Origin of the sequence: Actinophytocola sp. (assembly GCF_036555685.1) — a bacterium.
GTDB lineage: Bacteria > Actinomycetota > Actinomycetes > Mycobacteriales > Pseudonocardiaceae > Actinophytocola.
Genome location: NZ_DATBKY010000250.1, coordinates 1 through 42309 on the forward strand (window position 1 = coordinate 1; position 42309 = coordinate 42309).

The 42309-nt window shown below is 71.9% G+C and carries 35 protein-coding genes; 18 read left to right on the forward strand and 17 right to left on the reverse strand.

All coding sequences use genetic code 11. The annotated features are described in order from the left end of the window. Window positions 1-30: 30 nt before the first annotated feature. On the reverse strand, window positions 31-2841 hold the full coding sequence (locus VH969_RS25195) for an aconitate hydratase (protein WP_331978464.1): 2811 nt from the start codon (window positions 2839-2841) through the stop codon (window positions 31-33). 95 nt (window positions 2842-2936) lie between these two features. On the opposite strand from VH969_RS25195, the gene VH969_RS25200 reads away from it, so the two are divergent. Further along, complete coding sequence (locus VH969_RS25200; RefSeq protein ID WP_331978466.1) at window positions 2937-3302, forward strand: VOC family protein; 366 nt, start codon at window positions 2937-2939, stop codon at window positions 3300-3302. Between the two features lie 52 nt (window positions 3303-3354). Here the strand turns inward: VH969_RS25200 and VH969_RS25205 are convergent, their stop codons facing one another. Then, window positions 3355-4866 carry a proline-rich domain-containing protein gene (locus tag VH969_RS25205; protein ID WP_331978468.1) on the reverse strand — a complete coding sequence of 504 codons (1512 nt, stop codon included), beginning with the start codon at window positions 4864-4866 and terminating at the stop codon, window positions 3355-3357. Window positions 4867-5180: 314 nt separating this feature from the next. On the opposite strand from VH969_RS25205, the gene VH969_RS25210 reads away from it, so the two are divergent. The 7 genes from VH969_RS25210 (at window position 5181) to VH969_RS25240 (ending at window position 12462) form a co-directional block, all read left to right on the forward strand. Then, entirely contained in the window at window positions 5181-6497 is a 1317-nt protein-coding gene (locus VH969_RS25210) for an NlpC/P60 family protein (RefSeq protein WP_331978470.1), read from the forward strand. A 201-nt stretch (window positions 6498-6698) separates the two neighbouring features. After that, window positions 6699-7769 (forward strand): AAA family ATPase, encoded by a 1071-nt coding sequence (locus VH969_RS25215; protein WP_331978472.1) that lies wholly within the window; start codon window positions 6699-6701, stop codon window positions 7767-7769. A gap of 47 nt (window positions 7770-7816) precedes the next feature. Continuing rightward, window positions 7817-8716 (forward strand): DUF58 domain-containing protein, encoded by a 900-nt coding sequence (locus VH969_RS25220; protein WP_331978522.1) that lies wholly within the window; start codon window positions 7817-7819, stop codon window positions 8714-8716. Then, entirely contained in the window at window positions 8716-9705 is a 990-nt protein-coding gene (locus tag VH969_RS25225; protein WP_414638616.1) for a VWA domain-containing protein, read from the forward strand. The genes VH969_RS25220 and VH969_RS25225 overlap by 1 nt, the downstream gene beginning before the upstream one ends. 137 nt (window positions 9706-9842) lie before the next feature. After that, window positions 9843-10547 (forward strand): 3-oxoacyl-ACP reductase FabG, encoded by a 705-nt coding sequence (fabG, locus tag VH969_RS25230; protein ID WP_331978474.1) that lies wholly within the window; start codon window positions 9843-9845, stop codon window positions 10545-10547. A gap of 121 nt (window positions 10548-10668) precedes the next feature. Continuing rightward, on the forward strand, window positions 10669-11436 hold the full coding sequence (gene fabI, locus VH969_RS25235) for an enoyl-ACP reductase FabI (RefSeq protein WP_331978476.1): 768 nt from the start codon (window positions 10669-10671) through the stop codon (window positions 11434-11436). Next, entirely contained in the window at window positions 11437-12462 is a 1026-nt protein-coding gene (locus VH969_RS25240) for a ferrochelatase (protein WP_331978478.1), read from the forward strand. Here VH969_RS25240 and VH969_RS25245 read toward each other — a convergent pair. From VH969_RS25245 to VH969_RS25255, 3 genes are all read right to left on the reverse strand, one after another. Continuing rightward, window positions 12444-13022 carry a hypothetical protein gene (locus tag VH969_RS25245; protein WP_331978480.1) on the reverse strand — a complete coding sequence of 193 codons (579 nt, stop codon included), beginning with the start codon at window positions 13020-13022 and terminating at the stop codon, window positions 12444-12446. The two genes, VH969_RS25240 and VH969_RS25245, sit on opposite strands and share 19 nt — an antisense overlap. 121 nt (window positions 13023-13143) lie before the next feature. Further along, complete coding sequence (locus tag VH969_RS25250; RefSeq protein WP_331978482.1) at window positions 13144-13944, reverse strand: Rv1486c family protein; 801 nt, start codon at window positions 13942-13944, stop codon at window positions 13144-13146. Window positions 13945-13991: 47 nt separating this feature from the next. After that, on the reverse strand, window positions 13992-14504 hold the full coding sequence (locus VH969_RS25255; protein WP_331978484.1) for a YcxB family protein: 513 nt from the start codon (window positions 14502-14504) through the stop codon (window positions 13992-13994). A 50-nt stretch (window positions 14505-14554) separates the two neighbouring features. Here VH969_RS25255 and VH969_RS25260 point away from each other — a divergent pair, with 50 nt between their 5' ends. From VH969_RS25260 to VH969_RS25270, 3 genes are all read left to right on the forward strand, one after another. Beyond that, window positions 14555-15781: a low temperature requirement protein A gene (locus tag VH969_RS25260; protein ID WP_331978486.1), complete on the forward strand. Its 1227-nt coding sequence runs from the start codon at window positions 14555-14557 to the stop codon at window positions 15779-15781. Between the two features lie 135 nt (window positions 15782-15916). Next, the gene (locus VH969_RS25265; RefSeq protein ID WP_331978526.1) at window positions 15917-17317 is read left to right on the forward strand and encodes a sigma 54-interacting transcriptional regulator; all 1401 of its coding nucleotides are present in this window, start codon (window positions 15917-15919) and stop codon (window positions 17315-17317) included. Further along, window positions 17314-19257 (forward strand): VWA domain-containing protein, encoded by a 1944-nt coding sequence (locus VH969_RS25270; RefSeq protein WP_331978488.1) that lies wholly within the window; start codon window positions 17314-17316, stop codon window positions 19255-19257. The genes VH969_RS25265 and VH969_RS25270 overlap by 4 nt, the downstream gene beginning before the upstream one ends. Window positions 19258-19266: 9 nt before the next feature. Here the strand turns inward: VH969_RS25270 and VH969_RS25275 are convergent, their stop codons facing one another. Then, window positions 19267-19650: a VOC family protein gene (locus tag VH969_RS25275; RefSeq protein ID WP_331978490.1), complete on the reverse strand. Its 384-nt coding sequence runs from the start codon at window positions 19648-19650 to the stop codon at window positions 19267-19269. A gap of 152 nt (window positions 19651-19802) precedes the next feature. Between VH969_RS25275 and VH969_RS25280 the strand changes: the two genes are divergently transcribed. After that, the gene (locus tag VH969_RS25280; RefSeq protein ID WP_331978492.1) at window positions 19803-21005 is read left to right on the forward strand and encodes a nucleotidyl cyclase domain-containing protein; all 1203 of its coding nucleotides are present in this window, start codon (window positions 19803-19805) and stop codon (window positions 21003-21005) included. Window positions 21006-21007: 2 nt separating this feature from the next. Here VH969_RS25280 and VH969_RS25285 read toward each other — a convergent pair whose 3' ends face one another. The 4 genes from VH969_RS25285 to VH969_RS25300 form a co-directional block, all read right to left on the reverse strand. Further along, a complete protein-coding gene (locus tag VH969_RS25285) occupies window positions 21008-22021 on the reverse strand; it encodes a 5'-methylthioadenosine/S-adenosylhomocysteine nucleosidase family protein (protein ID WP_331978494.1) in 1014 nt (337 codons plus the stop codon). Between the two features lie 17 nt (window positions 22022-22038). Further along, the gene (locus VH969_RS25290) at window positions 22039-22893 is read right to left on the reverse strand and encodes a helix-turn-helix domain-containing protein (RefSeq protein ID WP_331978496.1); all 855 of its coding nucleotides are present in this window, start codon (window positions 22891-22893) and stop codon (window positions 22039-22041) included. A 101-nt stretch (window positions 22894-22994) separates the two neighbouring features. Next, window positions 22995-23906 (reverse strand): ABC transporter permease, encoded by a 912-nt coding sequence (locus tag VH969_RS25295; protein ID WP_414638617.1) that lies wholly within the window; start codon window positions 23904-23906, stop codon window positions 22995-22997. Window positions 23907-24151: 245 nt separating this feature from the next. Beyond that, on the reverse strand, window positions 24152-27019 hold the full coding sequence (locus VH969_RS25300) for an alpha/beta fold hydrolase (protein ID WP_331978498.1): 2868 nt from the start codon (window positions 27017-27019) through the stop codon (window positions 24152-24154). Window positions 27020-27314: 295 nt separating this feature from the next. Here VH969_RS25300 and VH969_RS25305 point away from each other — a divergent pair, with 295 nt between their 5' ends. After that, window positions 27315-28328 (forward strand): TerC family protein, encoded by a 1014-nt coding sequence (locus tag VH969_RS25305; RefSeq protein ID WP_331978500.1) that lies wholly within the window; start codon window positions 27315-27317, stop codon window positions 28326-28328. A 9-nt stretch (window positions 28329-28337) separates the two neighbouring features. Here the strand turns inward: VH969_RS25305 and VH969_RS25310 are convergent, their stop codons facing one another. The 4 genes from VH969_RS25310 to VH969_RS25325 all read right to left on the reverse strand — a co-directional run bounded on the left by VH969_RS25310 (window position 28338) and on the right by VH969_RS25325 (window position 31057). Continuing rightward, the gene (locus VH969_RS25310; RefSeq protein WP_331978502.1) at window positions 28338-28541 is read right to left on the reverse strand and encodes a hypothetical protein; all 204 of its coding nucleotides are present in this window, start codon (window positions 28539-28541) and stop codon (window positions 28338-28340) included. Window positions 28542-28691: 150 nt separating this feature from the next. Next, window positions 28692-29342: an RES family NAD+ phosphorylase gene (locus tag VH969_RS25315; RefSeq protein WP_331978504.1), complete on the reverse strand. Its 651-nt coding sequence runs from the start codon at window positions 29340-29342 to the stop codon at window positions 28692-28694. Between the two features lie 95 nt (window positions 29343-29437). After that, complete coding sequence (locus tag VH969_RS25320) at window positions 29438-30022, reverse strand: DNA-binding protein (RefSeq protein WP_331978506.1); 585 nt, start codon at window positions 30020-30022, stop codon at window positions 29438-29440. Window positions 30023-30061: 39 nt separating this feature from the next. Continuing rightward, window positions 30062-31057 (reverse strand): LacI family DNA-binding transcriptional regulator, encoded by a 996-nt coding sequence (locus tag VH969_RS25325; protein ID WP_331978507.1) that lies wholly within the window; start codon window positions 31055-31057, stop codon window positions 30062-30064. Between the two features lie 71 nt (window positions 31058-31128). On the opposite strand from VH969_RS25325, the gene VH969_RS25330 reads away from it, so the two are divergent. Continuing rightward, window positions 31129-32613 carry an FGGY-family carbohydrate kinase gene (locus tag VH969_RS25330; RefSeq protein ID WP_331978508.1) on the forward strand — a complete coding sequence of 495 codons (1485 nt, stop codon included), beginning with the start codon at window positions 31129-31131 and terminating at the stop codon, window positions 32611-32613. 417 nt (window positions 32614-33030) lie between these two features. Here the strand turns inward: VH969_RS25330 and VH969_RS25335 are convergent, their stop codons facing one another. Both VH969_RS25335 and VH969_RS25340 read right to left on the reverse strand, forming a co-directional pair. Further along, complete coding sequence (locus VH969_RS25335) at window positions 33031-35880, reverse strand: AfsR/SARP family transcriptional regulator (protein ID WP_331978509.1); 2850 nt, start codon at window positions 35878-35880, stop codon at window positions 33031-33033. Beyond that, window positions 35877-36035, reverse strand: a complete 159-nt coding sequence (locus tag VH969_RS25340; protein ID WP_331978511.1) for a hypothetical protein — start codon at window positions 36033-36035, stop codon at window positions 35877-35879. The genes VH969_RS25335 and VH969_RS25340 overlap by 4 nt, the downstream gene beginning before the upstream one ends. A gap of 72 nt (window positions 36036-36107) precedes the next feature. Here VH969_RS25340 and VH969_RS25345 point away from each other — a divergent pair, with 72 nt between their 5' ends. From VH969_RS25345 to VH969_RS25355, 3 genes are all read left to right on the forward strand, one after another. Then, window positions 36108-38237 carry a beta-propeller domain-containing protein gene (locus VH969_RS25345; RefSeq protein ID WP_331978513.1) on the forward strand — a complete coding sequence of 710 codons (2130 nt, stop codon included), beginning with the start codon at window positions 36108-36110 and terminating at the stop codon, window positions 38235-38237. Between the two features lie 37 nt (window positions 38238-38274). After that, window positions 38275-39738, forward strand: a complete 1464-nt coding sequence (locus VH969_RS25350; RefSeq protein ID WP_331978515.1) for an MFS transporter — start codon at window positions 38275-38277, stop codon at window positions 39736-39738. Between the two features lie 130 nt (window positions 39739-39868). After that, window positions 39869-40405: a hypothetical protein gene (locus VH969_RS25355; protein ID WP_331978516.1), complete on the forward strand. Its 537-nt coding sequence runs from the start codon at window positions 39869-39871 to the stop codon at window positions 40403-40405. A gap of 45 nt (window positions 40406-40450) precedes the next feature. On the opposite strand, the gene VH969_RS25360 is transcribed toward VH969_RS25355, so the two are convergent. Then, on the reverse strand, window positions 40451-41761 hold the full coding sequence (locus VH969_RS25360; RefSeq protein WP_331978518.1) for a cytochrome P450: 1311 nt from the start codon (window positions 41759-41761) through the stop codon (window positions 40451-40453). A 38-nt stretch (window positions 41762-41799) separates the two neighbouring features. Here VH969_RS25360 and VH969_RS25365 point away from each other — a divergent pair. Then, window positions 41800-42309, forward strand: a 510-nt coding sequence (locus tag VH969_RS25365; RefSeq protein WP_331978520.1) for an alpha/beta fold hydrolase, incomplete at its 3' end; no start/stop codon positions are given.

The following is a 42309-nucleotide window of genomic DNA, read 5'->3' on the forward strand; positions in this document are numbered from 1 at the left end:
CGTGCTGCTCGGCGGCCACCGGGGAAAGAGCTACTTCTGCAGCATCTTGCGCAGCACGTACTGCATGATGCCGCCGTTGCGGTAGTAATCGGCCTCGCCCGGAGTGTCGATGCGGACGACCGCGTCGAAGTCCACCGTTGAACCGTCCTCGCGCGTTGCGTTCACCACGACCGTCCGGGGGGTGTCGCCCGCGTTCAGCTCCGTGATGCCCGTGATGTCGTACGTCTCCGTGCCGTCCAGGCCCAGCGACTCCGCGGTCTCGCCCGCCGGGAACTGCAGCGGCAGCACCCCCATGCCGATGAGGTTCGACCGGTGGATCCGCTCGAACGACTCCGCGATCACCACTCGCACACCGAGAAGTGAGGTGCCCTTCGCGGCCCAGTCGCGGGACGAACCCGAGCCGTACTCCTTGCCGGCCAACACGACCAGCGGCACGCCAGCCTCGGCGTACGCGACCGAGGCGTCGTAAATCGTCGTCTGCTCGCCGCCGGACAGGAAGTTGCGGGTGAAGCCGCCCTGGACGTCGTCCAGCAGGAGGTTGCGCAGGCGGATGTTCGCGAACGTGCCGCGGATCATCACCTCGTGGTTGCCGCGACGCGAACCGTACGAGTTGAAGTCCTTGCGCTCCACGCCGTGCGCCGTCAGGTACTTCCCGGCCGGGGAGTCCTGCTTGATGGCGCCGGCAGGGGAGATGTGGTCCGTCGTCACCGAGTCGCCCAGCATGGCCAGCACCCGCGCGCCCGTCACGTCCGACACCGGCGACGGCTCCACGCCCATGCCGTCGAAGTACGGCGGCTTGCGCACGTACGTCGACTCCGGGTCCCACTCGAACGTGTTGCCGGTCGGCGTCGGCAACGACTGCCAGCGTTCGTCGCCGGCGAAGACGTCGGCGTAGTCGTTGGAGAACATCTCCGACGAGATCGCGGACGCCACCACGTCCTGGATCTCCTGCGGCGACGGCCAGATGTCCTCGAGGTAAACAGGCTTGCCGTCCGGCCCGGTGCCCAGCGGCTCGGTCGTGATGTCCTTGTCCATCGAGCCGGCGAGCGCGTACGCGACCACCAGCGGCGGCGACGCGAGGTAGTTCATCTTGATGTCCGGGTTGATCCGGCCCTCGAAGTTCCGGTTGCCGGACAGCACGGACACGACGGCGAGATCGGCGTCGTTCACCGCGGCCGAGATCTCCTCCTGCAGCGGGCCCGAGTTGCCGATGCACGTGGTGCAGCCGTAGCCGACCAGGTGGAAGCCCAGCTTCTCCAGGTACGGCAACAGCCCCGCGCGCTCGTAGTAGTCCATGACCACCTTGGACCCCGGCGCCAGCGTCGTCTTCACCCACGGCTTGCGCGCGAGCCCGTGCTCGACCGCCTTCTTCGCCAGCAGCGCGGCGCCGATCATCACCGACGGGTTCGACGTGTTGGTGCACGACGTGATCGCGGCGATCGCCACCGCGCCGTGGTCGAGCTCGAACGTCGCGCCGTCGACGGAGACGGAGGTCGGGTTGCTCGCCCGACCTTCGGCACCCGCGGCGGCTGTCTGGAAGTGGGCCGGCCGCCCGTCACCGTTGCCACTCGTGCCCACGGCCGGCGGGTCGGACGCGGGGAACGTCTCCTCGCCCGCTTCATCCACAGTGGACTTCGAGGCGGGCGTGTCGTCGGTGTACGAGCTCAGCGCCGAGCGGAACGCGGGCTTCGCGTCCGCCAGCGCGATCCGGTCCTGCGGCCGCTTCGGGCCGGCGATCGAGGGGACCACGGAGGACAGGTCCAGCTCGAGCGTCTCGGAGTACGCCGGCTCCTCGGCCGGGTCGTGCCACAGGCCTTGCTCCTTGGCGTACGCCTCGACGAGCGCGACCTGCTCGCCGGAGCGGCCGGTGAACTTCAGGTAGTCGATGGTCTCGCCGTCGATGGGGAAGATCGCGCACGTCGAGCCGAACTCGGGGCTCATGTTCCCGATCGTGGCGCGGTTGGCGAGCGGCACCGCGGACACGCCCGAGCCGTAGAACTCCACGAACTTGCCGACCACACCGTGGTCGCGGAGCATCTCGGTGATCGTCAGCACCAGGTCGGTCGCGGTCGCGCCGGCGGGCAGCTCTCCGTTCAGCTTGAAGCCGACCACGCGCGGGATCAGCATCGACACGGGCTGGCCGAGCATCGCGGCCTCGGCCTCGATGCCGCCGACGCCCCAGCCGAGCACGCCCAGACCGTTGACCATCGTGGTGTGGCTGTCCGTGCCGACCAGTGTGTCCGGGTAGGCCTGGCCGTTGCGGGTCATCACGACGCGCGCGAGGTGCTCGATGTTGACCTGGTGCACGATGCCGGTCCCGGGCGGCACGACCTTGAACTCGTCGAACGCGCTCTGGCCCCAGCGCAGGAACTGGTAGCGCTCCTTGTTGCGCTGGTACTCGAGGTCGACGTTGCGCTCGAAGGCGTCCGGGCGGCCGAAGATGTCCGCGATCACCGAGTGGTCGATGACCAGCTCGGCCGGCGCCAGCGGGTTCACCTTGGACACGTCGCCGCCGAGCTCGGTGACCGCCTCGCGCATCGTGGCGAGGTCGACCACGCACGGCACGCCGGTGAAGTCCTGCATCACCACGCGGCCCGGGGTGAACTGGATCTCCGTCGACGGCTCCGCGTTCGGGTCCCACCCCGCGAGCGCGCGGACGTGGTCCTCGGTGATGTTGGCGCCGTCCTCGGTGCGCAGCAGGTTCTCGAGCAGGATCTTCAGGCTGTACGGCAGGCGCTCGGATCCGGTGACGGCGTCAAGCCGGAACACCTCGTGCGAGGCGCCCCCGACGGAAAGCGTGTGGCGGGCGCCGAAGCTGTCCTTGCTTGCTGGTGCGGTCACGTCCAACTCCATCCGGCCTGGTCGTCTGTTCGGAACTGCCCCTCGACCCAAACAGTACGCTTGTCCTGTATTCGACGCCAAGGAGGGTCGCCAACATGCTGCACCACGTTCAGATCGCCGCACCGGCGGGCAGCGAAGATCGCCTACGAAAGTTCTACGCGGGCGTGCTCGGCTGGACCGAGCTGGACAAACCGCCGCTGCTCGCGAAGCGCGGCGGCTGCTGGTTCCAGGTTCCGGGCCGCGGCGGTCCGGACGCGGAGCTGCATGTCGGCATCGAGGACGAGTTCCGGCCGGCCCGCAAGGCACACCCCGCGTTCGTGGTGGACGTCGACGCGACCGCGGCCGCCGTGCAGGCCGCCGGCCATCCGGTCCGCTGGGCGGACCCGGCCGAGATCCCCGGCCGCCGCCGCTTCCACACCGACGACCCGGTCGGTAACCGCCTGGAGTTCCTCGAGGGCTGAGACAGAAGTGACCCGGCACCCACGGGGGTGCCGGGCCACCGAACAGCGGGACTCAGGACTCCGTCACCAGTGCGATGACGTCCTCCGGGGTCAGGTCGCTGATCGCCGACAGGCCCAGCTCCGTGTACGTCCGCAGCGGGCTGACGTACCACTTGCCGTCGTACTCCGTGGCGACCACGCCGGTGTTCTTCATCAGGCCGGACGACAGGTTGGTCAGCGCCTGCTGCAGCGCCGGGCTCATGCTCGTGCCGCCCATCTCGCTCGCGAGGTCACCCGCGCAGATCTTCTGCGTCTCGCCCTGCCCCTCGGCGGTGTAGCAGTCGCCGTCCTTCTTCACGTGGTAGGTCTCGCCCTCGGCCTTGACCTCGATCTCGGACAGCATCACCTTCATGCCACCCGACTCCGCGTCCGTCACGTCGGTCTCGAGCTTGGTGACCTCCACGCCGCTCGGCGGCGGCGTGCCCATCTCCGCCAGCAGCGCCGGGCCGGCGTCGTGCAGGGCGCCCATCTCGTCCGGCGGCAGGAGCTCGATCACGCGCTCGACGTCGCTGTTGATCGAGGCCTGCACCAGCTCCTTGACCGCGCCCTCGGCGTCGTCGGCGCCGTTGTTCGCGATCGAGTCCTTCGGCCACTCCTTGCCGGCCTCGCGCAGCGCGTAGTCGGCGAACGTGTAGAACAGGCTCGGGTACCACTCGCCGTCCACATTGACCGTCGCGATGCGAATCGGCTCGCCGGACTGCTTGACCACGTCGGCCACGTCGACCTGCTCGTTCGTCGGCTTCGAGTCGACGCCCTCGGGGAACGCGGCGTCCATGAACTCGTCGGTGAACGGCAGCTCCCGCACGTCGGCGTGCAGCGACACCGTTCCGCCGACCAGCTTGGTGATCGTCAGGTGGTCGTTGACCTTCTCGGCGTGCTTCTCGTCGTACTTCAGGTTCTTGGCCTCGATGGACGCGCCCTGCATCTTCTTCGGGTCGGCGTCCTCCTTGTAGACCTTCAGGTCCTTGAGCCGGTCGGTCGACTTGGCGTTGAAGTCGACGAGCAGCGCGGACTCGGCGGGCGTCAGGCTCTCGAGCACGCCGACCACGTCGCCCTTGCTGAGGCTGTTGACGAGGTTGGTGGCCGCCTCGGTCGGGTTCGCCTTGCCGGCGTCGTCCTTGCTGCTGCCGTTCAGCACGAAGATCGTCGCGGCGACCCCCACCGCGACGACCACGACGGCGGCGATCGCGCCGATGATCGGACCGCGCCTGCGCTTCTGAGGTTGCGGGGTGCCGAGACCGCCGTAGTTCGGCTGGCCGTAGCCGAAGGGCTGCTGCTGCGTCGGCTGCGGGCCGGTCTGGTAGCCGGGCTGCTGGTAGCCGGGCTGCGGGTAGCCCTGCTGGGGATACCCCTGCTGCGGGAAGCCGCCCGACTGCGGGTAGCCGCCCTGCTGCGGGTAACCCTGCTGCGGGTAGCCCTGCGGGTAACCCTGTTGTGGGTAACCCGGCTGAGCGGGGAACGGACCGCTCCCCGGCTGGTTCGGATCGTTCGGCTGCCATGGGCCGCCTGAACCTGGGTAGGTCACGGTTCCCCTCCTACGTCCTCCGGGCACGCGGACGCACTACCCGGCGAAGTTGCCTCGTCAGGCTCCGGCGATGCCGGGCCTCCACGACCGCACCAGCTACGACGGTTGCGGTACCAGCAATGGTTCCGCAGATTATCGCCAGAATGGTCGAAATCGTTGCGGGTGTCCGATCAGTTCCGCAGGCAGATCGCGGAGACGCAGAGCGTGATCGTGCGGGTGTCTGCCGTGTTCGCAGAGGTCAATGTGGTCGGCGAGAAAGAAGTTTCTTGTGTTACGACTGGTGTTTAACGAGGTAGAAGTGGCACAGTGGCCGCGTGGGAGCAGTGCCGGTGAGGCTCGGCGCCGCCTTACGGGTGGTCGTCGTCAGCGTCGTACTCGTGGTGAGCCTGGGGGCGGGCACCGCGGTCGCCGCGCCGCCGCCCCCGCCCAACCCCAGTGACGACCAGATCTCCGGCAGCAAGGCGAAGGCGAGCGCGCAGGCCACGCGGGTCGGCCGGCTGACCAACCAGGTGGCACGGGCGGAGGCCCAGCTCGTCGGTCTGCAGGCCGACGTCGAGCTCAAGATGGAGGACGCCAACAAGGCCCTCGTCGACCTGCAGACCGCCGAGGACGAGGCGCGCCGGGCCAGGGCGGACGCGAAGGCGGCGCGCGCGGCGGCCGACCACGCGGCCGACTCGATCACCGACGCACGCAAGGACCTCGACGAGTTCGCCGCCGGCAGCTACAAGCAGGGCAGCACGATCGGCTCGATGTCGGCCTACATCGGCGCGAAGTCGCCGCAGGACCTGCTCGACCGTGCCGAGCTGCTCAACGCGGTGAGCGACAGCCAGCTCGACGCGCTCGACAGCATGGAGGTCGCCCGCACCGACAAGGCCAACAAGGACGCGGCCGCCCGCGCCGCGCTGAACGTCGCCAACCAGAAGCAGGCCCAGGCACGGGCCGCGAAGGTGGCGGCGGACGCGGCGACGGCGGCGGCCCGGCAGGCGCAGCGGGACGGCGTCGCGGCGGCCAAGAAGGTCCAGGCGCAGAAGGCGGCCGCGGAGTCCGCGCTGATCGCGGCGCAGTCGGACGTCACGGGCCTCGAGAACCAGCGGCGGCGCTACGACGACTGGCTTGCGGCCAAGCGGCGCGAGGACGCGCTGAACGCGCAGCGGGCGTCCGGCGGCGGAAGCGGCGGCGGGGGCGGTGGGCACGTCGCGCTGCCGGCGCACGGCTCGGTGCGCGCGGTGATCAACCGGGCGCTGTCGCAGCTGGGCATGCCCTACGCGTGGGGCGGCGGCAACGCGTACGGGCCGACCCGCGGCATCCGCGACGGCGGTATCGCGGACATGTTCGGCGACTACAACAAGATCGGCTTCGACTGCTCGGGCCTGATGATCTACGCGTTCGCCGCGGCCGGCTACCGGCTGCCGCACTACAGCGGCTACCAGGCGCAGGCGGGCCGGCAGGTGCCGCTGAGCCAGAAGGCCCCGGGCGACATGTTGTTCTGGGCGACCGGCGGCCGGATCCACCACGTGGCGCTCTACATCGGCAACGAGCAGGTGATCGAGGCCCCGTACTCGGGCTCGCACGTGCGGATCGCGTCGGTGCGCTACGGCGGCATCGTCGGGTACGCGACGCGCCTGCTGTAACGAAGGCGCGGTCACGCCAGCGGGTGGTGGACCCGCGTCACACCCGCGCTCGATCCCGCCCGCGCGCAGGCACGCCCACACCTCGTCGGCGACCGTGACCTCGTAGCTCACGGATCGGACCGTACGACAGTTCACAGCGGTCACACCGTGGGTCGGGTTCGCTATCCGCGGGGGAACCTGACGTTGTTCAAGGAGGTTGGAGTGACCGAGCCGGCTGAGTCGGTGAACGGATCGGGGTCGGAGGCCAGCACACCCGCCCGCGACGCACAGCTGCTCGAGCGCACCGTGTTCGAGGTCAAACGGGTCATCGTCGGACAGGACCGGCTGGTCGAGCGGATGCTCGTCGGCCTGCTGTCCAAGGGGCACCTGCTCCTCGAGGGCGTGCCCGGCGTCGCGAAGACGCTCGCCGTCGAGACGTTCGCCAACGTCGTCGGCGGCTCGTTCACCCGCGTGCAGTTCACCCCGGACCTGGTGCCCGCGGACATCCTCGGCACCCGCATCTACCGCCAGGGCAGCGAGCGGTTCGACGTCGAGCTGGGCCCCGTCGTGGCCAACTTCGTGCTCGCCGACGAGATCAACCGCGCGCCCGCCAAGGTGCAGTCCGCGCTGCTCGAGGTCATGGCCGAGCGCCACGTCTCGATCGGCGGGCAGACCTTCCCGATGCCCGACCCGTTCCTCGTGCTGGCCACGCAGAACCCGATCGAGAACGAGGGCGTCTACCCGCTGCCCGAGGCGCAGCGCGACCGCTTCCTCTTCAAGATCATCGTGGACTATCCGACCGCCGAGGAGGAGCGGGAGATCGTCTACCGGATGGGCGTGACACCGCCGGAGCCCCAGCAGGTCCTGAGCCCGGGTGAGCTCGTCCGGCTGCAGGGCGTGGCCTCGCAGGTCTTCGTCCACCACGCGCTCGTCGACTACACCGTCCGCGTCGTGCTGGCCACCCGCACGCCGCTCGAGCACGGCCTCACCGACGTCGCCGGCTGGGTCGCCTACGGCGCCTCGCCGCGTGCCAGCCTGGGCATCGTCGCCGCGTCACGGGCGCTCGCGCTCATCCGCGGCCGGGACTACGTGCTCCCGCAGGACGTCGTCGACGTCGTGCCGGACGTGCTGCGCCACCGGCTCGTGCTGTCCTACGACGCGCTCGCCGACGGCGTGCCGCTCGACCACATCATCTCCCGCGTGCTGCAGACCGTGCCGCTGCCGCAGGTGTCCGCGCGGCCCCAGTCGGGCGGTGTCCAGCCGCCGCCGGTCGGGGTGGCCGGCAGGTCGTGAAGGACAAGCGCAAGCCCCGCGACCGCCCGTCGTGGGCGCCGCCGATCATGCAGGGTGAGCGGATGGAGCACGGGCTGCGCCTGCTGGAGCTGGACGTCCGCCGCCGGCTGGACGGGCTGCTGCAGGGCAACCACCTCGGCCTCGTGCCCGGGCCCGGCTCCGAGCCCGGCGAGGCGCGGACCTACCAGCCCGGCGACGACGTGCGGCGGATGGACTGGGCGGTCACCGCACGCACCACCGAACCACACATCCGGGAGACGATCGCCGACCGCGAGCTCGAGACCTGGCTCGTCGTCGACCTGTCAGGCAGCCTGTTCTTCGGCACGGCCGCGTGCGAGAAGCGTGACCTCGTGGTGGCCGCGACCGCCGCGCTCGCGCACCTGACCGGCGGCGGCGGGAACCGGCTCGGCGCGATCGTCGCGACCGGCGAGAGAACGATCCGCATCCCCGCCCGCGGCGGCCTCGCGCATGCCCGCGGGCTCATCCGCCGGATCGCCGAGACGCCCCGCGCGCCCGAGGGCGTGCGCGGCGACCTGGCCACCGCCATCGAGCAGCTGCGCCGCCCGCCGCGCCGCCGCGGGCTCGCCGTGGTGATCTCCGACTTCCTCGGCGACGTCGACTGGCAGCGCCCGCTGCGTGGGCTGTCCGCCCGGCACGACCTGCTGGCGGTCGAGATCCTCGACCCGCGCGACGTCGACCTGCCCGAGGTCGGCACGGTCGTGCTCGCCGACCCGGAGTCCGGCCGGCAGCGCGAGGTGCACGCGACCGCGTTGCTGCGCAAGGAGTTCGCGGCCGCGGCGGCCGAGCATCGGGCGATGGTCGCGGCCGCCATCCGCCGGGCCGGCGGCGGTCACCTGGTGCTGCGCACCGACTCGGACTGGATCGCCGACACCGTCCGGTTCGTCGTCGCGCGCAAGCGGCGGTGGTCCGGGGGAGGGGTGGCCTGATGGGCTTGAGCTTCCGCAACTTCACGGCGCCGTGGTGGTTCCTGCTTCTCGTCGTCGTCGCGGGAATCGCGGCCGGCTACATCGTCGTCCAGCGGATGCGGCACAAGCGCACCATGCGGTTCACGAATCTCGCGCTGCTGGAGAAGGTCGTGCCGCGCCGGCAGGGCTGGGTCCGCCACGTACCGGCCATCGTGCTCGTGGTCGCGCTGATGCTGCTGACGACCGCGATGGCCGGCCCGACCGCCGAGCAGCGCGTGCCGCGCAACCGCGCCACGGTGATGCTCGTGATCGACGTGTCGCTGTCGATGGAGGCGACGGACGTGCGGCCGACCAGGCTGCGGGCCGCGCAGGACGCCGCGAAGGACTTCGTCACCGGGCTGACGCCGGGCATCAACCTCGGGCTGATCGCGTTCGCCGGCACCGCGACCGTGCTCGTGTCCCCGACGACCGACCGGGAGGGCGTGTCCAAGGCGATCGAGAACCTGCGGCTGGCCGAGTCGACCGCGACCGGCGAGGCCATCTTCGCCGCGCTGCAGGCCATCGAGGGCTTCGCGCAGGTCGTCAGCGGTGTCGAGGGCGCGCCGCCGGCCCGGATCGTGCTGATGACCGACGGGAAGCAGACGATCCCGACCGACGACGGCAACGACCCGCGCGGCGCGTTCACGGCGGCCCGGGCGGCCGCCGACCAGAAGATCCCGGTGTCCACGATCTCGTTCGGCACGGAGAGCGGTCAGGTCACGATCGACGGCAAGACCCAGCCGGTGCCCGTGGACGACGAGTCGATGCGGGAGATCGCCCGGCTCTCCGAGGGCGAGTTCTACAAGGCGGCCTCGGCGGACGAGTTGCACAAGGTGTACGACACGCTCGGTGAGCAAATCGGGTACGAGACCAAGGACGCGGACGCGAGCAGACCGTGGTTGATGCTCGGCACGCTCGCGGCTCTGCTCGCCGCCGGAAGCGCGCTGGTCATCGGGCAACGGCTGCCCTAATCGCCAAAATTTGTCCGATATTGGGGATATAGGCGGAATAGATCTATACTTGTAACCTGCTCTAATCTGGCGTGGCCCCGCGCGCCGGAGCACATACCCTTGTGCTCGCACTGGTTCCGGGGCATCGAGGAGTTTGCGTGGGACGTACTGTGCTCGTTACGGGCGGTAATCGCGGCATCGGGCTCGCCATCGCCCGGGCCTTCGAGGCACAGGGGGACAGGGTCGCGGTGACCTACCGCGGCAAGCCGCCGCCGGAGAGTCTGTTCGGCGTGCGATGCGACGTCACCGACATCGACCAGGTGGACGCGGCGTTCAAGGAGGTCGAGGAGGCGCACGGACCGGTCGAGGTCCTCGTGTCCAATGCCGGCATCACCGACGACACGCTGCTGATGCGGATGTCCGAGGAGCAGTTCACCCGGGTGCTGGACGCCAACCTGACCGGCTCGTGGCGGGTGGCCAAGCGGGCGACGCGCGGCATGCTGAAGGCCCGCTGGGGCCGGATGATCTTCATCTCGTCGGTCGTCGGCCTGACCGGTGGTCCGGGCCAGGTCAACTACGCGGCCAGCAAGGCCGGGTTGATCGGCGTGGCCCGCTCGATCGTCCGCGAGATGGGCAACCGCAACATCACCGCGAACGTCGTCGCGCCGGGGTTCATCAGCACCGAGATGACCGACGCGGTGTCCGACGACCGCAAGAAGGCGATCCTCGGCCAGGTCCCGGCCGGCCGCTACGGCTCGACGGACGAGATCGCCGCCGCGGTGACGTTCCTGGCCTCCGACGCCGCCGGCTACATCTCCGGTGCCGTGCTGCCCGTCGACGGCGGGCTAGGGATGGGCCACTGAGCCGGTCCTGACAGACTGGAGCCCTCCACCGAGCATTGTTCGGACCTCCGGCCGACCTCGGTCGAGCCTGGCCCGTCGGCCTCGTCCGGACAATGCTCGCCGAACAACCAGGAGGGACCACGTGACCGGTCTGCTCGAGGGCAAGCGCCTGCTCATCACCGGGGTGATCACGGACGCGTCGATCGCGTTCCACGCGGCGAAGGTCGCCCAGGAGGAGGGCGCGACCGTGGTGCTGACCGGGTTCGGCCGCCTGAGCCTGGTCGAGCGCATCGCCAAGCGGCTGCCGCAGCCGCCGCCGGTGATCGAGCTGGACGTGCAGAACCAGGAGCAGCTCGACTCGCTGGCCGACCGGGTGCGTGAGCACGTGGACGGGCTCGACGGGGTGCTGCACGCGATCGGGTTCGCCCCGCAGAGCTGCCTGGGTGCGCCGTTCCTGGACGCGCCGCGCGAGGACGTCTCGGTGGCGATCGAGGTCTCGGCGTACTCGTTCAAGTCGCTCGCGATGGCCGCGCTGCCGCTGCTCGGGCCCGGCTCGTCGGTCGTGGGCATGGACTTCGACGCGCGGGTGGCGTGGCCCGCCTACAACTGGATGGGCGTGGCGAAGGCCGCGCTGGAGTCGGTCAACCGCTACCTCGCGCGTGACCTCGGACCGAAGGGTGTCCGGGTCAACCTGGTGTCGGCCGGCCCGCTGAAGACGATGGCCGCGAAGTCGATCCCCGGGTTCAGCGACCTGGAGGGCGGCTGGGACGACCGCGCGCCGCTGGGCTGGGACGCGGAGGACGCGACCCCGGTGGCGAAGACGATCTGCGCGATGCTCTCCGACTGGTTCCCGGCCACGACGGGTTCGATGATCATGGTCGACGGTGGCGTGCACGCGCTGGGGCTGTAGGTGGAAGCTCTGCTGTGGCTGTCGTTCGGTGGCCCGGAGAAGCCCGCCGACGTCCGGCCGTTCCTGGAGAACGTGACCCGTGGCCGCGGCGTGCCGCCGGAGCGGTTGGCCGAGGTCGAGGAGCACTACCAGTCGTTCGGCGGCGTGTCGCCCATCAACGAGCTGAACCGGGGCGCGATCGCGCGGGTCGCGGATGTCCTGGCGCGCCAGGAAATCGACCTGCCGGTGTACTTCGGCAACCGCAACTGGCACCCGATGGTCGAGGACACGGTCGCGCGGATGGCGGCCGACGGCGTGCGGCGCGCGCTGGTGTTCCCGACGAGCGCGTACGGCGGCTACTCGGCCTGCCGCCAGTACGACGAGGACATCGCGCGGGCGCGGGCGTCGGCCGGCGAGAGCGCGCCGGAGCTGGTGAAGCTGCGGCAGTTCTTCGACCACCCGCTGTTCGTGGCCGCGTTCGCCGACGCGGTGCGCACGGCCGCGGCGGGCTTCGCGGAGTACCGGTTGGTGTTCACCGCCCACTCGGTCCCGATGGCGGCCGACGCCGCGTCCGGTCCCCCTGCCGAGGGCGGCAACCGGTACTCGCGGCAGGTCGCCGAGGCCGCGCGCCTGGTGGCCGCATTGGTGGGCGTGGCCGACTACGACGTGGTGTGGCAGTCGAGGTCCGGGCCGCCGCAGGTGCCGTGGCTGGAGCCGGACATCCTCGACCACCTGGACGTGCTGGCGGGCAAGGGCGTGCGGGCGGTGGTGGTGTGCCCGGTGGGTTTCGTGAGCGACCACCTCGAGGTGGTGTGGGACCTGGACACCGAGGCCGCACAGCGAGCGGCCGACCACGGCATGGCCTTCGCCCGAGCGGCGGCCCCGAGCGCCGACCCGCGCTTCGCCGAGCTGGTGGTGGAGCTGGTGCGCGAGCACCTGGAAGGCCTGCCGGCCCGGAAGCTGTCGACCTTCCCGGCGGCCGGCTGCACCGTGAACGGCGCCCCCTGCGCGGAAGGCTGCTGCGAGCCTCAGCGCAGGCGGAGGTAGGCCTCGCCGCGGGGGGAGAGGCGGTAGCCCTTCTCCAGGCTCAGCGTCAGGCCCAGGTTCTTGAGCTTGCGAACGTCCACTTTGAACGGCATCGTCTCGCGGCCCAGCTCGTCCGCCAGGTCGCCCGCGCGTACGGCGGGGCGGCGGCGGATGACGTCCAGCGTCGCGGCCGTCCACGCGCCGTTCGTGGCCGCCTTGTCGTAGCGGGCCAGGCGCCGCGTGATCTCCTGCACGTCCGAAGTGGACAGGTCCGCGTCGTTCGCCAGGAGGTCGCGCGGGTCGGGCTCGTCGACGTGGCGCAGGCGCAGCAGGTACACCGGGTCGGACTCGTCGCCGCGCAGGTCTGCCACCGCCTCGGCGACCGTGCGGTAGCCGGCGGCAACGGCGTCCGCGCGCCGGATCCGGGCCGGGGACACCTCGTTGACCGACTCGACGAACACCCGCCCGACCGGCGTGCGGTACACGTTGCCGGCCGTGACCTGGCGGCGCCGCCACCGCCGGAACATCACGGTGATCGAACCGTCGCGGATCCCGGCCTGCAACCGCCTCTCGATCAACACCAGCCCGCCTCCCGGAGTTCACAGTGTTGGTGGCGTCCAGCGAACCTGCGCGACAGCCGGTTGGTCGTGGCTGGGTGCCGTCACGGTTCCCCGAGGTCCGTTGGTCAGCGCACGTCGAAGACTAGAGGCGCTCCGCGTGGTCGGACAGGGCCCGCACGGCGTCGGCCACCGCCGAGCAGCGGGCCGTGCGCACCGCCGAGAACAGCGGGCGCAGCGCCTCGGCCCGCTTCAGCGCCGCCGACGCCGACAGCGCGCCGCCCGGCTCGTCCTCCATCGCGAGCTCGAGGATCGCCGACACCTCGGCCGCGCGCTGCAGCACGCGGATCGCGCGCGGCGGCATGCCGGCCGGCCAGCTGCTCTTCGTCCGCTCCGCGACCCGGGCCTGCAGCTCCTCGCGCACGCCCTCGCGCTGCTTGGCCACCCCGAGCTCGATCAGCATGCCCGCGGCCACCCGCATCGCACCGGTCAGCTCGTGCTCGGCCTCGCCCAGCGGCACGTTCGGCTGCGGCGTGGCCTGCGGGACGTCCAAGACGGTCCACCGCAGGATCCCGTTGTCAGTCGCACTGCCGATCCGCTCCGGCACCAGGCCCAGGTTGCCCAGCACGACCGCCTCGCCCGCCCGCAACGCCTCGGTGGCGAACGCACTCGGCCCGCCGAGGCCCCGAACGTCACCCGGCACCGGCATAACCAGCCGTCCTTCGCCGACGCCCGTGCGGCGCAGCACGCCGAGCAGGGACGCGGGCGCGCAGCCGGGCTCGCCCCGCACCGGGATCTCCAAGCGGGCCGCCAGGTTCTCGTCCGCGGCGACGACCTCGTGCAGCTCGGCCCAGTCCTGGAGGGCGTCGAGCACATCGTCGGCAGCCGCGGCACCGCTCAGCCAGGCCGACGACCAGACAGCCATTGTCGCGCTGGGGGATGACACGAACGCAGATTACGCGATCACGGCCGCCACCCGATCGGGGTGGGGCCCTATCGGGACCGGCGCGCGGACACGCGCTTCTCGGGCCCCACCTGGCGTTCGAGAAGCTCGCGGAACCGCCGGCGCTCCTCCTGCGCGCCGAACGCCCGGTTCGGCACCGGGAACAGCGTCGTCGCCTGGTCGGTGCGCAGCACGAAGCTGCGGTTGGTCTCCAGCCAGCCGGCGAGTGTCGACCAGCGCAGGTCGGTGTACGCGGTCCCGTCGATCGTCATCATCCGCATCGAGGACTCGTCGACGGTCGCGGTGACGGTGGCCGCGGCGACCGGGTTGCGCCGGAACGAGAGGTACACGTCCAGCATGGGCAGCGCCGCGATGAGCAGCCCGCAGCCGACGCCGAAGAACCCCGGCACCGGCATGCCCAGCACCACGAGCACCGCGCCGAACGTCGCCATGGCCGTGGCGAACCACGGTGACCACCGGTAGAGCGGCGTGACCGCGCGCAACGCGTCGCCCCAGTCGCCGGGCCGCGGATCCCACCGCAGTTCGAACCGCTCCTCCGACATCCCTGTGTCACCCTCCCCAACCCGGCCGTCCGTGGGCAAAACTAGGCGTCATGACACACCCCGCACGGGTCCGGGTCGAGCGGGTGCGGGAGGCCAGCACCGCAACGACCCTAGAGCTTTTCTTCGACCTGGTGTTCGTGTTCGCACTTACCCAGGTGACCGCGCTGATGGCGGCCGACGTCAGCACGACCGGCCTGCTGCGTGGCGTGCTGCTCATCGCGGTCGTCTGGTGGTGCTGGGTCGGCTACTCCTGGCTGTCCAATGTGGTCAAGGCGGACGAGGGCTGGGCGCGGGTCACGATGCTCGTCGCCATGGCCGCGATGTTCCTGCTGGCGCTGTCGATCCCGGAGTCGTTCGTGGACCTGCCCGGCGGGCTGTACGGGCCGACCGTGTTCGCGCTCGGCTACCTCGTGCTACGGCTCGCGCACCTGGTGCTGTTCTGGATCATCAGCGGCGACGACGCCGCACTGCACCGGCAGGTCGCGATGTTCGCCCCGACGATGGTCGGCGGCACGACGCTGCTGCTGCTCGCGGCGAACACGTCCGGCGACGCGCAGCTGCTGCTCTGGGTGTCCGCGATCGTCGCCGACTACGGCGGCACGCTCCTCATCGGCGCGCGCGGCTGGCGGCTGAACTCCGCGCGCCACTTCGCCGAGCGGCACGGGCTCATCGTGATCGTGGCGCTCGGCGAGTCGATCGTGGCCATCGGCGTCGGGGTGACCGACCTGCCGATCTCCTGGCCGATCATCGTGGCCGCGACGCTGGGCCTGTCGGTGTCGGCGAGCCTGTGGTGGGTCTACTTCGACACCTCCGCGCTGCTGGGCGAGCACTCGCTGGCCCAGGCGCGCGGCGAGCACCGGGTGTCGATGGCGCGGACCGCGTTCACCTACCTGCACCTGCCGATGATGGGTGGCATCGTGCTGCTCGCCCTCGGGTTGAAGAAGGTGCTCGAGTACGTCGGCGACGCCGAGCACCACACGCTGTCCGACCCGCTCGAGGGCGTGCCGCTGTGGGCCATGTACGGCGGCGTCGTGCTGTACCTGCTGGCGCTCGTGGCCTTCTCCCTGCGGTGCTACCGCAACCTGAAGATATTCCGGCTCGTCGCGGCCGGCGTCATCCTGGCGCTGGTGCCGCTCGCCGCGACGCTGCCGGCACTGGCCACCCTCGGCCTGCTCGCGATCGTGCTGATCGGCCTCAACGTCGCCGAGATGATCAGGTTCGCCGACGACCGCCAGGCGCTGCGCCACGGAAACCCGGAGGACGTGCACAAGGAGTAGCTGGAGCTGCTCCACATCGACCAGCGGGCGGATCGTGCGTAGCGTCGGGACGTGAGCGGGAGCAATGGAGCGAGCTCGCGAGCGAACCATCGACGCAGGGCGGAGGAGCGAACCATCAGCACAGTGACAGGACAGCTGACCCCACCGGAGGGCCTCCCGCGGACCGCGGGGGAGCTGCGCGCGGCGGGTTACGCCCCGCGCGGCGTCAAGACGGAGATACGCGAGAACCTGCTGGCCGCGCTGCGCGACGGGCGCAACGCGTGGCCGGGCATCGTCGGCTTCGACCGGACCGTGCTGCCCCAGCTGGAGCGGGCGCTGCTGGCCGGGCACGACGTGGTGCTGCTCGGCGAGCGGGGGCAGGGCAAGACCAGGCTGCTGCGCACGATCGTCGGCCTGCTGGACGAGTGGACCCCCGTCATCGCGGGCGCCGAACTCGGTGAGCACCCGCTCGACCCGATCAGCCCGGAGTCCCGCCGGCGCGCCGCGGAGCTCGGCGACGCGCTGCCCGTGGCCTGGCGGCACCGCTCGGAGCGGTACGCCGAGAAGCTCGCCACGCCGGACACGTCGGTCGGCGACCTCATCGGCGACGTGGACCCCGTGAAGGTCGCCGCGGGCCGCACGCTCGGCGACCCGGAGACCATCCACTTCGGACTCGTACCGCGGGCGCACCGCGGCATCGTGGCCGTCAACGAGCTGCCCGACCTCGCCGAGCGCATCCAGGTCGCGCTGCTGAACGTCATGGAGGAGCGGGACATCCAGGTCCGCGGCTACACGCTGCGGCTGCCGCTCGACGTGCTGCTCGTGGCCACGTCCAACCCGGAGGACTACACCAACCGCGGCCGGATCATCACCCCGCTGAAGGACCGGTTCGGCGCCGAGGTCGTGACGCACTACCCGCTGACCGTGGCCGCCGAGGTCGACGTGATCAAGCAGGAGGCCGAGCTGCTCGCGGAGGTCGGCGACCCGCTGCTGGAGGTGCTCGCGCGGTTCGTGCGCAACCTGCGCGACTCGTCGGCGATCGACCAGCGCTCCGGCGTGTCCGCCCGCTTCGCGGTGGCCGCCGCGGAGACCCTGTCGGCCGCGGCGCTGCGCCGCTCGGCGCTCACCGGCGAGGACCCGCCGATCGCCCGGCCGATCGACCTGGACGCCGTGCCGGGTGTGCTGCGCGGCAAGCTCGAGTTCGAGTCCGGCGAGGAGGGCCGGGAGACCGAGCACCTGACGCACCTGCTGCGCCGGGCCGTCGCCGAGACCGCGAAGGAGCACTTCGCGGGCCTCGACCTGCGGCCGCTCGTCGACGTCGTGGTCGACGGGCACCTGGTCGCCACCGGCGAGCGGGTGCCGGGCGCGGAGGTGCTGGGCGCGCTGCCGGAGCTGCCCGTCCTGCACGAGGTGGCGTCGCGCCTGGACGTCGGGCCGAACGACCCGCCCGGCCGGATCGCCGCCGCGGTCGAGCTCGCGCTGGAGTCGCTGTACCTCGCGCGCCGGCTGGCGAAGGACTCCGAGGACGCCGGCGGGATGACGGTGTACGGGCCGTGACCCGGTTCTCCTACGGTCCCTGGCACGACGGCCCCGATCCGCTGGCGCCGCCGGTCGACCTGCGGGACGCGCTGGACGCGATCGGCCAGGACGTGATGGACGGCCGCTCGCCGCGCTCCGCGCTCGACGAGCTGCTGCGCCGGGGCACGCGCAGCACGTCCGGTCTGGACGAGCTGACCCGCCGGCTGTGGCAGCGGCGATCGCAGATCCAGCGCCGGCACAACCTGGACGGCACGCTGCGGCAGGTCCGCGAGCTGCTGGACGAGGCGTTGCGGGCGGAGAAGGCGGAGCTGTTCCCCGACCCGTCCGACGACGCCCGGTTCCGCGAGGCGCAGCTGGACGCGCTGCCGTCCGGGACCGCGGCGGCGGTGCGGGAGCTGCAGGAGTACGACTGGCGGTCCGACGAGGCACGCGAGTCGTACCGCAAGATCCAGGATCTGCTCGGCCAGGAGCTGATGGAGTCCCGGTTCCAGGGCATGAAGCAGGCGCTGCAGAACATGCGGCCGGAGGACACCGAGCGGATCCGCCAGATGATGGCCGACCTCAACGACCTGCTGCTCTCGCACCTGCGGGGCGAGGACACCACCGCGCAGTTCGACGACTTCATGCGCAAGCACGGCGAGTTCTTCCCGGAGAACCCGCGCAACACCGAGGAGCTGATCGACGCGCTCGCCGCCCGGGCCGCCGCGGCGCAGCGGATGATGAACTCGATGTCGGCCGAGCAGCGCGCGGAGCTGGCGGAGCTGATGGCGGGCGCGTTCGGCGATCCACGGCTCGTGGAGCAGGTCGCGTCGCTGGACGCGAACCTGCGCGCGCTGCGGCCGGGGGAGGACTGGACGGGGTCCGCGCGGTTCCGCGGCAACCAGCCGCTGGGCCTGGGCGAGGGTGCGCAGGCGATGGCCGACCTCGCGGAGATCGACGCGCTGGCCGAGCAGCTCGCGCAGTCCTACCCGGGCGCGCGGTTGGAGGACATCGACGTCGAGGCGCTGGAGCGCCAGCTCGACGACGACGCGGCCGTCGACGCGCGGCGGCTGTCCGAGCTGGAGCGGGAGCTGCGCGCGCAGGGCCTGCTGGAGCGGGCTCCCGACGGGTCGCTTCGGTTGTCGCCCAAGGCGTTGCGCCGCCTGGGGCAGACCGCGCTGCGCGACGTCGTCAACGCCGCGCACCGGCAGGGCCAGCGGGACGCCCGCAACGCCGGCGCGGCCGGCGAGCCGACCGGATCCACCCGGCCGTGGCAGTTCGGCGACACCGAGCCGTGGGACACGTCGCGGACCGTGCGAAACGCGGTGCTGCGGACGACTTCGACCGGTGGCGCCGTTTCGCTCGACGTGGTGGACGTCGAGGTCGTGGAGACCGAGCAGCGGGCGCGCGCGGCGGTGGCGCTGTGCGTGGACACGTCGTGGTCGATGGTGCAGGACGGCCGGTGGGTGCCGATGAAGCGCACGGCGCTGGCGCTGCACCAGCTGATCACGACGCGGTTCCGGACCGACGCGTTGCAGCTGATCACGTTCGGCAGGCACGCGCGCTCGGTGGAGCTGGCGGAGCTCGTCGGCCTCGAGGGCGTGTGGGAGCAGGGCACGAACCTGCACCACGCGCTGCTGCTGGCCGCCCGGCACCTGCGCAGGCACTCCGACGCCCACCCGGTCGTGCTGGTGGTGACCGACGGCGAGCCGACCGCGCACCTGGAACGGGACGGCGAGGCGGTGTTCGACTACCCGCCGCTGCCCGAGACGCTGCGCAAGACGATCGCCGAGGTGGACGCGCTCGCGAAGCTGGGCGCGTCGGTCACGGTGTTCATGCTGGGCGACGACCCGTCGCTGGCCCGCTTCGTCGACCTGATCGCGCGCCGCAGCGGCGGGCGGGTGGTGAACCCGGACCTGGACGGCCTGGGCGCCGCGGTGGTCGGCGACTACCTGCGCAACCGCCGAACGCGGCACTGACCACCTCGCCTACTTCGCCTTGTCGTCAGGCTGCATCGCGCCGAACAGGTTGCCGTCCGGGTCCTTGAAGTAGGCGAGCCAGCCGACGCCCGGGATCGCGTGCTTGTCGAGCGCGATCCCGCCGCCCTCGCCGGTGACGGCGGCGGTGGTCGCGTCCAGGTCGGTCACGTCGATCGTGTTGACGAAGGAGCTCACCGGTTCCGCCGCTCCCGGCGCCGGCCCCCGCCGCTGCGTGATGGCGCCGTCGATGCCCGGCTGGGTGTCGCCGGTCGTTATCAGCCAGTAGGGCATCTCGCCCCACTGCTCGATCTTCCAGCCGAACACGCGCTCGTAGAACGCGGCCACGCGTGCCGGATCGGTGGCGTGGATCTCGAAGTGCACGGGGCGGGGCATCGTGGCCTCCGATGTTCGGCGGAGTGTGGTGGCGTCCCCCGACCCTGGCAGTGAACATCCCGCTTGTCCCAGACGCAACCCGGCGGCCGGTGGGTTGTGGCCGGGCCGCCGTGATCGTCATGCTGGGGTGACTCGACCTTGCTGGGGGCTGGATGGCCGACGGGTTCCACGCGGGACACACGTACGACAACGTCTACCTGATCGTGGTCGACGCGTCCGGGTACTCGAGCATCGTCCGGCACAACCCGCTCGACCGCGCCGCGCACGCGTTCGACCAGCTGCGCGACCGCGCGGTCGGCCGGGTGCACAAGGTGGCCGGCAAGCTGCGCTGTGCCCGCGCCGAGCTGTGGTCCTGGCGCGGCGACGGCGGCCTCCTCGCGGTGCACGACGAGAACGAGAGCGTGGCGCGGGACGTGGTGCTGACCGCGGCGCGCGACATCCTCCGCCTCGAACTGCGCCAGGTGCGGGACGGCCTGCGGCGCACCGAGCTGAACGGCGAGCTACGGCTGCGGGTCGCCGTGCACAAGGGCACGATCCGCTACGCGGCCGACGGGCAGTCGGGCGCCATCCACTCGCCGGTGATCAACCTCGCCGCGCATCTCGAGGAGCTGACCCCGCCCGACTGCCTGGCGATCTCCGAGGCGGTGTACCAGGTGGCCGGGCCGCACGCGGACCAGTTCGAGCTGGTCGGCCGGCACGAGAACAGCAACGTGTACCTGATGGCGCCGAGCGGCTCCCCGCAGGACGCCCGCCGCGCGTGGCTCGCGAAGGCCGGCCTGTCGGGCAGCACGCCGATGTCCGCGCAGCCACAACGGCCGAGCCAGGCGGAGAAGTCGCGGCTGGTGGCGGCGGCCCGGTCGGACGTGCTCGACCTCGGCACCGCCCTGCGCACGTGCTCCCGCGCGATGACGACGACCGAGCGACCGGCGAGATACCGGGACGCGGTGCTGGACTTCCTCGCCCGCGGCGGGACCTACCGGGCGGTGCTGCTGGACCCGTCCTGCGAGGCGGCGGCGACGCTGTCCCGCTACCGCAACGAGGACCTCCCGGCGAAGATCCGCTCGTCGATAGTCGCATTCGGACGGTTCAAGGAACGGCACGGCGCGGTGACCGACGGCCTGCACGTGTATCAGTCGCGTGCGTTTCCCGGCTTCGCCGCGATCGCGGTGGATCTCGGCGCCGCGGACGCGATGATCCTCTACTCGCCCTACCTGATGAGCACCCTGGACATCCACATCGAGCACGGCGACTCACCGCACTACCTCGCCACCACGGCTTCGGGTTCGCTGCTGGCCGGGCTCGCGACGATGGTCGCCGCGACGCTGGACAACGGGGCGCTGGAACGGGTCCTGTGAGCTCAGTTCGCCGCGGAGGCGAGCTCGTCGTGGCCGTACTGGGGTTCGACCGGCAGGCACTCCGCCAGCAGGGCACGCACGTAGCCGGCGGCGGCGAGGGACGCGTAGTGGCGCCAGCGCTCGTTGCGGTGGCTGTCCGCGTAGTCGGCGATGCCGCGGACCACGAACCACTCGCGGTCGTTCAGGAAACAGCTGCTGCCGACGCCGGCGCTTTCCATGTCCAGGGCCAAAAAGCCGTGCCGCGCGGCGACCTGGTCGCGCACGACGGCGTCGCGCAGGGAGCGGTTTGCGCTGCCGATCGATCCATAGTGGACCTTCGGCAGGCCGGGACGGTGGCCGGTGCGGTTGCGTTGCGGGTGCTTGAGCCGCCGGCCGGTGTGGTCGTGGAGGAGGTCGGTGCCGGGGCGCGGGCGGGCGTAGCCGTTGAGGTTCGCGGGCATGCGGTCGCCGAGCCATTCCTCCCACGGGTACTCGCCGCTGAGCTCGTCGGCCTTGAGCCGGTCCGCGCAGCGCACGAGCCGCGGCGAGGGGGAGGGGAACTGGCGGCGCGGCTGGACGCCGTCGCCGTTGACGCGGACGTGGTCGTAGTCGACGACACCCTGGGTGGCGACGACGATGTCGCCGAGCCGCACGTGGCGTTCCGGGTGCCGGAGGTCCGGGATGCCGGCCGCGGTGCCGACCATGACCACGAGCTTGACGGAGGCGAAGCTGCGCAACAGGTTCGTGCACCCACTGGCCGCGGCGTCGGTGCCGGTCCGGCCGAGCTGGGTGAGCACCACCGAGTGGTCGGCACCGCTCCGGCGGCTCGGCAGCTCGCCGAGGACGTAGTGCGCCGGGTCGTTGCGGGTGCCCTCGTCGTTGTGCGGCCGGTCGAGAAGTGCGCGCATCGCGGCGAACTCCCACGGCGTCGCCGTCAGTACGCCGATCGTCGGCGGCGTGCTCGCCCGGCGTGGTTCGGGGAGTCGGGTGACGACGGGTGTCACCTGGGTGGTGTGCCCACTTCCTGAGGTGCTCATCGCACGGGCCAACCTCCTTAGGACGCGCGGCGCATGGTCTCGAGCAAGGGGTCGATGATCTCGTCGAGCCGGTCGGTGGCGAGGTCTTGAAGCTCGCGGAAGGTGCCGGCGTACTTCTTGGCGGATTCGGGATCGTCACGAATCACGGCCTCGCGATGCGGATCCGTGATCGTGACGATGCTGTCCCCGTACTCGGGTGCGAACTCGAAGATCGTGAAGGACGCCGCCATACCCAGGTGTGTGCCGCTCGTGAAAGGCACCACCAGGATCGTGACATCGCCCGCGTTCGCCACTTCCTTCAAGTGAAGTAGCTGGTTGCGCATCACGGACGGGCCGCCGACCCGCCGGTGCAACACGGCCTCGTCGAGCACGAAACTCGCCTGCGGACCATCACTTTCGGACAGTCGGTGCTGCCGGCGCTGCTGGACCTCGACGAGCCGCTCGACGGTGTCCGGTCCGGCAAGCCGGCCGGCAGCGGCCATGGCGTACTCGTCGGTCTGCAGGAGACCGGGCATGGCGAAGCCGATGTACTGCCGGATGCCCGTGGCGGAGTTCTCGTAGTCGAGAAGGTCGAGCGCCTGGTCGCTGAGGATGTCGCGGTACTCGTCCCACCACATCGCGGTCCTGGTGCGGGTGATGGCGACGAGCTCATCCGCGAGTCGCCGGTCGTCGAGCTCGTAGACGTGCAGCATGGCCATCACGTCCGCGGGCGACACCGGGACCACACCGGTCTCGATGCGAATGACCTTGGACATCGACCAGCCGAGCGCCTCGGCCGCCCACTTCTGGGTGCGACCGGCGCCTTCGCGTATCCGGCGCAGCTCGCTTCTGAGCCGCCGTTGCTGCATCACCCGGGCGCCGACCTGTGCCATGAGGACGTCCCCTCAGTGCTCGTGGAGCCATCTGGCGGGATTCAATATGTCCTCATGCTACCTCGCTTCAAGCCATATGGCACGAAGCGTGGCTGGACTGGTCAGGAGGTGATGTCCTTGGTGCGGAAGCGGCGCCAGGCCAGGAGGCCGAAGAAGGCGCCGTAGGCGATCGCGGAGAAGGCGCCCGCCGCCATGTTCGACCAGTCGATGTCGGTGGAGATCAGGTCGGACCAGGCGAACGCGTAGTGGGTCGGCAGGTAGTTGCGCAGGCCCTCCAGCGCGGTGATCTGGTCGAGAATCTGCGACAGGATCGCGACGAGGACGGTGCCGCCGACGGCACCGAGTGGCGCGTCGGTCGAGACCGTGAGGAAGAGCGCCACGCCGGCGACCCACAGCAGGTGGATGGCCAGGTAGCAGATGGTCAGCACGAGCGCGACCATCGCCTTGTCGAAGGGGATCGCGTCCCCGGTCGGGCTGAGTGCCTCGCCCGCGCCGTAGAAGACGACGCCCACCCCGAGCGCGACGGCCGGCAGCAGCGTGATCGCGAACAGGGACAGCAGCGCCGAGGTGATCGCCTTCTGCCGCATGAGCCGGTGGCGGGGGATCGGCATGGCGAGCAGGTACTTGAGGCTCGACCAGGACGCCTCGCTCGCGATCGTGTCCCCGAAGAACAGGGCGACGATCATGGGCAGCAGGAAGCTGCCGGTCGCGAACAGCGCGAAGACGACGAAGTTGGGCGCGCTGCTGGTGGCCAGGTCGACGAAGCCGCCCGAGCGCGCGCCCCCGCCCTCGGTGCCGAACTCGAAGGCCGCCCACAGGATGAACGGCAGCAGCACGAGGAACCCGAGGATCAACTGCACCCGCCGGCGCCGCAGCTGGCGGGTCAGCTCGACCCGCAGGCGCAGCGTGCGCCGCGCCCGGTAGCCGACGACCGACCCGTCCGGTGCGACCTCGAGCGTCTCGTGCGCCGCCGCTTCGGCGAGTGTCTCGAGCGCGGCCGGGTCGGTGTGCACGTCGTGCTCGTCGAACAGGTCGACGCCACCGCCCGGTTCGGTGCCCGTCGAGCGCGCGCCGGCAGCCGATCCGGATGCCCGACCGGCCGAGCGCGCGCCGGCCGCCGCGCTCGCGGAGCCGTTGGCCGCGACCGCGCCGGTGGCGTCGCTCGAACCGGGGGAGCGGTCGGCGGCTCCCGGGCCGGGCGGCTCGGCCGAGGCGTCGCGGCCGGATGCGCCGTTCGTGGCGGAGCGGTCGTCGGGGGTCATCGGGTGGTGTCCTCTCCTACCAGTTGCAGGAAGGCGTCCTCCAGGCGGCGGCGTGGGCCCGCCTGCTCCACGGCCACGCCCGCGCGGATCAGCGTGGCCAGTGCCTCGGCGCGGGGCAGGCCGTCCAGATCCGCGTGCACCAGCGGGCCTTCGACCACCACGTCCTCGACGCCGTCGACCCCGCGTAGCACCTCGGCCGCCTCCGCCGGCTGGTCGACCCGGAACGTCGCCTCGCCACCGCCGCCGACGATCTCGTCCACCGGCCCGGCCGCGACCAGGCGGCCGTGGTGCATGACGACCACGTGGTCGCACGTCTGCTCGACCTCGGCCAGCAGGTGCGACGACACCAGGACCGTGCGGCCCGCCGCCGCGTACCGGCGCAGCACCTCGCGCATCTGGTGGATCTGCGGCGGGTCCAGCCCGTTGGTCGGCTCGTCGAGCACCAGCAGGTCCGGCAGCCCCAGCATCGACTGCGCGATCGCCAGCCGCTGGCGCATGCCCTGGCTGTACGTCCGCACCCGGCGGTCCACCGCGTCGCCCAGGCCGGCGATCTCCAGCGCCTCGGTGAAATGGGCCTTGTCCACCGGCCGCCCCGTCGCCGCCCAGTACAGCTCCAGGTTCGCCCGCCCGGACAGGTGCGGCAGGAACCCCGCACCCTCGACGAACGAGCCGATCCGGGACAGCACCGGCGCGCCCGAGTACACCCGGTGGCCGAACACCCGGATCGTGCCGCCGGTCGGCGTGATCAGGCCCATCAGCATGCGCAGCGTCGTCGTCTTGCCCGCGCCGTTCGGGCCGAGCAGCCCGAGCACCTGCCCGCGCTCGACCCGGAACGACAGCTCGTCGACCGCGGTCACGCCACCGGGATACGACTTCGACAGGTTCTCGATCACCAGCGGCACGTCGGCCAGCGACGCGTCCGAGTCGACCGAGCGGCGCCGGCGAAGCGCGCCCCAGATCGCCGCCAGGACGCAGATGCCCAAGACGATCGCGATGCCGACCAGCGGGCCGGTCGGCGGCCCGGTGTCCGAGCGGGTGCCCGACACGACCGGCGCGTCGACGGTCGCCTCCGGCGAGATCGCCACCCGGTACGCGGCCGCCTGGGCCGGCGTGGCGTACGCCTGGTCCGTCGTGCTCACCACGAGCTCGATCCGCCGGTCTGTCTCGATAGGACGGACGATGCCGGGCAGCGTGACGGTCAGCTCGACGGGTCGCCCGTCGGCCGGCAGCGCCGGGATCCGCAGCGGCGAGACGCCGGAACCGGGCAGGATCCGGGTGCCGTCCGGGCCCACGTCGTACAGCTTCGCGAACAGCACCGCGCCGCCCTCGGGCACCGGCACTCCCCTGACCGCCGACACCCGCAGCTTCACCGTGCTCGACCCGGCGATGAGCAGCTGCGAGCTCAGTGGCCGGCTGGTGAACCGCGCGGACTGGCCCGGCAGGTCGATCGCCACCCGCCCCGCGAGCCGCGACGAGCTGCCGATGATCGCGCCCAGGCCGGGCATGCTGCTGACCGACGCCGGGTTGCCGCCCGGCGGGTTGATGATCGTCTGCTCCGGCCCGTACACCCGCACCCGCCGCCGGTCGGTGACCGTGCCGTCCAGGCCCGGATAGGTGCTCGCCGACACCGTGCGCACCGAGGGCGCGCCCTGCACCCGCAGGGCGCCCTGCACGGCGTACTCGAGCCCGGTGCCCGGGTCGACACCCTGGTGGCGGAGGTGGAAGTCGAACCAGTCGGCGATCTCGGCGCGCAGCTCCGGCCCGGGCTTCCCGCCGTCGTGCCCGCCGGTGTACCAGACGACCTTCACGTCGCCGCCGGCCTTGCTGATCTGGCGCGCGGTGGCGTCGGCCTGATCGAGCCCGAACAAGGTGTCCTGCTCGCCCTGCACGAGCAGCGTCGGCTGGGTGATGTCGCCCGCCACGGTCACCGGTGACACCGAGCGCAGCAGGTTCACGGTCTTGGCGCTCGCCCGCCCGGTCGTGGCCACCTCGGCGTACGCGAGGCAGAAGTCCTCGCGGAACTTGCCGCACGGGTTGCCCGAGCCCAGCTGCGGGCCCTGGCCCGCGCCCGACGGCTTACCGTCGGACGGGGCCGCGTCGGCCGGCGCGCCGCCGGAGTTGGCGGGCGCGTCCGCGTCGTCGTCCTCGCTGCCCGGCTCGATCGCGTCGGTCGACGGGTCCGCGAGCCCCGCGCCGCCCACGCCCGCGGCGAAGAAGATGCCCGCCCAGGAGCGCTTGAACACGCCGTTCGGCGCGTCCGCGTTGGCCGCCGGGGTGTCCGGCGTCGCGCCCGTGGTGGCCGAGTTCGGCAGCAGCGCCTGGCTGAGGTCGTTGTACGTGATCGTCGGCGCGAGCGCGTCGACCCGCTTGTCCGTGCCCGCGAGCAGCAGCGACAGCGCGCCGCCGTAGGAGCCGCCGGTGACGCCGACGCGCGGGTCGTCCGGCCCGTCCTGGACGACCTCCGGCCGCTTCGCGAGCCAGCTGACCAGCTTCGACGCGTCGGCCACCTCGGCGTCGCGCGAGTTCAGCGCGATCTGCCCGGTGCTGCGGCCGAACCCGCGCGCGGAGTAGGTGAGCACGACGAACCCGCGCTGCGCGAGCTCCCGCGCGTCCCCGTCGACGCTCTCCTTGCTGCCGCCGAAGCCGTGCGCGACGATCACCGCGGGGGCCGGTGTGCGCTCCGGCGTGTACAGCGTCGCGTCGAGCGTCACACCCTTGCCGGCACCGGCGATCGTCTCCGCTCGCGCGTGCACGGCCGGCGGTTCGTCCGCACGGTTGAGCCACACCACGCCGCCGGTGGCGACCACGACGACGGCAAGCGCGAGGATGCTCCAACGCACGCGTGAGCGGGAAAGACGGGCCACGACGAAACCGTATTCGACGGTTCCTGAGAGTGGCTGAGAGACCGTCGGTTCGGTCCGCTTCGCCTGATTTGCCCGATGTGATCAAGCCCATGCGCACTTCGGACAATCTGGACTGGTGCGATCGAGTCGGACAGGCGACAATGGACGGGCAGTGGAGGGGAGTATTCCTTCGCGCCGATGTCGTCAACACGGCAGCCCGGGCCGAGCCCGCGGCTCCCGGCATGGGTGGTCGGTCACACGGGCCGGCGGAAGAGACCTCCGGTCAGAAGCGTTGCTTGGACCGGAGGTTCAGTGAATGAACGTACCCGTGTGGGTCTGGCTCGCCACCATCGGCGGCCTCCTGGTGTTGCTTGCCATCGACCTGATCATCGTCGACCGCAAACCGCATGAGGTGACCGTCGGTGAGGCGGCCCGATGGGTGGTCTTCTACGTCGCCGTCGCCGTGCTGTTCGGCCTCGGTATCTGGATGTTCGCCGGCGGCACGCACGCCGGGGAGTACTTCGCCGGATACATCACCGAGTACTCGCTGTCCGTCGACAACCTGTTCATCTTCCTGGTGATCATGTCGGCGTTCGCGGTGCCGCCCGCGCACCAGCACAAGGTGCTGCTGGTCGGCATCGTCCTCGCGCTCGTCCTGCGCGGCATCTTCATCGCCGTCGGCGCCGCAGCCATCGCCCAGTTCAGCTGGGTGTTCTACGTGTTCGGCGCGTTCCTCGTCTACACCGCGATCAAGCTGTCCAAGTCGAACATGGGTGACGCGGAGGGAGAGGAGTACGAGGAGAACAGGATCACGAAGTGGGCCCGGAAGCTGTTCCCGGTGACCGACGACTACCACGGTGGCCGCGTCTTCACCCGGATGAACGGCAGGCGCTACGCCACGCCGATGTTCATCGTCATGATCGCGATCGGGTCGGCCGACCTGCTGTTCGCGGTCGACTCGATCCCGGCGATCTTCGGCCTCACCAAGGAGGCCTTCCTGGTCTTCACCGCGAACGCCTTCGCCCTGATGGGGCTGCGCCAGCTGTACTTCCTGCTGGGCGGGCTGCTCAGGCGGCTGGTGTACCTGTCGGTCGGGCTGGCGGTCATCCTGGGCTTCATCGGCGTCAAGATGGTCCTCGAGGCGCTGCACACCAACGCACTGCCGTTCATCAACGGCGGCCAGCCGGTGCCGGTGCCGACGGTGAACATCGCGGTGTCCCTGTCGGTCATCGTGAGCGTCCTGGTGATCACCGCGGTCGCGAGCCTGCTCAAGACCCGGCGCGACGACCGCCGCGCGATGGTCTCGGCGGGTTCGGACACCATGCGGTAGGGCATCCGGTCAGGCCACCTCGACGAGGTCGTACCGCGAGTGCAGCTCGTTCCAGGTGGCGTGGTGCCAGCCGTCGGTGGAGTGGTAGCGCCCGTCGTCGCCGGGCTGCCAGGTGCGCATCCGCGTGTCGCGCACGACCGGCAGGTCGGCGGGGTCGGGCGTGGTGCCGACCAGCCAGACGCGGGGTCTCTTCTCGTGCTCGTTGCTGTTCATGGCGGGCCTCTCGATGCTGTCCTGGGTGTTGTTCTTGATGTGATGCCGCTCACCAAACCTTTCGTCACCGACGCTAAGGAGGCTTGGGGTATGGGGACATCGGGGAGACCCCCGGTTTCCCCGTGGGGTTCCCCCTACCTGAAGCACGAGCTAGAGCAGGGTGTAGTTCAGGGCTTCACAAATTCGTGACAGCGGCAGGTCGAGACCCGGGTGATCGAGGGGGAGCAGCACGTCCGGGTCCGCCGGCAGCGCGTCGGCCGCCGGGGGTTCCCACAGGCACACCGCGGGGTCGCCGGAGTCCATCGACGAGCGGTACCAGAGCCCGTCCAGGTCCGGGAACGCCGCGTGGATCGCGCGGGCCCACGCCTGCGTGACGTCCTTGTGGCCGGAGCTGATCTCCTGCGACGCGCCCGCGCGGGTCGGCCACAGGCCGGTCAGGTCCAGCAGCCGCAACGTGCGCCGCGGCTGGAACACCACGAGGTGCGGCCGCCGCGTCGTCCTGTCCACAATGGACGTCTGCTGGTAGACCTCCGCGATGCTGGTGCGCGCGGACAGCGCGAAGTACAGCACGCCTACGTCCGCCTGGCCCGCCTCGCCGCCGGCCCGCGGCGGGTGCGGGTCGAACCGGGCGTGGGGGAGCGGGCCGGTCGTGCGGAACGTGTGCCACCGCTGCAGGTGCCTGCCGCCGGCGGCGAACACACGCACGAGGCGGGTACCGGAATGGACCGCGACGACGTCTTCGTGCGGGCGGAGGAGCTTCTTCAGCGCAGCGGGGGCCGGCGGCTGGGGGAGCCGTGACATTCCTCGATGTGTCTCCTGGTCGCCGGCGGTCGTCGGCCAAGCCTAGACGCCGCGCCGGTGCGCAGGGTGAGCGATTCGGCTCGCTGCGTGCGGGGTCACACCGGGGTGCCGAGTGTGGCCACGAGCCGGGCCACCGCGGCCGGGTCGCCGCCCGCGAGGAGCCAGTCCCGCGGGGTCGTGGGTTCGGCGGCGGTCCGCAGGTCTTCCTGTGCTGTGGTCATGAACCCGGCCACCACGAGTGGCGGCTGGTCATCGGGGACGGCGGCCAGCACGGTGCCGAGGCCGGGGAGCACGCCGTCGTCGGTGAACTGCCAGACCGGCAGCCGCCAGCCACCGCGGTCCTTCCAGCCCGTGAGCCGCCCGTCCGCCAGCCGATGCCGGATGCGGCTCGAGTCGACCCCGATCCGCTCCGCGGCGCCGGCGACGGACAGCGCGGTGTCCCGCAGGACCGCCTGCAGCGCCACGGTCCGCGCCCGTGGGTCGCGTTCGGTGTCCCCGCGCGGCGCCAGATCCAGGCCGACGTCCGTCAGCGCGGCACGCTGCGAGTCGGTGAAGTACTCGGCGGGCGCGGGGTCGGCGGGGACGAGCTGCCGTGCGGCGTCCTCGACCAGCTCGAGGAAGGAGTCCGAGTCCACCCGCAGCCCGGCTCGAGCCAGTGCGTCACGCAACGAGGTAGACATGTGCACAGGGTAGCACGAACGTGCGCACTCGTGCGTAGGTCATGTGCGTCGGGAGCTCCCGCGCACGATCAACCGGGCCCCGAGCGTCGTGGTCGTCGGCGCCCGCCCGTTGTCCGTGATCCGCGCCAGCAGCAGCCGCGCCGCGACGGACCCGATCTCGTAGGCGGGCTGCGCCACGACGGTCAGCGGCGGATCGACCAACCCGGCCCACGGCACGTCGTCGAACGCGACCAACCCGACGTCCGGCCCGGGCCGCAGCCCGCGGGACCGCAACGCGGCCAGCACCCCGACCGCCATCGCACTGTTGGCCACCAGCAACGCGTCCGGCGGCGGCGCCGAGTCCAGCAGCTCCGCGCAGGCCCGGCCGGCCCCGGCCGCCTTGAACTCCGTCCGGCGCACGAGCCGCGCCGACGCCCGGACCTTCGCCAGGCGCAGCGCGTCCCGGTAGCCGGCCAGCCGATCCTCGGCGGTGCGGATGCCCGGCGGACCGGTGATGCAGCCGATCCGCTCGTAGCCCTCCGCCAGCAGGTGCTCGGTGGCCTCGCAGGCGGCCACGCGGGTGTCGACCAGGACCGTGTCGCTGGTGCGCTCCGGCAGCGGACGGTCGACCGCGACCAGCGGCGTGCCGCGGTTGAGGAGGAGGTCGACGTTCGTGGCGGTCGACGTCGGGGAGATGATCACGCCCGCGACCCGCTCCTGGATCGCGACGTCGACGTACCGGCGCTCCTTGTCGACGTTCTCGTCCGCGTTGCACAGCACGACCGAATAGCCGTCCGCGTGCGCCACGTCCTCGACCCCGCGCGCGATCGCGGTGAAGAACGGGTTCTCGACGTCGCTGATGATCAGCGCGACGACGGCCGCCTCCTGGCGCCGCAGGTTGCGCGCCGGCCCGTTCGGCTGGTAGCCGAGCTCCTCGGCGGCCGCGAGCACCCGCGCCACCAGCTCCGGGTCCACTGTGGACTTGCCGTTCAGCGCCCGCGACACGGTCGCCGTCGAGACGCCTGCCCGGGAGGCAACGTCGCTGATCGTCGCCACTGCCGCCTCACTTTCGCCTTCACCACGACAGTACCGGCCGAGGCGACGAGCCTCATGTGCAGAATGGCCCGGTGGCTGACCTGTTCCTCGGCATCGACATCGGGACGTCCGGCTCGAAGGGCGTGCTGGTCACCGGCCAGGGACGGGTGCTGGCCCGGGCCGGTCGCGAGCACCGGACCGCCACCCCGCACCCCGGCTGGGTCGAGCAGGACGCGGATGCCGTGTGGTGGGCGGACTTTCTGGCGCTCGCCCGCGAGCTGGTCCCGGCCGCCGAGGGCCGGCTGGCCGGCCTCGCGGTCAGCGGCATCGGCCCGTGCCTGCTTCCCGCCGATGCGGCGGGCCGCCCGCTGCGCCCCGGGATCCTGTACGGCGTCGACACCCGGGCCGGCGCCGAGATCGCCGAGCTGACGGAGGAGTTCGGCGCCGACGAGATCCTGCGCCGCGGCGGGACCCCGCTGTCGAGCCAGGCCGTCGGCCCCAAGATCCGCTGGCTCGCCCGGCACGAGCCGGCGGTCTACGAGCGCACCGAGATGCTGCTGATGGCGAGCTCGTACCTGGTGCACCGGCTGACCGGCCGCTACGTCCTCGATCACCACTCGGCGAGCCAGTGCGACCCCATGTACGACCAGAACGAGCTCGGCTGGGCGGCCGACTGGGCCGGCCGGGTCGCGCCCGGGCTGACGCTGCCGGAGCTGGCCTGGCCGACCGAGGTCGCCGGTACGGTCACCGCCGCGGCCGCCCGGGAAACCGGCCTGCCGCAAGGACTTCCGGTCACCGCCGGCACCGTCGACGCGTGGGCCGAGGCGACGAGCGTGGGCGTGCGCGAACCGGGCGACGTCATGGTCATGTACGGCACCACGATGTTCCTCGTCCAGGTGCTGGAGTCGCCGACGCCGCATCCCGGGCTGTGGACGACGAGCGGCGTGTTCCCGGGCACCCGGTCGCTGGCCGCCGGCATGGCCACGTCCGGCGCGGTCACCGACTGGCTGCGCCGGCTCGTCGGCGGCGAGTTCGCGACGCTCGTCGAGCAGGCGGCCGCGGTACCGGCCGGCAGCCGCGGCCTGCTGCTGCTGCCGTACTTCGCCGGCGAGCGCACGCCGATCTTCGACCCGGACGCGCGTGGCATGATCGCCGGGCTGACGCTCGAGCACGGCCGGGCGGAGCTGTACCGGGCGGCGCTGGAGGGAATCGCGTACGGCGTGCGGCACAACCTCGAGGTGATGCGCGAGGCGGGCGGGCGGCCGAGCCGGCTGGTCGCGGTCGGCGGCGGCACGCAGGGCGGGCTGTGGACCCAGATCGTGTCGGACGTGACGGGCGCCGAGCAGCAGGTGCCGGCCGAGACCGTCGGCGCCTGCCTTGGCGACGCCCTGCTGGCCGCGGTCGCCACCGGCGTCGACGTCGACCCCGTGGCGTGGAACCCGGCCGACCACACGGTGGTGCCCGACCAGACGGCGCGGTACGAGGAGTACTACCGCCACTACCGGGCCCTCTACCCGGCGACGGCCGACGTCGCGCACTTCCTCGCGGCCGAGCAGCACGCCGCCGACCGCCCCTGAACCCGGACGCTTATGCGCGGCTTAGCCGCGATGTAGCCACTCCGTGCACTCTTCGACGCATGCGGGAGGGCCTCCCGCGGGATCACCCGAAGAGCAGGGGAACAGCATGCGAACGATCCTCGCGCCGCTCGCCACGGCCATCCTGACCCCCACGGTGTACGCGTCCACCACCGCTGCCACTACCGCTGCCACTGCCGCGCCCGACGGCGACTTCGAGCTCGCGGCGAGGGACTTCTCCCGCCGTCCGGTTCGTCGCCCCAGGCAACGGAAACGCCGCGTTCACCCGCGGCAAGGACGGCGAGCTGGCCACCCGGGTGCCGTTCGACTCCCGCTGAAGGGGCCCCCGGGACGACATCGCGCCCGGGACGTGAGATGAGCCGGGGTTGGTGGTCCGGCGAGGGGCGGGCCACCAACCTGTCAGCCAGGAATCCGGCCGGTCGCGCCGACGGACCTCCAGAGCTTGCGCGCCTGGTCGAGGTGCCGCGTCGCGCCGGCCGGGTTCCCGTTCTCCGCCTCGAACGTGCCCAGCAGCTCCCAACACTGGGCTTCGTCGAGCCGGGAGCCGTACCGCCGGAAGATCTCGGCGGCGAGCTCGAGGTCGGGCACCGCGCTTGCCCGCTCGCCTCGCCGCGCGTGGATCTGGCCGGACTTCACCAATGTATAGGCAACGCACCGGTCGTCGGCGAGCGCGGTGAAGATGTCGCGGGCGCGGCGCAGGCACTCGAGCGCGGTGGACGGCTCGTGCAGGGCGCTCATCTCCCGCAACACGACCGCCTCCCGGTGCTCGTCGCCGAGCCTGCGCGCCAGCGCGAGCGCGTCGTCGAACCAGGTGCGGGCGGCGTCGTGGTCGTCGCGGGCCAGGTGGATGGCGCCGATCGCGCTCAGCAGCTGTGCCTCGGTGTGCCGGTCGCCCGCGGCGGTGACCAGGTCCAGTGCCTGCTTCGCGTGCGCGAGCGCCGGCTCGTTCTCCTCGAGCACCCGGTGGATCGTGCCGAGGCCGGCGGTCGCGAGACCCTCGCCGAGCTTGTCGCCCACCTTCCGGAAGAGCTCGACCGCCCGCCGCAGGTTCGCGGTCGCCGCCGGGAAGTCGTCGCGGTAGATCTGCACCTGCGCGAGGCCACGCAGCAGCACCGCCTCGCCCAACCGGTTCCCCGCGCGCCGGACGGCGGCGAGCGCCAGCTGGTGCCCGCGCTGCCAGTCCTCGTAGCGGCTGTGGTGGTCGTCGTAGGTCCCCGCGACGGTCGCGAGCTCCCACGCGAGCTCGGCCAGCTCCCAGTCGGCGGCCAGCCGCACCGCGCCGAGCAGCACCGACCGCTCGGTGCCGAACCAGCTCACCGGGTCGGCGACGGCCCGCCGCTCGACGTCGGCGCGGGCGCGGCGGCGTGGCGCGGACCCGGGGGGTGGGCGGAACAGGCTGGGCGGCATCGCGTCGGCCGCGCGCGTGGCGAGGTCGAGCCAGGTGGCCAGCAGCCGGCCCACCGCGGCGCGGCGTGCCTCGTGCGGGATCTCCTCGGCGCCCTCCGCGGCATACGCGCGGAGCAGGTCGTGCAGCCGGTAGCGGGGCTGGCCGGTGGCGTCGGTGGTGGTCAGCCGCGCGAGGTTCGCGTCGACGAGGGCGTCGAGCACGTCGTCGGCATCGGCGCGGCCGAGCAGGGGGCCGACGACCCAGCCCGGCACCGTCTGCGGGCCGAGGATGCCGAACAGCCGCAGCGCGGTGACCGCGTCCGCGGGCAGCAGGCGCACCGACAGGTCGAAGCTGGCCCGCACACCGAGGTCACCGAGCCGCAGCTCGGAGAGCCGGCGCGACTCGTCCTCCAGCCGCTCGCGCAGCACCCGCAGCGACCACGCCGGCCGGCCGAGCAGCTTGCCGGCCGCGATCCGGATCGCGAGCGGCAGGTGCCCGCAGGCCCGCAGGATCGCAGCGGCGTGCTCGGGCTCGCCGGCGACGCGCTCGGCGCCGACGATGCGCGTGAACAGGTCGTGCGCCTCGGCCGCGTCGAGCACGTCGAGCTCGATGTGCCGCGCGCCGGGCAGGTCGGTGAGCACCGCCCGGCTGGTGATGATCGCGGCGCAGGACCCGGTCGGCGGCTGCAGCCAGCGGGCCTGCTCCGCGTGCGCGGCGTCGTCGAGGACGAGCAGCATCCGCCGGTCCGCCAGCAGCGAACGGAAGAGCGCGGCCCGGGCGTGCAGGCCGTCGGGCACCGCAGCGCCGGTGACACCGAGCGCGTGCAGCACCTCGGCCAGCAGCACCGCCGGGTCGCGTGGTTCGGGCGACGTGCCGGCGAGGTCGAGGTAGAACTGGCCGTCCGGGAAGTCGGGCGCGGCCCGGCGGGCAGCGTGCAGGGCCAGCGTGGACTTGCCGATGCCGGGCCCGCCGGAGATCACCGCCACCGGTGGCGGCGCGTCGGGGGAGCGGGCGGCGAGCAGCTCGCCGAGCGCGTCGAGCGGGGCACGCCGGCCGGTGAAGTCGGGCACGTCGGCCGGCAGCTGGCAGATGGGCGGCAGCGCGGGCACGGGGGCGGGTGATTCGACCTCGCCCGCGAGGACCTGCTGGTGCAGCTCGCGCAGTGCCGCGCCGGGCTCGACGCCGAGCTCGTCGACCAGGATCGTGCGCACCCGCTGGAACGCCCGCAGCGCCTCGGCCTGCCGCCCGCCGCGGGACAGGGCGAGCATCAGCCGGTGCCAGGCCTGCTCGCGCAGCGGGTGCTCCTCGACGAGCTGCTGCAGCTCGCCGATCAGCATGGTGTGCCGGCCGCGCTCGAGGTCGGCGTCGATGCGGGCGTCGAGCGCCGTCAGCCGCTGCTCGGTGAGCCGGGCCGCCTCCGCGGTGACGGCCGCGGTCTGCGGCACGTCCGCGAACGCCGGCCCGCGCCACAACGCGAGCGCCTCGCCGAGCAGCTCCGCCGCGCGCTCGGGCCGTCCCTCGCGCAGCTCGCGGTGCCCCTCCCCGGCGAGTGCCTCGAACCGCGCGGCGTCGGTGTCGTCCTCGCCCAGCATCAGCCGGTAGCCGGGCGCGGCCGTCACCAGCAGGTGGCCGTCCGGGTCGCCGAGGAGGCGGCGTAGCCGCAGGACGTAGCCGTGCACCTGGGTCGTCGCGGTCTTCGGCGGCGTGTCGCCCCAGAGCTCGTCGACGAGCTGGTCGATCGGCACGACCTGGCGCGGGCGGACCAGCAGCGTGGCGAGCAGGGAGCGGATCTTCGGGGCGCCGACGTCGGCGAACAGGGTGCCGTCGCTCACGTCCATCGGCCCGAGGAACCGGATCTTCACGCGCGGCGACCCTTCCCGAACACGTCCGTATCGACGATCCACGGTACCCCAGCGATGCCGGTGACCTCCGCGTCCTCGCGTCGGTCCGAAGTGGACGCCCGGCGCAGCCGGACCGGACACGCCAGGCCGGTGTTGTCGATCACGGTCGTGGGCACGCGCGCGGGCCGTCCCCCGCGGTACGGAAAACCTCGTGCAACGCTTTCGGTGCGGGTGTCCGTCCTGGTGGCATGAACGCAGACTTACCGAGATGGCCGCGCATCGCCGTCGCGGCGGCGGCAGTGGTGGGACTGGGTGTCGGCGTGGCCGGCACCGCCGTGGTCATCGGGGTGGCGGACGGCGACCAGCCGGTGGCGATCGACCCCGCCGCGATCAAGCTCGTCGCCTACGACTCCTGCGCGTCCGCGCTGGACGAGCTCAAGACCGCCGCGCTGCCCGCCGTCGGGCCCTACGGGTTCAGCCCCGGCGGTCGGTTCAGGCTCGACGCGGGCGACGACGTGGCGATCGCCGACGGGGCAGAGGTGGCGCAGGGCGGCGAGGCGCGGGAGGCCGCACCCGCCGAGGCACCCGCGCCGGGGGCCGCGCCGAACGCCGGGCCGGGCGCCGCGCCGGATGCCAAGGACACCAAGGACCAGTCGGCGGCGCCGGACCACTCGGGCACCAACAACTACGAGTCCGATGTGGACGAACCGGACATCGTGAAGACCGACGGCCGCCGGGTCGTGTCCGTCTCGAACGGCCGGCTGCGGGTCGTGGACGTGGCCTCGCACAAGCAGACCGCGCTCATCGCGTTGCCCGGCGGGTACGCCACACAGCTGCTGCTCGACGGTGACCGCGCGCTCGTGGTGAGCACGTCCGGCGGCATGGTCGGACCGATGCCGCGCGGGCGCGTCGAGGAGAAGCCGATGCCACCGGGCGGCGGCGTCGCGCCGGGCGAGCCGGTGCCGGACATTCCGTCCGACACTCCGCCGGACAACGGCACGCCGCCCATCGACGAGCCGGTCGACCCCGCGTTCGGCGCGCAGCTGCTGCTCGTCGATCTCACCGGCCCCGGGCGGATCCTGGGCACGCTGACGGTCGAGGGCAGCTACCTCGACGCCCGCCAGGTCGGCTCGATCGCCCGCGTGGTGGTGCGCTCGGTTCCCCACCTGAAGTTCACGTACCCGAACGGGCGGATCTCGCCGTCGGACGCCGAGGCGGCCAACCGCGGCGCGATCGAATCGTCGTCCATTTCGGACTGGCTGCCGCGCTACCAGCTGACGGCGGGCGGCCGGAGCAGCTCCGGCGAGCTGGTCGACTGCACCGCGGTCAGCCACCCGAAGCGCTACACCGGCAGCGCCATGCTCTCCGTGCTGACCTTCGACCTGAGAAAGCAGCTGGGCAACGGCGACCCGATCAGCATCGCGGCCGACGGCAACACGGTGTACGGCACCGGCAAGAGCCTCTACGTCGCGGACGACCACTTCCCGCACGGTGTCCCGGGGTTCGGGCCGACCGACCGGCCGGAGGCGGCCGGTGAGACGACCGAGATCTACCAGTTCGACATCTCCGGCGCGGGCAGGCCACGGCACGTCGCGTCCGGCGGTGTGCCGGGCAGCCTGCTCAACCAGTACTCGCTGTCCGAGAACGACGGCGACCTGCGGCTCGCCACCACGGTGGCCGGCGCCGAGGAGTCGCACAGCATGGTCAGCGTGCTGACCCGGCGGGGCGCGCAGCTCGCCGAGGTCGGCCGCGTCGACGGGCTCGGCCGCGGCGAGCGCATCTACGCGGTGCGGTTCATGGGGACCAAGGCCTACGTGGTCACCTTCCGGCAGACCGATCCGCTGTACACAGTGGACCTGTCGGATCCCGCCAAGCCGCGGGTCACGGGCGAGCTGAAGATCAACGGCTACTCGGCGTACCTGCACCCGGTGGGCGAGGACCGGCTGCTCGGGGTCGGGCAGGACGCGACCGGCGGCGGCATGGCGACCGGCACGCAGCTGTCGCTGTTCGACATGTCGGACCAGCGGGGGGCCAAGCGGATCGCGCAGCTGCAGTACGAGGGCGCGCACTCCGAGGTCGAAGGCGACCCGCACGCGTTCCTGTACTGGCCGGAGAAGAACCTCGTGGTGGTCCCGATGTCGAGCACGCAGCCGAACACCGCCGGCATCGTCGACTCGGGCGCGCTGGTCGTCAAGCTGTCCGGCCGGGCGCTGTCCGAGGTCGGCATGGTGCGCCACGACGCCGGCGTCTCCGGCATGCCGTTCGTGCCGCGCCGCGTGCTGGTGATCGGCGACGAGCTGTGGACGGTCGCCGACACCGGCATGCTGGTCAGCGACATCGACTCGCTCGCCGAGGTGGCCTGGGTGCCGTTCACCTGAGTTGGTAGTCGCGCCCCGTTGTGGGTAGACACGGTATGTGAGCGACGAATACCCGCCCGGCGAGGACCCCCGACGCTGGCGTGCATTGGTGGTGACCCTCGCGGGCGGGTTCATGATCCTGCTCGACGTCAGCATCGTGACCGTCGCGGTTCCGTCCATCCAGGAGGGACTCGGCTCCTCGGCGAGCGGTGTGCAGTGGGTGGTGTCCGGTTACCCGCTGACGTTCGGCCTGGTGCTGGTCGCGGGCGGGCGGCTGGGCGACGCGTTCGGCCGGCGCAGCATGTACCTGGTCGCGCTCACCGGGTTCGTGGTCACGAGCGTGCTCGCCGGCCTCGCGCCGACGATGCTGCTGCTCGTGCTCGCCCGGCTGCTGCAGGGCCTGTTCGCCGGGCTCGTCACCCCGCAGAACGGCGGGCTGATCCAGGATCTGTTCCGCGGGGCCGAACGCGGCCGCGCGTTCGGCCTGCTCGGCGCCACCATCGGGGTGTCGACCGCGGCCGGCCCGGTGATCGGCGGGCTGATCCTCGACGTGTTCGGCGAACCCGACGGCTGGCGCTGGGTGTTCCTGGTCAACCTCCCGTTCGGCCTGCTCACGATCGTGCTCGCGTGGTTCCTGGTGCCCTCGACCCCGCGCCACGAGACCGCCACCGACATCGACGTCGTCGGGATCGTGCTCCTCGGCCTGGCCGTGCTGTGCGTGCTGTTCCCGGTCGTCCAGTCCGAAGCGGGCGGGCTCCAGCGGTTCTGGTGGCTGTTCCTCCCGGCGATCCCGCTGGGCTACGCGTTCGTGCGCTGGGAGCGGCGCCGGGTCGCCCTCGAGCGGGCGCCGCTGATCGACCTGCGGTTGTTCACGCAGACACCGGGCTACTCCCCCGGCGCGACGATCGGCACGGTGTACTTCTGCGGGTTCACCGGCATCTGGCTGGTGTTCGCGATCTTCTTCCAGGCCGGGCTGGGCTTCTCGCCGCTGGAGTCCGGGCTCGCGGTGACGCCGTTCGCGCTCGGCTCGGCGGTGTCGTCGTGGATCGCGGGCCGGCTCGTCAGCGGATGGGGCCGGCTCGTCACGGTCGCCGGGCTGTCGATGGTGGCCCTCGGGCTCGCGGTGGTGGCGATGCTGACGCTGTACGTCGACCCGCATCGCCTGATCGTGGCGATCGCGCTGCCCATGCTGGTCGCCGGCATCGGCGGGGGAGCGGTGATCGCCCCGAACACGACGATCACGCTGTCGTGCGTGCCGACCGGCATGTCCGGCGTGGCGAGCGGGGTGCTGCAGACCGGGCAGCGCATGGGCACCGCGGTCGGTACCGCGCTGCTCGCCGCGATCTTCCACGCGGTGGCCGGCGCTGCCGGACACTTCCCCCAAGGCCTGGCAACGGCGCTGTTCGCGGCGGTGGTTCTGGTGCTGTTCGCGCTGGTACTCGCCGTGGTGGATTTCCGTGGGAATGTTGGGAAGAACAAGTTGGAAAATTTCCACGAGCACTCTATGACATCTAGTCAGTAACTACTAGTCTCGCCAGCGGAGGCGTTCTTGCCGGCCGCGACGGCGCCCTGCACATCCTGCCCTCGCGGTCTCGAGGGCCGCTTTCTTTCGCTCATTCCCCCCTGCGGAACGGAGAGATCGAATGCGAAGAATGGCAGTGCGAGCGCTCGTGGTCATGGCGGCCGCCGCGTCCGCCTTGCTCATCACCACCGCCGGCGCGCAGGCGTCCACGCAGCCCAAGGAGCACGACCCGGTGTTCACGCCGTCATCGAGCTCGGACGTGGGCGTGCTGGTCACCAAGCTCACCCACTCACAGGCCACCTCGCGACTGCGCTCTTCGGGCATCACGTGGTCGTCGAGCGGCGGCTGCAGCGACCGGTACAACTCGACCTGCACGTCGTTCGAGCAGGTCAACCTGACCACGATCCAGGGCATCCAGACGCTGAAGTCGGCGAGCGGCTGCGCGATCAACGTCACCGGCGGCACCGAGGTGGGACACGCCAGCGGCACCTACAGCCACTGGAACGGCTACAAGCTGGACATCAGCCTGTACACCTGTGTCGGCAACTACATCCGCGGCAGCTTCACGTACATCGGTGGCAGCAAGTACCAGTCCGGCTCGGGCAACATCTACTACCTCGAGGGCAACCACTGGGACATCACGTACTACAACTGCGGCGGCTGCTGAGCCGACCGTGTCACGGCGCCCCCGGGTCCGGCCGGGGGCGCCGTCCTATTTCCAGCGGATCGGCAGGTGCTTGACGCCGTTCTGGAAGTTCGAGCGCAGCCGCACCGGATCGCCCGCCGGCTCGACCTCCCCGAGCAGGTCGAACAGCGCGGTGAACAGCGCCCGCATCTGGACCTTCGCGAGGTGCGCGCCGATGCAGTAGTGCGGGCCGTGGCCGAAGCCGAGATGGTCGTTGGGCTCGCGCGTGACGTCGAACCGGTCGGGGTCGGCGAAGGCGCGCTCGTCGCGGTTGGCCGCGGAGAACCACACGACGACCTTGTCCCCGGCGCGGATCCGCGTGCCGCCGAGCTCGGTGTCCACTGTGGCCGTCCGGCGGAAGCGCATGACCGGCGACCACCAGCGCAGCATCTCGTCGACGGCCTTGGGTAGCAGGCTCCGGTCGGCGCGCAGCTTCCGGTATTCGTCCACATGACACATCAGCGCGTACATGCCGCCGGGCAGGGCGTTGCGCAGGGTCTCGTTGCCCGCCACGGAGAACAGCCAGAACAGGTTCTCGAACTCGCCGAGCGAGACCCTGCCGCCCGTGTCGTCGACCTCGCGCATGAGGTTGGACATGATGTCGTCGCCGGGGTTGCGCCGCTTGTACTCGCCGAGGTCGTGGGCGTAGGCGTAGAGGTCGGGCATGCCCTCGCGCGTGCGCTGGTCGGGCAGCCGGCCGTACTCGTCCGGTCGCGGCCGCAACGCGAGCGCCCGCTTCGCCATCTCGGTGGCGCCGTCCGCGTCCGCCCGCGCGGAGACCGCGTACTCCTGGTCCTGGTAGCCGATGACCCGGTTGCTCCAGTCGAACATCAGCCACCGGTCCTCGCTGGGCACGCCGAAGAGCTCCGCGAGCGTGAGGAGCGGGAGGTCGGCCGCGATGTCCGTGGCGAAGTCGCATTCCTTGCGGTCGGCGACGTTCGTGACGAGGTCGCGGGCCCAGCCCTCGATCCGGTCCTCGAGCCGGGCGATCGCGCGCGGCGTGAACGCCCGGGTGAGGAGCTTGCGCAGCCGGGAGTGCTCGGGTGGGTCCTGGTTGAGCATCATCTGCCGGACGAAGTTCAGCGCCTCCTCGTTCGGCGGGTCGACGATCTGCGTCGCGCCCAGGTGCGAGGAGAAGACCGCTGGATTGCGCATGACCTCCTTGACCTCGGCGTGCCGGAGCACACCCCAGAAGCCGGGCCCGGCCGGAAGCCGGTCGATCGGCGGCTCGTCCATCCAGGTCACCGCCGACTTCGCGCGCAGCCGCGCGAGCTGGTCGTGTGGCACGCCGGTCAGGTACGTGTCCGGGTCGACGATCGCTGCGGTGTCGGCGGGCATGGCGCCATTCTGCTCCCGGGTGCGGCAGGATCCTCGGCATGTACATGGCCCGCCACGGATCCGGTGACCCGGTTCTCCTTCTGCTGCACGGACTCGGCGCGACCGGCGAGGTGTGGGACGGGCTCGTCGAGTCGCTCGCGCACCGGTGGCCGGGGACGGTGCTCGTGCCGGACCTGCCGGGGCACGGGCGGTCACCCGCGCTGCCCCGATACTCGTTCGGCGCGCTCGCGGCCTCGGTGGCCGGCGCCCTTCCCGCCGGGCCGGTGGCCGTGCTGGGTCACTCGCTGGGTGGCGTGCTCGGGCTGACGCTCGCGAGCGGGTGGTTCGGCGTCTCCGTGCCGGCGGTGTGCGGGCTGGGGATCAAGGTGTCGTGGAGTCCCGAGGAGCTCGCGAAGGCGGCGGAGCTGGCGGCCCGGCCGGCGAAGGTGTTCGGTACGCGGGCGGAGGCGATGGCGCGCGCCCTGAAGGTGGCCGGGCTGCACGGGCTGGTCCCGTCGTTCGACGCCGGTGTCACGCCGGCCGGCGACGGGTGGCGGCTGGCGCTGGAC

Excerpts from the sequence above, each read along its gene's own strand:
- VH969_RS25280 (WP_331978492.1), top strand. The coding sequence starts at position 19,803 with ATGGCCGACGGGTTCCACGCGGGACACACGTACGACAACGTCTACCTG.
- VH969_RS25260 (WP_331978486.1), top strand. The coding sequence starts at position 14,555 with ATGACACACCCCGCACGGGTCCGGGTCGAGCGGGTGCGGGAGGCCAGC.
- VH969_RS25345 (WP_331978513.1), top strand. The coding sequence starts at position 36,108 with ATGAACGCAGACTTACCGAGATGGCCGCGCATCGCCGTCGCGGCGGCG.
- VH969_RS25305 (WP_331978500.1), top strand. The coding sequence starts at position 27,315 with ATGAACGTACCCGTGTGGGTCTGGCTCGCCACCATCGGCGGCCTCCTG.
- VH969_RS25275 (WP_331978490.1), bottom strand. The coding sequence starts at position 19,650 with ATGCCCCGCCCCGTGCACTTCGAGATCCACGCCACCGATCCGGCACGC.
- VH969_RS25290 (WP_331978496.1), bottom strand. The coding sequence starts at position 22,893 with ATGGCACAGGTCGGCGCCCGGGTGATGCAGCAACGGCGGCTCAGAAGC.
- VH969_RS25225 (WP_414638616.1), top strand. The coding sequence starts at position 8,716 with ATGGGCTTGAGCTTCCGCAACTTCACGGCGCCGTGGTGGTTCCTGCTT.
- VH969_RS25310 (WP_331978502.1), bottom strand. The coding sequence starts at position 28,541 with ATGAACAGCAACGAGCACGAGAAGAGACCCCGCGTCTGGCTGGTCGGC.
- VH969_RS25315 (WP_331978504.1), bottom strand. The coding sequence starts at position 29,342 with ATGTCACGGCTCCCCCAGCCGCCGGCCCCCGCTGCGCTGAAGAAGCTC.
- VH969_RS25255 (WP_331978484.1), bottom strand. The coding sequence starts at position 14,504 with ATGTCGGAGGAGCGGTTCGAACTGCGGTGGGATCCGCGGCCCGGCGAC.
- VH969_RS25285 (WP_331978494.1), bottom strand. The coding sequence starts at position 22,021 with ATGAGCACCTCAGGAAGTGGGCACACCACCCAGGTGACACCCGTCGTC.
- VH969_RS25320 (WP_331978506.1), bottom strand. The coding sequence starts at position 30,022 with ATGTCTACCTCGTTGCGTGACGCACTGGCTCGAGCCGGGCTGCGGGTG.
- VH969_RS25220 (WP_331978522.1), top strand. The coding sequence starts at position 7,817 with ATGCAGGGTGAGCGGATGGAGCACGGGCTGCGCCTGCTGGAGCTGGAC.
- VH969_RS25355 (WP_331978516.1), top strand. The coding sequence starts at position 39,869 with ATGGCAGTGCGAGCGCTCGTGGTCATGGCGGCCGCCGCGTCCGCCTTG.
- VH969_RS25360 (WP_331978518.1), bottom strand. The coding sequence starts at position 41,761 with ATGCCCGCCGACACCGCAGCGATCGTCGACCCGGACACGTACCTGACC.
- VH969_RS25200 (WP_331978466.1), top strand. The coding sequence starts at position 2,937 with ATGCTGCACCACGTTCAGATCGCCGCACCGGCGGGCAGCGAAGATCGC.